This is a genomic window from Furfurilactobacillus rossiae DSM 15814 (assembly GCF_000428925.1).
GTDB lineage: Bacteria > Bacillota > Bacilli > Lactobacillales > Lactobacillaceae > Furfurilactobacillus > Furfurilactobacillus rossiae.
Genome location: NZ_AUAW01000015.1, coordinates 1 through 57,671, shown reverse-complemented (window position 1 = coordinate 57,671; position 57,671 = coordinate 1). Strand labels below are relative to the sequence as shown.

The 57,671-nt window shown below is 44.2% G+C and carries 57 protein-coding genes, 1 tRNA gene and 1 other annotated feature (1 of these 59 running past the window's edge); of the genes, 19 read left to right on the top strand and 39 right to left on the bottom strand.

From position 1 onward, the window contains the following. From G400_RS0109820 to G400_RS0109795, 5 genes are all read right to left on the bottom strand, one after another. Nucleotides 1–1,043, bottom strand: the 5' portion of a protein-coding gene (locus G400_RS0109820) for an ABC transporter substrate-binding protein (protein WP_017263102.1). 37 nt of this gene lie to the left of the window's left edge; only the first 1,043 of its 1,080 coding nucleotides appear in the window; its start codon is at nt 1,041–1,043; its stop codon lies off the left edge, out of view. Continuing rightward, a complete protein-coding gene (locus tag G400_RS0109815) occupies nt 1,040–1,864 on the bottom strand; it encodes an ABC transporter permease (protein ID WP_017263101.1) in 825 nt (274 codons plus the stop codon). The genes G400_RS0109820 and G400_RS0109815 overlap by 4 nt, the downstream gene beginning before the upstream one ends. Next, nucleotides 1,854–2,672, bottom strand: coding sequence for an ABC transporter permease (locus G400_RS0109810; RefSeq protein ID WP_027827222.1), 819 nt, complete (start codon nt 2,670–2,672; stop codon nt 1,854–1,856). Before G400_RS0109810 ends, G400_RS0109815 begins: the two co-directional genes overlap by 11 nt. After that, nucleotides 2,669–3,769, bottom strand: coding sequence for an ABC transporter ATP-binding protein (locus G400_RS0109805; protein ID WP_017260477.1), 1,101 nt, complete (start codon nt 3,767–3,769; stop codon nt 2,669–2,671). Before G400_RS0109805 ends, G400_RS0109810 begins: the two co-directional genes overlap by 4 nt. Nucleotides 3,770–4,575: 806 nt before the next feature. Further along, nucleotides 4,576–6,201, bottom strand: coding sequence for a peptide ABC transporter substrate-binding protein (locus G400_RS0109795; RefSeq protein ID WP_017260475.1), 1,626 nt, complete (start codon nt 6,199–6,201; stop codon nt 4,576–4,578). A gap of 471 nt (nt 6,202–6,672) precedes the next feature. Between G400_RS0109795 and G400_RS0109785 the strand changes: the two genes are divergently transcribed. After that, nucleotides 6,673–9,105 carry a Xaa-Pro dipeptidyl-peptidase gene (locus G400_RS0109785; protein ID WP_017260473.1) on the top strand — a complete coding sequence of 811 codons (2,433 nt, stop codon included), beginning with the start codon at nt 6,673–6,675 and terminating at the stop codon, nt 9,103–9,105. A gap of 372 nt (nt 9,106–9,477) precedes the next feature. On the opposite strand, the gene G400_RS15805 is transcribed toward G400_RS0109785, so the two are convergent. The 8 genes from G400_RS15805 to G400_RS0109745 form a co-directional block, all read right to left on the bottom strand. Further along, the gene (locus G400_RS15805) at nt 9,478–10,233 is read right to left on the bottom strand and encodes a CPBP family intramembrane glutamic endopeptidase (protein WP_017260472.1); all 756 of its coding nucleotides are present in this window, start codon (nt 10,231–10,233) and stop codon (nt 9,478–9,480) included. 159 nt (nt 10,234–10,392) lie between these two features. Then, complete coding sequence (locus tag G400_RS0109775; protein ID WP_017260471.1) at nt 10,393–10,677, bottom strand: hypothetical protein; 285 nt, start codon at nt 10,675–10,677, stop codon at nt 10,393–10,395. A 41-nt stretch (nt 10,678–10,718) separates the two neighbouring features. Then, the gene (locus tag G400_RS0109770) at nt 10,719–12,941 is read right to left on the bottom strand and encodes an alpha-galactosidase (RefSeq protein ID WP_017260470.1); all 2,223 of its coding nucleotides are present in this window, start codon (nt 12,939–12,941) and stop codon (nt 10,719–10,721) included. A gap of 271 nt (nt 12,942–13,212) precedes the next feature. Beyond that, nucleotides 13,213–13,941 (bottom strand): CPBP family intramembrane glutamic endopeptidase, encoded by a 729-nt coding sequence (locus G400_RS15800; RefSeq protein ID WP_017260469.1) that lies wholly within the window; start codon nt 13,939–13,941, stop codon nt 13,213–13,215. Nucleotides 13,942–14,110: 169 nt separating this feature from the next. Continuing rightward, nucleotides 14,111–14,812: an SDR family NAD(P)-dependent oxidoreductase gene (locus G400_RS0109760; protein WP_017260468.1), complete on the bottom strand. Its 702-nt coding sequence runs from the start codon at nt 14,810–14,812 to the stop codon at nt 14,111–14,113. Nucleotides 14,813–14,869: 57 nt separating this feature from the next. Continuing rightward, the gene (locus G400_RS0109755; RefSeq protein WP_017260467.1) at nt 14,870–15,199 is read right to left on the bottom strand and encodes a hypothetical protein; all 330 of its coding nucleotides are present in this window, start codon (nt 15,197–15,199) and stop codon (nt 14,870–14,872) included. 35 nt (nt 15,200–15,234) lie between these two features. After that, the gene (locus G400_RS0109750) at nt 15,235–16,209 is read right to left on the bottom strand and encodes an ABC transporter substrate-binding protein (RefSeq protein WP_162129486.1); all 975 of its coding nucleotides are present in this window, start codon (nt 16,207–16,209) and stop codon (nt 15,235–15,237) included. Further along, nucleotides 16,202–17,335, bottom strand: a complete 1,134-nt coding sequence (locus G400_RS0109745) for a DUF805 domain-containing protein (RefSeq protein ID WP_017260465.1) — start codon at nt 17,333–17,335, stop codon at nt 16,202–16,204. The genes G400_RS0109750 and G400_RS0109745 overlap by 8 nt, the downstream gene beginning before the upstream one ends. 246 nt (nt 17,336–17,581) lie before the next feature. Here G400_RS0109745 and G400_RS0109740 point away from each other — a divergent pair, with 246 nt between their 5' ends. Further along, nucleotides 17,582–18,493 carry a proline-specific peptidase family protein gene (locus G400_RS0109740; RefSeq protein WP_017260464.1) on the top strand — a complete coding sequence of 304 codons (912 nt, stop codon included), beginning with the start codon at nt 17,582–17,584 and terminating at the stop codon, nt 18,491–18,493. Nucleotides 18,494–19,119: 626 nt separating this feature from the next. On the opposite strand, the gene G400_RS0109735 is transcribed toward G400_RS0109740, so the two are convergent. Next, nucleotides 19,120–20,598: an ATP-binding cassette domain-containing protein gene (locus G400_RS0109735; protein WP_017260463.1), complete on the bottom strand. Its 1,479-nt coding sequence runs from the start codon at nt 20,596–20,598 to the stop codon at nt 19,120–19,122. Between the two features lie 244 nt (nt 20,599–20,842). On the opposite strand from G400_RS0109735, the gene G400_RS0109730 reads away from it, so the two are divergent. The 3 genes from G400_RS0109730 (at nt 20,843) to G400_RS16330 (ending at nt 23,897) form a co-directional block, all read left to right on the top strand. Then, a complete protein-coding gene (locus tag G400_RS0109730; protein WP_017260462.1) occupies nt 20,843–21,793 on the top strand; it encodes a DMT family transporter in 951 nt (316 codons plus the stop codon). 91 nt (nt 21,794–21,884) lie between these two features. Beyond that, nucleotides 21,885–22,124: a binding site (T-box leader), on the top strand. Nucleotides 22,125–22,200: 76 nt separating this feature from the next. Beyond that, the gene (brnQ, locus tag G400_RS0109725) at nt 22,201–23,583 is read left to right on the top strand and encodes a branched-chain amino acid transport system II carrier protein (protein ID WP_017260461.1); all 1,383 of its coding nucleotides are present in this window, start codon (nt 22,201–22,203) and stop codon (nt 23,581–23,583) included. A gap of 224 nt (nt 23,584–23,807) precedes the next feature. Next, complete coding sequence (locus tag G400_RS16330; protein WP_017260460.1) at nt 23,808–23,897, top strand: type I toxin-antitoxin system Fst family toxin; 90 nt, start codon at nt 23,808–23,810, stop codon at nt 23,895–23,897. 230 nt (nt 23,898–24,127) lie between these two features. Here G400_RS16330 and G400_RS0109715 read toward each other — a convergent pair whose 3' ends face one another. After that, on the bottom strand, nt 24,128–24,412 hold the full coding sequence (locus tag G400_RS0109715) for a hypothetical protein (RefSeq protein WP_152323463.1): 285 nt from the start codon (nt 24,410–24,412) through the stop codon (nt 24,128–24,130). A gap of 76 nt (nt 24,413–24,488) precedes the next feature. Then, complete coding sequence (locus G400_RS0109710; protein ID WP_026017004.1) at nt 24,489–25,505, bottom strand: zinc-binding alcohol dehydrogenase family protein; 1,017 nt, start codon at nt 25,503–25,505, stop codon at nt 24,489–24,491. A 229-nt stretch (nt 25,506–25,734) separates the two neighbouring features. Here G400_RS0109710 and G400_RS0109705 point away from each other — a divergent pair, with 229 nt between their 5' ends. Beyond that, nucleotides 25,735–26,091 carry a winged helix-turn-helix transcriptional regulator gene (locus G400_RS0109705; protein ID WP_017260457.1) on the top strand — a complete coding sequence of 119 codons (357 nt, stop codon included), beginning with the start codon at nt 25,735–25,737 and terminating at the stop codon, nt 26,089–26,091. Nucleotides 26,092–26,151: 60 nt separating this feature from the next. Here G400_RS0109705 and G400_RS0109700 read toward each other — a convergent pair whose 3' ends face one another. Beyond that, complete coding sequence (locus G400_RS0109700; protein ID WP_017260456.1) at nt 26,152–26,442, bottom strand: YciI family protein; 291 nt, start codon at nt 26,440–26,442, stop codon at nt 26,152–26,154. 95 nt (nt 26,443–26,537) lie between these two features. Between G400_RS0109700 and G400_RS0109695 the strand changes: the two genes are divergently transcribed. Then, the gene (locus G400_RS0109695) at nt 26,538–27,149 is read left to right on the top strand and encodes a TetR/AcrR family transcriptional regulator (protein WP_017260455.1); all 612 of its coding nucleotides are present in this window, start codon (nt 26,538–26,540) and stop codon (nt 27,147–27,149) included. Nucleotides 27,150–27,540: 391 nt separating this feature from the next. Here the strand turns inward: G400_RS0109695 and recQ are convergent, their stop codons facing one another. The 6 genes from recQ to G400_RS0109665 form a co-directional block, all read right to left on the bottom strand. Continuing rightward, on the bottom strand, nt 27,541–29,328 hold the full coding sequence (gene recQ / locus G400_RS0109690) for a DNA helicase RecQ (protein ID WP_017260454.1): 1,788 nt from the start codon (nt 29,326–29,328) through the stop codon (nt 27,541–27,543). 7 nt (nt 29,329–29,335) lie between these two features. Next, a complete protein-coding gene (locus G400_RS0109685; RefSeq protein WP_017260453.1) occupies nt 29,336–29,641 on the bottom strand; it encodes a rhodanese-like domain-containing protein in 306 nt (101 codons plus the stop codon). 164 nt (nt 29,642–29,805) lie between these two features. Then, a complete protein-coding gene (locus G400_RS0109680; RefSeq protein ID WP_017260452.1) occupies nt 29,806–31,221 on the bottom strand; it encodes a C69 family dipeptidase in 1,416 nt (471 codons plus the stop codon). A gap of 75 nt (nt 31,222–31,296) precedes the next feature. Continuing rightward, nucleotides 31,297–31,878 (bottom strand): GNAT family N-acetyltransferase, encoded by a 582-nt coding sequence (locus tag G400_RS14990; RefSeq protein WP_017260451.1) that lies wholly within the window; start codon nt 31,876–31,878, stop codon nt 31,297–31,299. Nucleotides 31,879–32,132: 254 nt separating this feature from the next. Next, nucleotides 32,133–34,097: a M13 family metallopeptidase gene (locus G400_RS0109670; RefSeq protein WP_017260450.1), complete on the bottom strand. Its 1,965-nt coding sequence runs from the start codon at nt 34,095–34,097 to the stop codon at nt 32,133–32,135. Nucleotides 34,098–34,187: 90 nt separating this feature from the next. Then, nucleotides 34,188–36,155, bottom strand: coding sequence for a M13 family metallopeptidase (locus G400_RS0109665; RefSeq protein ID WP_017260449.1), 1,968 nt, complete (start codon nt 36,153–36,155; stop codon nt 34,188–34,190). Nucleotides 36,156–36,338: 183 nt separating this feature from the next. Between G400_RS0109665 and G400_RS0109660 the strand changes: the two genes are divergently transcribed. Continuing rightward, complete coding sequence (locus tag G400_RS0109660) at nt 36,339–36,989, top strand: NAD(P)-binding oxidoreductase (RefSeq protein ID WP_017260448.1); 651 nt, start codon at nt 36,339–36,341, stop codon at nt 36,987–36,989. An 83-nt stretch (nt 36,990–37,072) separates the two neighbouring features. Here G400_RS0109660 and G400_RS0109655 read toward each other — a convergent pair whose 3' ends face one another. Next, nucleotides 37,073–37,927 (bottom strand): helix-turn-helix domain-containing protein, encoded by an 855-nt coding sequence (locus tag G400_RS0109655; RefSeq protein ID WP_017260447.1) that lies wholly within the window; start codon nt 37,925–37,927, stop codon nt 37,073–37,075. Nucleotides 37,928–38,057: 130 nt separating this feature from the next. Between G400_RS0109655 and G400_RS0109650 the strand changes: the two genes are divergently transcribed. The 3 genes from G400_RS0109650 to G400_RS0109640 are packed head-to-tail and all read left to right on the top strand — an operon-like array spanning nt 38,058 to nt 40,251. Continuing rightward, nucleotides 38,058–39,272: an MFS transporter gene (locus G400_RS0109650; RefSeq protein WP_017260446.1), complete on the top strand. Its 1,215-nt coding sequence runs from the start codon at nt 38,058–38,060 to the stop codon at nt 39,270–39,272. Beyond that, nucleotides 39,269–39,733 carry an NUDIX hydrolase gene (locus tag G400_RS0109645; RefSeq protein WP_017260445.1) on the top strand — a complete coding sequence of 155 codons (465 nt, stop codon included), beginning with the start codon at nt 39,269–39,271 and terminating at the stop codon, nt 39,731–39,733. Before G400_RS0109650 ends, G400_RS0109645 begins: the two co-directional genes overlap by 4 nt. Before the next feature lie 59 nt (nt 39,734–39,792). Beyond that, nucleotides 39,793–40,251 (top strand): NUDIX hydrolase, encoded by a 459-nt coding sequence (locus G400_RS0109640; RefSeq protein ID WP_017260444.1) that lies wholly within the window; start codon nt 39,793–39,795, stop codon nt 40,249–40,251. A 137-nt stretch (nt 40,252–40,388) separates the two neighbouring features. On the opposite strand, the gene G400_RS0109630 is transcribed toward G400_RS0109640, so the two are convergent. Beyond that, complete coding sequence (locus G400_RS0109630) at nt 40,389–40,973, bottom strand: TetR/AcrR family transcriptional regulator (protein ID WP_017260442.1); 585 nt, start codon at nt 40,971–40,973, stop codon at nt 40,389–40,391. 173 nt (nt 40,974–41,146) lie between these two features. Between G400_RS0109630 and G400_RS0109625 the strand changes: the two genes are divergently transcribed. Next, entirely contained in the window at nt 41,147–41,953 is an 807-nt protein-coding gene (locus tag G400_RS0109625) for an oxidoreductase (RefSeq protein ID WP_017260441.1), read from the top strand. 385 nt (nt 41,954–42,338) lie between these two features. Here the strand turns inward: G400_RS0109625 and G400_RS0109620 are convergent, their stop codons facing one another. Both G400_RS0109620 and G400_RS0109615 read right to left on the bottom strand, forming a co-directional pair. Next, on the bottom strand, nt 42,339–42,749 hold the full coding sequence (locus G400_RS0109620; protein WP_017260440.1) for a GNAT family N-acetyltransferase: 411 nt from the start codon (nt 42,747–42,749) through the stop codon (nt 42,339–42,341). Between the two features lie 126 nt (nt 42,750–42,875). Next, nucleotides 42,876–43,646: a nucleoside phosphorylase gene (locus G400_RS0109615; protein ID WP_017260439.1), complete on the bottom strand. Its 771-nt coding sequence runs from the start codon at nt 43,644–43,646 to the stop codon at nt 42,876–42,878. Nucleotides 43,647–43,823: 177 nt separating this feature from the next. Between G400_RS0109615 and G400_RS0109610 the strand changes: the two genes are divergently transcribed. Together G400_RS0109610 and G400_RS0109605 are read left to right on the top strand one after the other, a co-directional pair. Further along, entirely contained in the window at nt 43,824–44,729 is a 906-nt protein-coding gene (locus tag G400_RS0109610) for a metallophosphoesterase family protein (RefSeq protein WP_017260438.1), read from the top strand. A 39-nt stretch (nt 44,730–44,768) separates the two neighbouring features. Beyond that, on the top strand, nt 44,769–45,050 hold the full coding sequence (locus G400_RS0109605; RefSeq protein ID WP_017260437.1) for a hypothetical protein: 282 nt from the start codon (nt 44,769–44,771) through the stop codon (nt 45,048–45,050). A 6-nt stretch (nt 45,051–45,056) separates the two neighbouring features. Here the strand turns inward: G400_RS0109605 and G400_RS0109600 are convergent, their stop codons facing one another. Both G400_RS0109600 and G400_RS0109595 read right to left on the bottom strand, forming a co-directional pair. Next, nucleotides 45,057–45,572, bottom strand: coding sequence for a GNAT family N-acetyltransferase (locus tag G400_RS0109600; RefSeq protein ID WP_017260436.1), 516 nt, complete (start codon nt 45,570–45,572; stop codon nt 45,057–45,059). 16 nt (nt 45,573–45,588) lie between these two features. Beyond that, nucleotides 45,589–46,041, bottom strand: coding sequence for a MarR family winged helix-turn-helix transcriptional regulator (locus G400_RS0109595; RefSeq protein WP_017260435.1), 453 nt, complete (start codon nt 46,039–46,041; stop codon nt 45,589–45,591). 142 nt (nt 46,042–46,183) lie between these two features. Here G400_RS0109595 and G400_RS0109590 point away from each other — a divergent pair, with 142 nt between their 5' ends. Further along, nucleotides 46,184–47,128: a nucleotidyltransferase domain-containing protein gene (locus G400_RS0109590; RefSeq protein WP_017260434.1), complete on the top strand. Its 945-nt coding sequence runs from the start codon at nt 46,184–46,186 to the stop codon at nt 47,126–47,128. A gap of 72 nt (nt 47,129–47,200) precedes the next feature. Here the strand turns inward: G400_RS0109590 and G400_RS0109585 are convergent, their stop codons facing one another. Both G400_RS0109585 and G400_RS0109580 read right to left on the bottom strand, forming a co-directional pair. After that, on the bottom strand, nt 47,201–47,839 hold the full coding sequence (locus G400_RS0109585; protein WP_017260433.1) for a glutathione S-transferase N-terminal domain-containing protein: 639 nt from the start codon (nt 47,837–47,839) through the stop codon (nt 47,201–47,203). A 68-nt stretch (nt 47,840–47,907) separates the two neighbouring features. Continuing rightward, entirely contained in the window at nt 47,908–48,198 is a 291-nt protein-coding gene (locus G400_RS0109580) for an ArsR/SmtB family transcription factor (RefSeq protein ID WP_017260432.1), read from the bottom strand. A gap of 125 nt (nt 48,199–48,323) precedes the next feature. On the opposite strand from G400_RS0109580, the gene G400_RS0109575 reads away from it, so the two are divergent. Beyond that, complete coding sequence (locus tag G400_RS0109575; protein WP_017260431.1) at nt 48,324–48,818, top strand: hypothetical protein; 495 nt, start codon at nt 48,324–48,326, stop codon at nt 48,816–48,818. Between the two features lie 222 nt (nt 48,819–49,040). Here G400_RS0109575 and G400_RS0109570 read toward each other — a convergent pair whose 3' ends face one another. The 3 genes from G400_RS0109570 to G400_RS0109560 all read right to left on the bottom strand — a co-directional run bounded on the left by G400_RS0109570 (nt 49,041) and on the right by G400_RS0109560 (nt 51,703). Then, nucleotides 49,041–49,325 (bottom strand): LasU family protein, encoded by a 285-nt coding sequence (locus G400_RS0109570; RefSeq protein WP_017260430.1) that lies wholly within the window; start codon nt 49,323–49,325, stop codon nt 49,041–49,043. A gap of 208 nt (nt 49,326–49,533) precedes the next feature. Next, complete coding sequence (locus G400_RS0109565; RefSeq protein WP_017260429.1) at nt 49,534–50,136, bottom strand: pentapeptide repeat-containing protein; 603 nt, start codon at nt 50,134–50,136, stop codon at nt 49,534–49,536. A 13-nt stretch (nt 50,137–50,149) separates the two neighbouring features. Continuing rightward, complete coding sequence (locus G400_RS0109560) at nt 50,150–51,703, bottom strand: ABC-F family ATP-binding cassette domain-containing protein (protein ID WP_017260428.1); 1,554 nt, start codon at nt 51,701–51,703, stop codon at nt 50,150–50,152. Nucleotides 51,704–51,930: 227 nt separating this feature from the next. On the opposite strand from G400_RS0109560, the gene G400_RS0109555 reads away from it, so the two are divergent. Continuing rightward, nucleotides 51,931–52,290, top strand: coding sequence for a VOC family protein (locus G400_RS0109555; RefSeq protein WP_017260427.1), 360 nt, complete (start codon nt 51,931–51,933; stop codon nt 52,288–52,290). 60 nt (nt 52,291–52,350) lie between these two features. Further along, nucleotides 52,351–52,533, top strand: a complete 183-nt coding sequence (locus tag G400_RS0109550; protein ID WP_017260426.1) for a hypothetical protein — start codon at nt 52,351–52,353, stop codon at nt 52,531–52,533. 260 nt (nt 52,534–52,793) lie between these two features. Here G400_RS0109550 and G400_RS16325 read toward each other — a convergent pair whose 3' ends face one another. Both G400_RS16325 and G400_RS0109540 read right to left on the bottom strand, forming a co-directional pair. After that, the gene (locus G400_RS16325; RefSeq protein WP_017260425.1) at nt 52,794–52,937 is read right to left on the bottom strand and encodes a putative holin-like toxin; all 144 of its coding nucleotides are present in this window, start codon (nt 52,935–52,937) and stop codon (nt 52,794–52,796) included. A 283-nt stretch (nt 52,938–53,220) separates the two neighbouring features. Continuing rightward, a tRNA-Lys gene (locus G400_RS0109540) sits at nt 53,221–53,308 on the bottom strand. Nucleotides 53,309–53,408: 100 nt separating this feature from the next. On the opposite strand from G400_RS0109540, the gene G400_RS0109535 reads away from it, so the two are divergent. Further along, a complete protein-coding gene (locus G400_RS0109535; protein ID WP_017260424.1) occupies nt 53,409–54,665 on the top strand; it encodes a peptidoglycan bridge formation glycyltransferase FemA/FemB family protein in 1,257 nt (418 codons plus the stop codon). 81 nt (nt 54,666–54,746) lie between these two features. Here the strand turns inward: G400_RS0109535 and G400_RS15795 are convergent, their stop codons facing one another. The 3 genes from G400_RS15795 to G400_RS14980 all read right to left on the bottom strand — a co-directional run. Continuing rightward, a complete protein-coding gene (locus tag G400_RS15795; protein ID WP_017260423.1) occupies nt 54,747–55,163 on the bottom strand; it encodes an immunity protein Imm33 domain-containing protein in 417 nt (138 codons plus the stop codon). Between the two features lie 92 nt (nt 55,164–55,255). After that, nucleotides 55,256–57,241, bottom strand: a complete 1,986-nt coding sequence (gene nagE, locus G400_RS0109525; protein WP_017260422.1) for an N-acetylglucosamine-specific PTS transporter subunit IIBC — start codon at nt 57,239–57,241, stop codon at nt 55,256–55,258. 162 nt (nt 57,242–57,403) lie between these two features. Further along, nucleotides 57,404–57,671, bottom strand: a 268-nt coding sequence (locus tag G400_RS14980; protein WP_035143863.1) for an IS30 family transposase, incomplete at its 5' end; no start/stop codon positions are given.

Below are 57,671 nucleotides of genomic sequence, written 5' to 3'. Positions count from 1 at the left end.
TTATACGTACCTGTTTCCTTAACACCAAGGTCTTGGTATACCTGCGTATCTTTGATGACACTAGCACTTGGATAAAACTCCTTGTCCTGACGAACATCCGCAGGCAATAACTGTTCCGCTGGTGCATTAGGTGTTGAGTAGCCCACGTACTCTGCATTCTGTTTAGCGTTTTCTGGACGGTTCATAAAATTAATGAAAGCGTAAGCGGCCTTCAAATGTTTGGCCGTCTTCGGAATAACCAGGTTATCGATCCACAGATTGGTACTTGGCTTCGGAATGACGTAATGAAGATGACTGTTATTACTGATCATCTCGGCCGCATTGCCAGAATATGTTACGGCAACTGCTGACTCATTTTGCTCCATATACATCATGATTTCATCATCGAGCACAGCCTTAACATTGGGCGTTAGCTTCGTGAGCTTCTGCTCCGCTTCGTCCAGCTGGGCTTGATCATGCGTATTCGCCGAGTGGCCTTGCGACATCAATGCCAACCCTAAAACATCACGGGAAGAATCGACTAACATGATGTTGTCCTTAAACTGTGGCTTCCATAAATCGTCCCAGGTCGTCAATTCACCCTTTTTGACAAACTTATCATTGTAAACAATCCCCAGTGTACCCCAGAAATAAGGCACTGAATATTCATTGTGAGGATCAAAAGCCAGGTTTTTAAACTGCGACGAAATGTTGTTCATACCCGTTAATCGGTTCTTGTCCAATGGCCTGAGTAAATGATCAGCCTTCATTCGCTGGACCATGTACTCGCTGGGAACCGTCAGATCATATGACGTGCCACCCTGTTTGATTTTTGTGTACATGGATTCATTACTATCAAATGTTTGGTAGGAAACATGATAACCTGTTTCGTGCTCAAACTTCGTTATCAACGCTGGATCGATGTAATCCCCCCAGTTGTATAAGTTTAGCACGTTGTTGCCAGAACCAACGACCCCTTCAACACGTTGTAAATGATGCGCAGTCAGACCAAGTCCCAAACTGACCGCTAAGATAACAACAACCAAACTAACTAATCGCTTCATTTGATCACCGCCTCAACTTGTTGACGGTTCTTGGTTTTGCGGCCCTGATTGTACTGTTCCAGGAAATAGTACCCCGCAATCAGTAGCAGTGAAACTAGGAACCACAGCGCTGACAACGCGTTGATTTCCAGATCGACCCCTTGCCGAGCACGTGAGTAAATTTCCACAGACAACGTTGAGAAACCATTTCCAGTGACAAAGAACGTAACCGCGAAGTCATCCAGCGAATACGTTACAGCCATTAAGAAACCGGAAAAGATACCAGGCATGATTGCTGGCAAGATCACCCGCGTCAACGTTTGCCAAGGATTAGCACCCAGATCAGCCGCAGCATCGATCATAGACGCATTCATTTCATTCAGCTTGGGCAAAACCAACAACACAACGATTGGAATCGAAAAGGCAATGTGACTCAGCAACACTGAGATAAAACCCAATCGCAACCCTAACATCGTGAAGAAAATCAGGAAACTGGCCCCGATAATAACGTCAGGCGAAACCATCAGAATGTTATTCAATGAAAGGACAGTCTGGCGGATCGCACGGTGACGCGTTTCATACACACCCAGCGCACCTGCCGTACCGATGATTGTCGCAAACAGTGAAGACAGCAACGCCACAATCAGTGTGTCTAACACAATTTGAATCAACCGTGGGTCATGGAACAACGTTTGGTAATGGTCAAACGTAAAGCCATGAAAATTGCTCATCGTATTGCCTTTACTAAAGGAATACATGACTAAAAATAAAATTGGTGCATATAAAATGATAAATACAATGATGAGGTAGGCTTTGGACCAGCCAGACAGTTTACTTTGCATGACGTGTCCTCCCCTTCTTTTTGCGTTCGCCGGTTAGCAACATCGTAATCACCATTGCCACAATCAAGATGACCCCGATTGTCGAACCCATTCCCCAGTTCTGTGTCACCAGGAAATGTTGTTCAATGGCGGTCCCCAGGGTAATGACTCGGTTACCACCGATTAGGCGCGTAATCATGAAGAGTGATAACGATGGAATGAAAACGGACTGAACCCCGGATTTCACCCCATCCAGCGTTAATGGAAAGATTACCCGGCTGAACGTTTGCCAGCCACTGGCACCCAAGTCCCGACTAGCGTTGACATAGGACGGGCTCAATTCCGCAATGGCATTATAAATGGGCAGAATCATAAACGGAATCTCAATATAGGTTGCGACAAATAGAAAACTCGCATCGGTAAACAGCAGTTGTTTAGGTCCGATACCGATAAATGTCAAAAAGCTGTCCACTGAGCCACTACGTGATAGTAACCCAATAAAGGCATACGTCTTTAACAGTAAGTTAATCCACGTCGGCAAAATAATTAGCAGTAACCATAATTGCTTATGCTTTAATTGATTCAACAGATACGCCGTTGGATAACTGATCAGTAGCGTAATCGCCGTAATCAAAAACGCATACCAGACAGAATTAAACGTCATCTTCAGATAAACACCTGAATGAAAATACGTCGCGTAGTTGCTTAGGGTGAAGTGCCCCGCAATATTAAAAAATGATTGATAAACAATCAGTACGACTGGTGCAATGACAAACAGTGCAATCCACAAGCCGTACGGAATGTAGTAGAACAGTTTGCCTTGTTTCACCGATCAGATTCCTCCCCTTCATACGTTTCCAAACGGGCATCAAAATCTTCCTCAGATTCGTTAAACCGCATCACATGGATATCCTCAGGATCGAAGAACACACCAACCTGAGCACCCACTTCTGTGCGATGAATGGAGCGAATCCGCCAACTATTACCAGTATCGTCGTGACCCGTGATTTCAAAGAACACACCACGGAACAATTGTGTATCCACTGTCATTGTCAGTGACCCCTTGGCCACCGTTGTGATATCCAAGTCTTCTGGCCGGATAACCACTTCAACCGGTTCGTTTGGTCGCATCCCAGCGTCCACACACTTAAATTCATGCCCAGCAAACGAAACCAGGTAATCAGCAACCATATGGCCACGCACAATATTACTTTCACCAATAAAATCAGCCACAAAATGGTTGATCGGTTCGTCATAAATATCGACCGGTGAGCCAGTTTGCAACACTTGTCCCGCATTCATGACGAAAATTTCATCACTCATGGCTAGTGCTTCTTCCTGATCATGAGTCACAAAAATAAACGTAATCCCTAATCGTTGCTGCAATGCTCTCAATTCGTACTGCATTTCTTTACGCAGCTTCATATCCAAAGCGGATAACGGTTCATCCAGTAGCAATACGTCCGGTTCATTTACAATGGCCCGGGCAATCGCAACCCGTTGTTGTTGACCGCCAGAAATTTCATTAATTTCGCGGTCCTCATAACCGGACAATTGGACCATCTTTAACGCATCTAAAACGCGAGTGCGAATGTCTTTCTTGCTGACCTTCCGTAACGTCAATGGAAATGCAACGTTGTCAAACACATTCATATGTGGAAACAACGCGTAATCCTGAAAGACCGTATTTACCTTCCGTTTGTTGGCTGGCACATTATTAATCCGTTTGCCGTCAAACATCACGTCGCCCTCAGAGGCATCCGTGAATCCTGCAATAATACGTAAAATTGTGGTCTTCCCACATCCAGACGGGCCCAACAAAGTGTAGAACTTACCCTGTTCTATTTGAAAGTTGATACCCTTGAGCACCTCGGTCTCACCGTAACGCTTTACGATGTCCTTAAACTCAATAATGGTTTTCGCCAATCTAACGTCCCTCCATCACCATTAAATCTGCATTCTCATGCGGTTTACATTGGTTTCAATAGTAACCGAAATAACACCAAATAACTAGCAAATTTACCTAGCTTGTGGAAGTGTCACTTGGTTGTAATAAACTACCTATTTTTATTGCGTTCGTTAGGACCGCTTACAATCGTTTCCTCGTTTGGTGGATAAAAGTCCGCTAATGGTTGGCTGCTTTTGAAACCTCCCGTGGGACCGGTTCGAGCCTGAAAACCACAGTCTTTCACCTCGCCTTAAAGCCGGCACAACCCACCGTCTTCAAGATCGTCCCGTGTTGTAGACTCGGACAGTTCACCGAATCTACAACACTCTCACAGTCGGTTTCAACGCTGCCGCCCTCTCGCCCACATTCACTTTGCTAGCAGTCAAATCAAACGTTGGCGCATTAATTCATTCAAATCAAAGTTCTGATTGTTAAGCGATACTAGCTGCTTATCCCCAACCCCGTGACAGACGTTTGAGTGGCTTGTCCCCCTGTCACTGCTAGCTTAGCTATCACTATGTCAGCTGAAGGGCGTCAACAGTGATACCGAGCCGTGAAAGTGGTGTTAATTCGGGATGGTTTTACCGAATTAACACCACGGACGGCCGCCAAGACTCGCGGTTCTCACGAGGCTTGGCGGCGAGGTGAAGGACTTCGAACTTCAGAAGACCTGAACCGGTCCCACGGCGAGCGTGTCACTGTTGACAACCGCAAGCGGTCATCGACACAAAACAAAAAGTGCAACAACGATTCGTAACCGTTATTACACTTTATAAATCTGCTATTACTTAATCGTCACGTCACGGAAGAACAACCCCGTTCCGTTTGGATCAATGGCTAGTCCCTTAACACTCGGACGTTGCATATAAACGTAGGCACCTTGGAAAACCGGCGCAGTGAACGCGTCTTTCTTAACAATCTGATATTCAGCATCCTTCAAGGCTGCCCAACGCTTGGTTGGGTTTGTTGCATACGTCGAATTGGCGTCAGCCACATCCTTCAGATACGTTGGATTCTTGTAGTCCGTGTTCAAGTGGTAAGCCCCACCGTCCGTGATGAATTGGTAAGGATCTTGATAATCTGGACTCCAAATACCGTAAATAATATCAAACTGATAATTGTGACCAAAATTCAAGCGTTGTTTCAATGGTACTTCACGCACAGAAATCTTCAGCCCCGGCAAGTTCTTTTGATAAGAGCTTTGCATGAACTCAGCGACAGCTTTCGCTTCTGGCGTATCTGCCGATAAGAATTCCAGCGTCAGGCTCTTTTTGCCTAGTTCCTTTAGCCTTTCTTTGAATTCTTTCTGTGCATAGGCACGGTCATACGGAACTAAATTGCCGCTGTACTTGCGGAAATCTTCACCGGTGACCGAGTTTTTAACAAAGTTAGCTGGCACAATCCCGTTCAGTGGTGTTGACCCATCCTGTAAAACATTCTTTGTTAACTGTGTCTTATTGAAACCAGTAGCTAGGGCACGGCGAATGTGAACATTGCCCGTCGCTTCCCGCTTAGTATTGAAGTTTAAGTAGCCAATTGCTGGAATCTTACGAACATGGTAGCCGCTACGACCTTTGTACTGCTTAACATATTCATTGTCCAAGTCGATAAAATCCAACTTACCGGACTGATATAAGTTTGCCGCGGTACTTTCTGACTTAACAGTAGTCAGCGAAATTTTATTAATGTGAACCGACTTAGCGTCCCAGTACTTCGTGTTCTTCACGAAGGCCCACTTATCGTTCGTTCCTGTCCACTCAGTTACCTTAAATGGACCATTGTAAATGGCATGAGCGGCGCTCGTACCGTAGGCCTGTCCTTGCTTCTTAACATAGGCTTCGTCTTGAGGCGCATATGGGGCGGTGGCCAACAATTCGTTCAAGTAAGTGATTGGATTGGCTAATGTAACTTGTAGCGTCGTCTTGTTTAAGGCTTTTACGCCTAAATCAGTGATTGGTTTCTTACCCAAACGGACATCCTGACCATTCTGCAATGGGTCAATATTTTGCGAATTTGGAGAGCCCGTCGTCGGATCAGCAAGCTTCCGCCATGCGTAGACGTAGTTTTGTGCCGTTACAGGATCGCCGTTTGTCCATTTATTTGTCTGCAGTTTAAATGTATATACCTTTTGATCTTTGGACACGGTGACGGACTTTGCTCCAGCCAATACAGGCTTGCCCTTTTGATTGAGCCTATAGAGCCCCTCAATTGCGTTTTGGATGGCTTCACCAGAACTAATGTCGGAGTAACGGCTACTGTTCAACGTCGCTAAGGCGTCAACGGTACCTACGCGAAAATTATTTTTATTAGCGGTGGTCTTTTTATTACCACAGGCAGCTAACGTAATGGCCGTAACTGTCGCAATCGAAACTAACGCAACCGTTCGAAGATAATGTTTAAAGTGTTTCACTTTTATCGCCCCGTTTAATTTAAATTTGACTCCCAATGTATGCTTACTTATTCCATAGCCCGCAAATCCAACATCGCACGTTTGCCACCAACCTTAGCTTATTGACAAAAAAGCGGACCTAACCAACATTGTGGTCAGGTCCGCTGTTATCATCAAAGATTATCGATAACTAGACTTGTTGACTAACCACACGTTGATCCACGACAAAACAAACACACTGTTCTTGTGTGCAACAAACGTGTTCGACTGTTTTTGTCGTGAATGACATGTGATAGCCTCCATCCGTTATTCCTTCTTGATAAACTTACTGAAAATAAGTAGCCTTGTCAACTAAACTTTCTCTTCTAAAGTTTCTCATTTTGCTGCCATTATCGCATGAAAGAAAGCGGTATAATTATTTTTAAATTGTGTTTGAGTTTGCAAATCAAGTGATGCACTCTAAATCGGTTTGCAGACATAAAGGAGTTTATTATGAAAAATAATCAGTTTGCTCGTCTGGATACCGATTTAACAACGGCAATCAGTGAAATGCAGACAATCAACTTTTACGATGCCAGCGTTGCTAACGCCACAAATGGTGTCTTCACATACCGCTTGTTACTGCGCAAAGCCTTTTTGGACGCCACCACTGGTAGTAATTTTGACATCAAACTGGCTAACTACTTAGCGACCCCAGAGACTAACCTAGCCGACTGGTTGGATTTAGAACAACCTGTGACTGCGCCAATTTTCTATCGCGTGGCCTTGCAATTGTTAGACTTCCTGGAAACCGTCGACTACGACTTAACCGATCCATTGGCTGCCATGGCTAAGATTCAACTGCCGGTTTACCACACAGACCATGACGAATGGTCTAAGGATGATGTGTTGGCTGCGTGGTACCTGTTATTAACCACACATACTAAAAACGGGCAAACATATTTAGACAAACTGGCCGTCAATGGCTACTTCACTAGTTTATACGCCCTCCCTGCCAGCAAAAAGCCGTTATTCTTTAACGGGAAAGCACAGCCAGTGTTTGATCAAAACAATCTGATTCGTGAAGTGGTCTATGTCGAAAGTGATGTCGATTCCGATCATGACGGCAAGCTCGATTTATTAAAGGCAGAGATTATCCGGCCACGGGAAACAAACGACGGTTTAAAAGTTCCAGCGCTCTATACGTCGAGCCCCTACAATCAAGGAATCAACGACGAGGCCGGCGATGCACAAACACACAATGTCAACGTGCCATTAACGGCCAAGGAACTCAATCATACTAGCTATGCTGACATTGAATACCACGAAACTGACCAAACTTTGCCGGACAAACGCACCATTGCCGGGGAGACGACAACAACCGAAGAAACATTTGGTCGTGAAGCAAGTTACACATTAAACGACTACTTCCTGGCCCGGGGCTTTGCGGCCGTTTACGCTGCTGGCATTGGCACAGTGGATTCCGATGGCGTTCAAACGTGTGGTTCCGTTGAACAAACAAAATCGACCGTTGCCATCATCGAATGGCTTAACGGATCACGGCGTGCCTTTACCAACCGTACTGATAATATTGCCATCAAAGCTTGGTGGTGCAATGGCAATATTGCCATGACAGGTCGCTCCTACCTGGGCACACTAGCTACTGCGGCTGCTACGACTGGTGTCGACGGTTTGAAGACCATTATCTCAGAAGCTGCCATTTCCTCTTGGTACGACTATTATCGTGACAACGGGTTGGTGATTGCTCCCGGTGGCTTCCCAGGTGAGGACGCGGACGTCCTCGCCGTTGAAACATTCAGTCGGATGATGAAACCTGCTGATTACCATGGCATCAAACCATTCTTCGATGCACAAATGAAGTTAATGCAGGAACAAATGGACCGTGAGAGCGGTAATTACAACACTTTCTGGGATGAACGAAACTATCGTAAAAACATTAAAAACATCAAGGCCGATATCGTGATGGTGCACGGCTTAAATGACTGGAACGTCAAGCCACGCAATGTGGAACGTTTGTGGGATGGGTTACGCGATTTGCCAGTTACCAAAAAAATCATTCTTCACCAAGGGCAACATATCTATATCAACGCTTTCCGGTCAATCGACTATACCGACATGATGAACCTCTGGCTCAGTCATGAACTCTACGGCGTTGATAACGGCGCTAAGGAACAATTACCAAATGTTGTTATTCAAGACAATGTCACGCCAGAAACCTGGACGGCATACAAAGACTGGTCTGAACCAACGTTACCGAAATCACGTTACTACTTTGCAAACGACGAACTGGTCGCAACGCCTGCTAATCACGGTGCCAAATCGTTTAGCGATCAGCTTCCCCAAGAAACGTTTGACCGATACGCCGCGCATAATGATGTTTGGGAACAAGAACTCTTAACTGCTGATAAAAATGCTTTGAGTAATAATCGATTATTAATGAAATCTGCCCAGTTCGATGATACGAAAATCATTGATGGGAAAGTTATCGTCCACGCCGCAGTCGCCGTTAACCAACCGTTAGGCATGCTGAGTTTTCAGCTGGTTGACTACGGTGAAGCCAAACGCTTCAATGTTTCGCCAACGACGATTAATGCCCACGGTCTGGATCTGGGCTACCACTGGCGTGAAGATAGTTTGCGAGAATTCATGTTGGCCAGTCATAAGACTGCGTTTAAGATGATTACCAAGGGCCACATTAACCTGCAAAACCGTGAGCATCCTTGGCAAAACGATGAACTAAAGCCAAATCAATTCTACGAGGTCAGCGTTGAACTCCAGCCAACGTTCCATCGTCTGTTAGCCGGTCATCAACTAGGATTGGTTGTTTATGCAACCGACTTTGGGATGACGGTGCGCGGCAATCAAGATTTGCAATACTCCATTAGTTTGGATCACAGTTTTGTGGATGTTCCGTTTAAGGACTAATTCAGTATGGTTTGGTTTAGTAGATGGCTCTCGTTGCGCGGGCTGGCAACGCCGTTCCATAGGACCGGTCTCAGCCTCCCAAACCCGGAGTCTTCAACCTCGATTCAGAGCCGCATAAACCACTCGTCTCTGAAGTCGTCCCGTCATACTAGCCGGTTTCCGCCAGCTAGTATGACTTTCACGGAACTCTGTCGCCAGACCACTTCACTCATTTCAGTGGTCTGTGGACAAAAAGCATTCGCAAAAAATAAACGCTACTATAAATAAAATGCATCATCAAAACGATCACACCTGAAGTGAAAATCTTCAAGTGTGATCGTTTTTTATCTTATAGGAATCTAAAGCCCATGTTACAGCTGCCGTAATTAAAAACTAGATTATCGGAGTCAACCCAAGTCGCTTCAAGTCCACTGTTTTCACTTTTGTTTTTCGCAACAATAACCATGCAAAGATAAAGAATGCCGCCGTAATAATCATCAAAGGTAGCACTGACATCTCCAGTTGCATGCCCTGACTGGGACCTGCTATGCCCGGAAAGTCTTGTAACGCATGCGTTACGATGACAAACCAGAGATTTCCTGTTCTCAGGTATATTGCCGCAAGAAGGGCGCCTATAGCTGTCGCAGAAAGCATTTGCTCTGATGTTGCCAGCAATGATTGCTGCGTTATATTGAAAAGGTGCGTCGAACCAAATAATATACTGCTAACCATTACGCCAAAAAAGATTTGATGTTTTCCAGAAAAAGCCCTGATGGCTAACGGCAATATCATACCGCGAAAAACATATTCTTCAGTGAGGCCGACAAACATCGCTAAAACAAAGGCTCTTAAGATGGCAGTGACACGACCATCTCTGATTGCAATAACGATCACCATGATTGCCAGCAAAGCGCGAAAAATGCCATACCAGTTGATCCACATTAATTTATGCGGCGAAAGAGTCGATGTCAATCCAATCGGTTGATTTATCCACCCTAGATTCAGTAGCAACGGACCAGCTAAAAGGATGACTTCCCACATCGTTTCTCCCATAATCGAGTGTGGGCTTGCCGCAAATTTTGAAATTCCCAACACCAACCAAAGAACTAAAACTGGCGCCAACAATTGAACCCATTTATTTTTGAGCATTGTAAACATCTCCTCACTAAACGCTATTTTCTTATCGTGAGATTAGTTTATGATTGGACACTAAAAAATCCCAGTAATTAATGTTCATTACTGGGCTAAGAATCCTAGACACCCGCTATATCAGCGTTTATCAGGATCAATGGATATTCTTTAATTGATTTAACGCGATGTCCTGGAAGAAGTTTGACGACGGTGACTCCCCGTTATTGCAATCGCAAACGCGCCAATCGTTATCACGACTAAAAGCGACCCAAGCAAAAAGAACGTTTTCGTTCCCACCGAATCATGTGTAATTGCACTCAGTACCTTAATGCCATATGGCGCGAGCAAGGCGCCTGAATTAGTGCCAACCAGCAATACAGCGGCAGTCAACGTTTCGGAGTTTGGCGATGCAATTGTTTTCGAATCATCATTACCGCCCCCTCGGGTTAAAACAGTGCTCAAACGGACATTTGATCCCTCCAGTAATTTCTCAGTTGACTCTTTTATTTAGCGTGTACGACATATAGATCCGCATGAAAATCGAAAGTTCGGTCACGATTATCACCGCGTTCTGCGAATAACTCTGGAATAAAAATCCCGGCATTCATCAATTGACGACCTGAAAATTCGCCATCAACACCATCGACAGTGTACAGAAAATCGGGATTCAGTCCGGCAAACTTCAAACGACGATAGGCTGGGTTAGGCTCGGCCAAAACTTGATAACGCCCTGCAATAGCTGTTTTTTGATCGTCACTGACGACCATCCAAGATGTCACGTTACCATCGCCATCATACGGACTCTGTAAACGGATGAACGTGCCCTGCTGGAATAGTGGCCGGTACTGTTTATAAAACTTGATCTGATCAACCACAGTTGTCTTTTCGGCCGGACTCATTTTACTAATATCCAGTTCATAGCCAAGTACACCAAAGTAAGCGACAGCAGCCCTGGTTGCTAGTGAGGTCACGCGGCGATCCTGATGGTTTGGTACAGCAGAAACGTGGGCTCCCATTGTACTCAACGGATAGATCATTGAAGTACCCCACTGAATTTTGAGTCGTTCAATAGCATCCGTATCATCACTGGTCCACGTTTGCGGCGCATAGTACAACATGCCAGCGTCAAAACGGCCACCACCAGACGAACATGATTCAAACAGAACATCAGGAAATGCGGACGTCAACCGTTCATACAATTGGTAAACTCCCAAAATGTAGCGGTGTGGGAGTTCTTCTTGTTGATCCGCTGACAGTGCCAAACTAAACATTTCAGTAATGTGGCGGTTCATATCCCACTTAATATAGTCAAGGCGTGTTTCACGAATTGCCGCCGCCATTTGGTCAAACAGATAATCAATTACCTCCTGACGGGAGAAGTCCAGCACAAACTGGTTTCGGGCCGGTGTCATTCGCCGATCTGGTACATGAATGGCCCAATCTGGATGAGCCGCATATAGTTTACTTTCCTTAGAAATCATTTCTGGTTCAAACCATAGGCCAAATTGAAGGCCCAAATCGTGAATTTTATTGGCTAACCCACTCAATCCGTTTGGCAACTTGGCTAAGTTGACCTGCCAATCTCCCAACGAGCTATTATCATCATTACGTTTGCCAAACCAACCGTCATCGAGCACAAACAGTTCAATCCCCAGCGACTTCGCCGATTTCGCAATAGCTAATAGTTTTTGCTCATTGAAATCGAAATAGGTTGCCTCCCAATTGTTAATGAGAATTGGCCGTGGTTCTTTGACCCACCGTTTTGAGATCAAATGGTTGGTTAAGAAGCGTTGAAATTGATGACTCATGCCGTTAAAACCGTCACTCGCAAACGTCATCATTACCTCAGGCGTTTGAAATTGCGTATGTGCTTTGAGTTGCCAGCCGAATTCAAACGGATTAATACCCATCGTCATCCGCGTGACGTTATAGGAATCGACTTCGACCTGCGCCAGGAAGTTGCCGCTATACACCAAGTTAAAACCATAAACGTCGCCGTTTTGATCCGTAGTCTGTTTACGGGCAAGTGCTAAAAATGGACTCTGTTGCGCACTGCTGGCATCGCGTGTACTGCTGATTGCTTGCACACCACGCGTCAATGGACGCCGGTACAGATGCCGCTCACGTGCCCACGCACCAGACAGTTGAATCATGTCATACTGATCATCAGAGAAATCGACGCTCGCACTCAATGCAGCGTTGAGTTTAATCTTCGTTTCCCCTTTGTTTTCAAACTTCGTGCTGCGAACAATCACGTCTTCGTCTTCGAATACACTGTAATTTAAGGTCAGCTGCAGGCCGCTTTGTTTTTCAAGCAAATGAATGCGTAGAGTTTGAACGTGTTTGTCGTCCGCATCTGCACTGGCAGAGGGCAATGCACCGAGCTTTGGTTTGCCATCAACAATTTCATAATTCTGATAAACAAATTCAGAAATCCGCGCACCATTATCATAAGTGACCTGATACGCAGGATAACGAAAGTCCCCATGACCATAACTTGGATATTCTTGCTTAATCATACTCATGGTCACTTCAGGTTGTTCCGCCGTTAACGTTGGGGTGATGGAACGGAATTCTCGGTGCCGAAAATCAGCCGTATTGACCTTGTCACCGAGCCGTGGGCCATAATAATATTGACCTATTTCACCGTTTTCAAGCACACCCATCAAATAACTGGTATGCGCTGTTTGTAAATTAAAATCATTTCCTGTCACTGAGATACTCATGGGACAACCTCCTATAAACTTTACTTATTAACAAATTAACAGTCTCATGCCTCAATTTTACACGTTTTGTAATCGCTTACAAAATCGTTTTTTATTATTGGCCTACTATTCCATCATCCCATCGTGGTGGCCGAATGATCAGGTTTGTAGTTTGCGTCAATAATCGATTGTTCACTGCGTTGGTTTCCTTATTTAAGGCTAAAAAAATAGACATCGCAAGGATGTCTATTTCGTTTGTAAAATTACTTTATATCTCGCTAAGATCTCACAATCACGCTTTAATTGGCTGCTGAATAGTGTTTCGCTTAGACTTACGCAGTAAAAATAGTCCTGTCAGTAAGTAAACCAACGCTAATCCAACGCCAGTCAGTGACACCTGTGGGCTTTGGAGACCACCACTACCATAAGAACTGAGAAAATCGTTTAACCCATGCAATAGAATTGGAAACACAAGACTACCGGTTCTCAAATACAATGCAGACAGTAAAATTCCAATTGAAAATGCCGATAACATCTGAAAGCCTGTAATCAACAGCGCCTGATGCAGTAAATTCACCCCGTGTGCCACGCCAAATAATGCACTAGAGACAAGTATACCGACCCATAGTTGATTCTGAACCGAACCCAGCTTGCTGGCAAGCGGCAAGATGACGCCACGAAAAGCGAATTCTTCTGTAATACCCACAAATACCAATACCACACATGATAACCAGAAGTTCCCTTTGCCACCAAAGACAACGGCGATCGCCAGTAATAAAACAACAAGACTCGTCCAATTAATTGGCAGTAACCGCCAAGAACGTTCTGTTGGCCTTAAGAAGATCGGAACATGTAGCCAAAAATGGTTGAGTAGCCACACACTTGTGAACATCACGACTTCAAAAATTACGATAAAACTAATGGTGGAACCCGTTGACCTTTGAATCCAGCCAAATAATAAGGCAACAATAATAACAACAACCCAAGGCACCAACACTTTAAACCATTTGTTTTGCGACATTGACTCCATCCCCTAATAACTGTGATTAGCTAAAATCATAACAGTTTTTATATAAAAGCAGTGAATGATAAGTCCTCGGCTTAATCCGTATAGCGTGCATTACGAATTTGATACCATAATCGACCGTGTTTCGGCATCACGCCCACCTCGATTGTTAAAGCATTTCACCCTAAAACGGGAGTATTCCGCTAGGACCAATTAACTTGCCATCCCAATCGGAATCCTTGTGTTGATCAATCTTTTGAATTAAATCAACGGCAGTTGCGACTGGTGCTCCCTTTCGTGCTGGGTTGCTGGCAATTGGACCGGGAGTCACCGCACGGAAATGAACATTACCTCGCAGTTCATTTTGAAGTAGCACGGTCATCGCGTTAACGCCCATTCGAGAAATCCGTTGACCCAGTCCAGTTGTGGGCGTGCTGGCAGCAAAGTTAGCAAATGTAGCTAATTCATCCGACATGCTAATTACCATGCCATCATTAGCAGCCTCCAGCCACGGCAACATCTGCTGAGTGACCAAGTAAGTCCCCAACACGTTCACATCAAATGTTTGATGAAGGCTTTCCGAATCTTCATGACTGGCCTGGATATCGTGATCGTCAAACACCCCAGCGTTGTTGATCAACAAATCCAGTTTGCCAAACTGCTCACCAATCCACTGACCGGCCTGCATCACACTGCCATGATCCATTAAATCAATCTGTAATAATCGGGCTTGACCACCATTGTCACGTAACTCATCGACAACATCCAAGCCACGATTCAAATCTCGGGTGCCAACGAGCACTAGGTCACCGTCTTCAACATACTTTTGTGCCAGTGCTAGCCCAATGCCACGGGTCGCACCAGTAATCAATACACTTTTACTCATTTAAGTTTGCTCCCAATCATTTTCACTTTGTTATCCAGAACCGACCTTGTTATGTCACTACCCAACAAATGCGGCCCACACAACCAGTACAAGTTCCAGCAAGCCACGTAGAACGTGTGACCGCCAGTTAATCGTGTCATGTTGTTTACGGTCAATCAGATAATATACAGCTGATACCACTACACAGCCCACAAACAATAGTGCCGCGCCTAATAGCCGATTGTCGCTAAATAAAACCTGACAAAGTATAAAAATACCGCCGACAAGCAGCCATAATTGATACTCACGCGCAGGCCGGGTCTTTTTACGTTGCGCCGCGATAATAATCCAAATACCGTATATTGCCACAGCAAATGTTGTGATGAAGCTCAAAACTTTCATTAACATGTTTTATCCTCATTCATTATGTGCTAATCACACTGTTATTTGTCAGATAGTAAGGTGGAACGATAACGCTCAACAGTCGCTAATCGTAGCCCCTGATTCTTAGCCAATAACCAACTGCGAACATCCCCCAACGACTGTTTGCTAACCGTCGTTGCCGTAGCAAAATGCGGCAGTGCTAACGCATTCAGACCATCCCCAGGATAACCGAGTTTGCTAACTAAAATTTCTTGATAATCCATTGTGCTGGGATGCGCATTGATGTAATCCACCGCCTGGTTATAGGCCCTCATGAAGCCTTGCACGGCCGCAGCATGATTCTTCAACATGCTATTGCCAAACACAATTCCGGTATTAGCTTGATTGGCCGTCGTTTGGGCTAGTGTTCGCGCTCCCTGGCGCCGCAATAAGCTTGCGTTAGGATCCGTCAAACTAACAGCACTCGCAGTATGATTATTAGCGGCGCTCATCAGTTCGGTTTCACTAGCCGTCGTTTTCAACGTAACGTTTTTGTCCGTTAACTTTGCATCTTCAATAAGCAAATCAGTAGCGTATGCCTGCGTTGAATTCGCCAGTGTACCAACCGTTTTATTCTTTAACTGTTTCAGCTTAGTTACGTTATCATCCGTCGTCATCAGCGCAGTATAATTCGTGGCGTTGCCTACCACTTGGCTCGTTGGGTGCGTGCCACTCGTCATCATTAGCTCAGGCAAGCCACTAATGGCGCCTTCAAACTGATGCGTACTGATACCACTGACGCGATCGTCAGCCGCCGCAACATTAGTTAAAGTCACGCGCAATTTAGCTTGCGTGAAGTAACCGCGCTCTTCCGCCACATATAGCGGTAAGGCGTCCACCGACTGACCAACAGCAAAATTAATGTTGGTTGGTTTTGTTGCTGGGGCACTGACCCTTTGTGTTGAACGACCACATGCCGAAACGATTACCAATAACGTAGCCAAAGCTGCTAGAGTGACCGTGGTCAGCAACAATTTATGTCGACGCTTAGACATGGTCATCACGATCCTCGGATGCGGCGTTTGATTGCACGCTAGTATCGCTTGTAGCGGCGGACTCACTAGAAGCGACGGTTGATGACTGTGGATAGAACACTTCAACTTGTGCCGCGCTTGTGACAGATTGTGGATAAAAGACCTCTACTGAAGCCTGTGAAGAAGCCGCCGAAGCGCTGACCGTTTGTTCACTTTTATCGCCACTATCGCTACTCTCAGTGTTCGCGGCTGGGCGCCCATCTGCGACTGCATATTTTGTTTGACCATCCTTAGCCGGCAGCAACGACAACAAGAGTAAAATCAAACTACCAACAGAACCTGCCAAGTATAAGAACACCCACCAAGCACTTAATTCTTGATCATGTAGGCGTCGGGCAGTTAGTGAAACGATTGGAAATACAATCAAAAAACCGACTATCAATCCAACCGGAATGATGAAAAGACCCAATCCGTTCAACACGCTTGGATCAAACGCTGGCGATTGCAGACTTGGATTCAATTGTAGTGTATTCCCACGGTTCATTAATAATGAAACAAAAATACGTACAACGACAATTAAAAAGATAGTCAGCGAAAGCAACGCTCCCGCGAACAAACTGAAAATGCTCCAGGTCACCCTCGCCCATAAATAGTTGCCTCGTGATACCGTGTCGCGAAAATTAAACATATTTCGCCATGTGTACCCAAAAGCATTACTCAAAATGCCACTTACATGACCGCGATGGTTAACCTCTAAACTTGCTGGCCCATTATCGACGCTCATCATGTTGTACCATGGCGCACGTGGGTCTTTTTCAACTTCTGGTAATGCATGCAAAACAATCATGTGCACACCAGGAACCAGCATCAGCCACTGATAGTGACCAGACAAACTTAAACTATGTAACCGCCGAACCGACATACTTAGATATTGTAAAAACTGAGCCAGAAAGAAGAAGTTTTCCAACCAGTGGGCCGGAAGCGCAATTCCGTCACTCAATCCCGTTGCACCTGATAGAATCGTACTAACCACGATACTGGCAATCACCATGCCAATAATGGCTGCCCAGAAATCACGTCGCCGCGTCTTACCGCGATAATTAAAAATTTGTTGCCAACTGGCAATATAGTTTGCCCAAATATTCATGTCAGTTTATCCTCTCTCTTAACCGTGCACTTACTTAGTCATTTGTAAGTCCACTCTCTTAATAAACATTTGTCTATTGCCTTAACGTTCATAAAACACGAAACCACCGGCATTACCCTTAATTTTAACCAATAATAGGTCTGTTTGCACAAATATTCGCCGATTTCGCGACCATTTATTAGTAAATTGATGAACACCATCAGAAACGTGATAAACTAGTGATATTACATGAAGGAGGCTGACCCCATGAAACAAGGAACCACCATCATGACACTCGACAACGGGTATCACTTATGGACTAACACTCAAGGCACGGGCGACATTCACTTACTATGTCTGCACGGTGGCCCTGGTGGCACACACGAATACTGGGAAAACTTTGCTGAAGAACTTGGCAAACAAGGCTTGAACGTGACCGTTCACATGTACGATCAACTGGGTTCATTTTACTCAGACCAACCCGATTACTCAGACAAGGCAACTGCTGACAAGTACCTCACTTATGAATACTTCTTGGATGAAGTTGAAGAAGTTCGCCAAAAGCTTGGCATCGACAACTTCTACCTTATCGGTCAAAGTTGGGGCGGCTTGTTAGTTCAAGAATACGCTGCTAAATACGGCGACCATTTGAAAGGCGCGATTGTTTCATCAATGGTCGATGAAATTGATGAATACGTCACCCACATTAACAAGGTTCGTGAAGAGGCATTACCTGCCGAAGAAGTTAAGTTTATGCAGTCTTGCGAAGCTAAAAATGACTATGACAACGACCGTTACCAAGCTGATGTTGATGTCTTAAACCGTGGCTATGTTGACCGCAAACAGCCACCGGCAATCGCTCATTTAATTTCAACGATGGCAACACCCGTTTACAACGCTTTCCAAGGTGACAACGAATTCGTTATTACCGGTAAGTTGAAGGACTGGCACTTCCGTGATCACCTTAAGGACATCAAGGTTCCAACGCTATTAACGTTTGGTGAGCACGAAACTATGCCATTAGACACAGCGCGGACCATGCAAAAGCTGATCCCTCACGCTCGTCTTGAAACAACACCAGATGGTGGTCACCACCACATGATCGATAACGCGCCCGTTTACTTCGATCACTTGGCCAAGTTCATCAAAGATGTTGAAAGCGGCAACTTTAACGACTAATTTTTAAATTCACTAGTCACAAATAAGCAGGCGGCAAATCCCTTATATCAGGGACTTGTCGCCTGTTTGCTTGTCTAGATGATAGACCGTTGCCATTGACTCACGCTTGCGGTTGTCCAAATTGAATTCCACCGTGGGACCAGTTCACGCCTCCTAAAGTTCGGAGTCGTTCACTTCGCCGTGAAGCCGAAAACCACGTCTTCACGACCGTCCCGTGCTGTAAATTGGGCTTAAAAACGCCCAATTAACACCACCTTCACGGCTTGCATTCAATTTTGACGCCCTCCAGCTTACATTAGTTTTAAATATTGAACACTCAGTTTAACAATCTAGCCGATTACACTAATCAACAAGGTGACAGTTAAGTGAAGGCGACCAGCAACAGAGTTCCGTGTCAACACAACTTAATGGCATGGTTTTCGCCATTTAGTTGTGTGGGACGAGCTTTGAGACCTTTGGGCTCAAAGTCGATGTTGAAGACCGCGATTTTCAGCGGGCTGAAACGTTCCCCACGGAACGGCGTTGTTGGGTGCCGCAACGGAATATACCACACATGTTTTAGGCAGCTGATTGTACGCAAACTTTTAAAGGTGTTTTAACCACTGGTTGAATGATCGCCACAATTACTAATGAAGACAGGGCTTGTTTTCGAATTTGTTCAGCGTCATTTGTTGTGTACACGTTTCCTCAATGAAATGACGATCATGATCAATCAAAACCATCGTGGGGCGCACCTGCTGAATCAAGGTTTGCAACTGTTCGCGAGCGTCAATATCCAAATAGTTAGTCGGCTCATCCCAAACCAATATTTCGTGTGGCTCACTCAAGCTCACTGCCAACGCGGCTTTCTTCATTTCGCCCATGCTCCATTCGCTGGTCGGCGCCTTTAATCTTGGGCGTGAAACACCTAACTGATGCATTAAATTCCAAACGGTCGTTTCATCATGATGGTCACGCCATCGGTCAAACGAACCGTCCATGATAAAATCAGTAAACTGCTGGGACAGGTAACCGATGTCTTGAGGCAAATCATTCATCAAATAGCCGTCGTAGGCCAACTTTTCCTGCCCGCGAAGCAAGTTCAGAAAACTAGTTTTACCCACGCCGTTGGGGCCGAGGATTGCTAAGCGGTCGCCCCTGTGAAAATCCAACGAAACGGGTTGAAATAGCGGTCCGTTTTGCCGTTTAACGCTGAAGTCCCTCAAACTGAACAACAACTGTCCGCCTGCAGTTTGTTGAACATTGGTTCGCAATCTATCCACCTGATCGACATCGTTCATTAAGCCTTTCCGTTGTTCAATCGCGGCATCTGTTCGGTGTTCAAACACCTTCGCGCGAGACATCAATTTCTTAGCCATTCGTCGACTAGAAGCGTCATTTGACTCACGTTCACGCTTTTCAGCCCACTCGCGCTGAATATTGGCACGGCTCGACAATTGCTTGATACGATGCTGCAAATGCTCGTTCTGCGTGGTCGCCGCATTGTCACGGCGCTCTTTATCAACCTGCCAGTTTTCGACATTGCCCGCTACTAAATCCACAGAGCTCCGATTTAACGACATAACGTGGTCCACGAACAGATTCAAAAAACTCTCATCATGACTGACGCAAATGAAACCCTGTTTTTGTCTCAGATAAGTGCCGACGACCTGACGACCTTCAATATCCAAGTGATTCGTTGGTTCATCAATTAACGGAAAGTCGTTTTCGTTAACGAATCCGCGCGCTAGCAAGACCCGCGTTTGTTCGCCACCGCTAAGTGTGTCAAACAGACGTTGTTCATAGCTTTCATCTAGTCCAATCCGATCCAACTCCAAACTGGCTTGCCACTCTTCGGCACCAGTTGATGTCATGATTGCCATGACTGTTTGCGATCGATTAATCGCTGCATCGGGAAAATAATTGAACGTCACCGGACTTTTAATCAATCCATGACCGGACAACTGACCTCGCAATAAATTCATGAAGGTCGTTTTGCCACGACCATTACGGCCAATCAAACCTAATCGCCAAGTTGTATCGAGATTGAGCGATAACTTATCAAATACCGGTGCATCAGCGCCAGGATAACGAAACGTTAATTGGTCAATTTGAATGGTACTCATTCGACCACCTGCTTTTTTATCTATTTAGTTTTGTTTTAGATAGTGAGGTTACTCGAACACTCACTATCTTCGAAGGATTAACGAATGGATATTACCAAACGCGCTTCCACGAAATAACGTTATTCATTATTAAAATACCAATATTATCACCGCGCTTATATTCTCATTACTTTTTAATTTACCATACATCCCGTGCAGAGTGGTAACATTAAACGAGTTATTCAAATGCTGTAGGAGGTATTATATGCTTGCCATTACGATTGCCATCGCTATTGGAATCGCTTTGCCGATGGAAACCGCCATTAATTCACGTTTACAAGGGACACTCAAATCACCCTACTTTGCTTCATTGATGTCATTTTTCATGGGAACTGTCCTTTTAACTGCACTTTTACTTGCGACTGGACGCAGTTTATTAATTCCCGGAACTTTCTTTACTAGCCATCCTTGGTGGATCTGGCTTGGTGGTGTGCTCGCCGTTGTCTACCTCACTGGGAACATTTTGTTGTTTCCTAAACTAGGTGGTATTCAAACTGTTTTAATGCCCATTTTAGGGGAAATCCTAATGGGTCTGCTAATTGATAACTTTGGTTGGTTTGCCAGTGCTCAACATTCAATCACCTGGTTGCGTGCTTTCGGCGCAATCCTAATGATTGTCGGTATCGTTTTTGCGGTCGTCCTACCAGAACGCGCTCGTAAAAATACGTTCCAAGGTTCTGCGGAAGCTACTGAAACTCATCACGTTCCCCACCGTGGTTTTTGGCAATTGTTGGGTATCGTGTTTGGTGCGTTTGCCGCGGGACAAACTGCAATTAACGGTCACTTAGGACATTTACTGAAATCACCTATTCAAGGTGCCTACGTCAGCTTTTTGGTCGGTACCTTCATTTTATTAATTGTGGTGCTGATTCAAAACCACGGTTTGCGGTTCCCAGTCGGTGCCATCTCACACAGTCCATGGTGGATCTGGTTTGGCGGCTTCATTGGTGCCTTGTTTGTGCTTGGTAATGTTTATCTAGTGCCCATCATCGGAACTGGCTTAACCGTTGTGATCGTGCTTTTTGGTCAGATTATCGGAGGCCTCATTGTCGATCAGTTCGGCTGGTTCGGTGCCAAACGAAATCCTATCGTTCCCCTTAAGATCATTGGCCTGCTGATCATGATTGTTGGTGTATTGTTGATCAAACTGTTCTAAACATAACTTGTAGCGAATAAATCTTTTTTCAAAAATCGTTGACAATGTTCGACTAAGATATCATAATAAATACATTAAAATTTGATGAATAAAACACGCGTTGAAAAGAAAAGTAACCTGCGAAAAGATCGTTAAGCGAGCGCCGATTGGTGAAAGGGCGTCGATCAACCACAAGTGAACATCATCTTTGAGCGTTGACTACGACAACAGTAGTCAATGGGTGCTCCCATTACAGAGCTAGAGTATCTGGCGGCAGGCCACGTACTCGAAGAGGCAGGCTCTCGTGAGAGGTCTGTGAACAAAGGTGGTAACACGTGCAAACGTCCTTAGCTGAAGTAATTCGGCTAAGGACGTTTTTTTATCAAAAAAATAGTTTCTCGATGACGTAAATGAAAAGAGGCAATTATATGGAATTACAGGAACACAAATTAACCAAACGTGAATATGCGTTAGTCAGTTCAATGCTGTTCGCACTCTTCTTTGGTGCCGGCAACCTTATCTTTCCGTTGCACCTGGGTCAATTATCTGGCGCCCACTGGCTCAGTGCAGCATTAGGCTTTCTGGTAACTGCGGTATTGCTGCCCTTACTTTCTGTGCTGGCAATTAGTATCACCCGTGCCGGCGGTGTTTACGACGTAGGCCGCCCACTCGGCGTTTGGTTTGCCCTCACCTTTATGGTTCTGATTCACGGTACTATCGGACCGCTGTTTGGTACTCCCCGGACAGCGACCGTTTCATACACTGTCGGTGTCGCTCCGTTAGTGCCTGCACATTTTCAAACCTTAGGACTCGTCATTTTCTCCGCCGTGTTCTTCGGTTTAGCCTACTTCTTTTCTGTTGAACAAAGTAAAATCGTCGCCAATATCGGTAAATTGCTAAACCCAATTTTTCTAATTTTGCTAGCACTGGTCTTCTTCCTCGCCTTTTTGAAACCACTTGGCAATCCTGTCCATCAGGCCGTTACAACAGCCTACCAGCATGATGCCTTTTTCAACGGTTTCCTTCAGGGATATAACACGATGGACGCCTTGGCAGGGCTGGCCTTCGGGGTTACCGTCGTCACTGCAATTCGCTCCCTTGGCAAACGGAATCCTAACGCCATCGCATTAGTTACGGCCCGTGCTGGTTTCTTCTCAATGGGTTTCGAAGCCATCATTTACTTATTACTAATCGTGATTGGTGCCATGTCACTGGGCCAATTTAAACTAGCCGCTAATGGTGGGGTCACGTTTGATCAGCTGGTCAACCACTATCTCGGTGTCGCCGGCCAAGCTATTTTAGCCGTTCTGATCACGGTTACTTGTCTCACGACCGCCATCGGCTTAGTTGCTGCGTTTGCCCAAGATTTCCACAAACATTTCCCAAGCATCAGCTACCGCGTTTGGTTACGGTTCACGACCATCGCATCCTTCTTAACGGCTAACATCGGCCTTAACCTAATCATTTCATGGTCCACGCCAATGTTGATGTTCTTATACCCGCTTGCGATGGTACTGATTCTGTTATCCATCACTTCACCCCTATTCAAACGTGATTCCGTCGTGTACGCTTTCGTCGTGCTGTTCACTTGTGTTCCCGCTGTTTTCGACATGATTGCCGCCTTTCCGCCAGTCGTTAGCCAAAGTGCGTTTGGTAAAACCATGACCAGTTTCCAAATGAGCTACCTCCCATTCGCCAAGTACGGTATGGACTGGGTTGTACCCGCTTTGGTTGGTGCGGTGATCGGCTTGACTTGGCATTTCGTAAAACTTGCTCGAGAACACACCACGGCCTCGTTGTCAGATAACTAAAGATTACTAGCCAGTCATCTAATTAAAAACGTGATTTGCACATTGATAACCGAGTTGCTATCCTAAATCAAAATAAACAAGCAGGCGATAAATCCCAATATAACGGGATTTGTCGCCTGCTTTTTCTCATAAACATGTAAGAAAAACAATGAACTAGTTTTGGTATTCTTAAAAGCGTGGTCGACTCGATTCATCGAGAATCTGGATGAAAGGGGGATGCAACCATGCTTCAATTATTTTTAGCACCACTGATTGTGGGCATGCTTTTAAAGATGTTTGACCACTGGTTGGATGATCGCCACAATCGGCCGTAGTTGACCATAATTCAACCTAAAGTGTCCCGTCTAATTACATATTATTCGAAAAAAGACCCCTTACTAGTCACACCTAGTAAGGGGTCGGATGCCTCCATGCTTCGCTTCGACAATAATATACCACATAGTTGCTACATCGACAAACGATAAGCAGACCATATCTCATCAATTTTTATCAGTCACATCTCATCCAGTTATCAGTGCAACTATACTGGAAAAAACGCCTTCATTTAATGGACGGCATCCAACCGTTCGTCCAACATTCTAGCCAATCTTTGCAACTGTTTATAACTGACCTGAAAGAAATCTGGGTTTCCAGACGCCAGTGCAGTAATCGTATACGGCGGCAAATTCAACATTTTATTCAAATCAGCCGGCGTTAATCGCAAAGACAGCATATCATGGGTAATCTGTCTTTGAATCATTCTCATCGCCATGGAAGTACCCAAACTGCCTCCGAAGATATTTAATAGCCGCACCATTTTAATCCGAGCGAAAAGGCCATCTAATTTCATGACATTCACCTGATTATACTTTTTGCCGCCATTATACACGCAAACAACAAGAGTCGGTGCCATCATCAACTCCTAATCACCGGGTAACGACAACTTTTCCCATCATGTGACCTGATTCTACTAACGTATGAGCCTGACGTAATGTCGCTGCATCAAATGGTGATAACTGTTTGGTCAACGTGCTTTTCAACGTCCCATCATCAAACATCTTTGCGGCCCGTTCTAAAATATCATGTTGCGTTTGCATATCTGCGGTGTGGAAAAATGATTTTGTGTACATCCACTCCCATGCAAAGTGGCCCCGTTTTTGAGTCAGGCGTTTGAGATCCACTGGCCGATGATTTTCAGTAATTGAGGCAATCCAGCCGCTTGGTTCAATCAGCTCAGCCATTTCATTCCAATGAGCGTCCAGATTATTCAGTTCCAAAATATAATCTACGTAGTGATATCCCAAATTACGCACTTGCTTAACCAGATCTTCACGGTGATTAACTGTTTCATCCGCGCCGTGAGCTAGCGTCCAGTCAATTGTTTCTGGCCTCGAAGCTGTCGCAATCACGTGCAAACCAGCCCAATGTGCGAGTTGGGTCGCAATGGACCCAACCCCACCGGCACCATTGATAATCAATAAATTGCGCTTCGCATTGTTTTCTTTGTCATCCGGGTCAATTGGCAATTGTTCAAACAGTGCTTCCCACGCAGCCAGCGTCGTTAACGGCATTGCCGCTGCTTCTGCATCACTTAAATGCTGCGGTGCGTGACCAACAATGCGTTCGTCCACGATCTGGTAATCACTATCGCTACCCGCCCGTTTAAACGAACCTGCGTAATAAACCCGGTCACCGACATTAAACAACTGTACCTGTCCACCTACGGCAACGACCTCGCCAACTGCATCCCAGCCAATTACACGGGGCTGACTCAAGTGGCCACGACCGCCACGACGCACGCCAATGTCTACTGGATTAACCGAGACTGCGCTAACATGAACTAATAAATCGTGACCCTTGGCAACAGGAACTGCTTCTGTAAAGTCTTGTAAGCTGTGCTCATCTGTAATTGGCAAATGATCAGTAAAACCGATCGCATTCATTGTTTTAGCCATTTTGATAACTCCCTCTCCCTATGACAACTGCTCTAACAACAACTCCATTCTAATATCGACAAAAAACGCTACAATCGTGAAATTTTAATCACCTAGTTACAAATTTTTCACTAGTAACCGCAGTTGACGATGATTTGTTGTTAATTTTAACGTGACTGCTGTATTCTGACACTAATACATACTTTAGTGATAGGAATTTAGCGACTTGGAGGTAGTTATGATACGTCACACTTACGATTGTCAGGATGGCTGTCCAGTTGAAAGCACGCTACAGATTATTTCGGGTAAATGGAAAAGCGTTATTTTATTTCACCTTATCAAAAACGGCACCGAACGCTTTGGGGACCTGCAGCGTCAAATGAAAGACTGCTCTCATCGAATGCTGGCACTGCAATTAAAAGAACTTGAAAACGATGGCGTATTGGTTAAAACCATCTATCCTGTCATGCCACCCAAGACCGAATATCGGCTAACTTCATTCGGTGAAACCCTTGTTCCTGTGATCATCGCCATGGAAAAATGGGGTCGCTACTATAACGCCACCCATCGTGAGGAAGAGTCGTCACAGGCTTAGGTTTAGTTTATAGAAATCACGTAAAAATGCCGCTAACTAAAGTGGCATTTTTGCATATCATCACCTTAACGGGATTTGAGCAAACACATCATTCATCTTTGTTGGCGTAAAATTAAGTATTTTATAATCTGCAATACCTTGCCTAAAGAATGGATCCTCATGGTAAATGTTTTCTAAATCTTTCAAATCGGCTACATTAGCTAAAATGACGCCACCATTGTGTGGATCTTTTCGTCCTGAAAAAATAAAATTCCCCAGTTTATAATTACGATCCAAATACTGATTATGTAAAGGTAAAGCTGCTTCAACAACACTTATTGGCTTCTTATAAGTCAATTCCATAAAAAACATGACCATCATCTCCTGTTATACTTTTAATAATTCAAACAATGATTTTCACATAACATGTTATGTGAGCTTAATAAGTATTGTCCAGAGGTAGGTTAATGTCAATGGAAAAAACAAACAAGCGCGAAAAACAAAAAGCCGCTACGAAGATTGCATTGTTCAAGGCAGCTACGGCTTTAATTAAGAAAAATGGTTTCGATAAAGTTTCAGTTCGCGATATTGCGAATGCAGCTGACGTCACAACAGGGGCATTCTATGTCCATTTCCGATCTAAGGAAGACATCGTATCACAGGTCTTTTATGAGAATCTAAACGACTATATCATGCATAGCATTAGTAGCCTCGACCAGGAACACCTTGATCCTGCAGATCATTTAATCGCAATCTTAATTGCGGAATTTAAATTTGCTAATACTATTGGCGTCGAGTTAACGACACTAGCCTACATCACTAATTTCACGGCCAACATGACTATTCCAGGCAGCCATTTTGAAAAAAGACGGTTTGTTACATCAATTCAACAGGATATTGAGCAATTAGAAGGACAGAAAAGATTGTTAATCCAACCGGCAAATGAAGTGCTGTTTGATCTATCTTCAATGATTCGTGGCATTATGGCCACATGGTGTTTTGCAAACGGTGATTTTGATATCGTCGACCATGGCACAATAACTATCAATCGTCTAATTAAAACGCTAATTCGAAAATAACACCTGATTTTTAGTCATTTCTCCTAGATTACGGTGAACATTACAAAAATAAGGCAAGACACTAACTCTCACAGTGTCTTGCCTTATTTTATAGTTGATAGTTAAAAGCACTAAAATATCCGGGAACACAATTATTCAATGGATCTTGCGACTACATCAGATGCAGGGCGTCAACAGTGATACCGAGCCGGGAAAGTAACGTTAATTCGGTGGTTCTCCGAATTTAAGTTACGGACGGTCGAAAAACCTCGCGGGCTTCACGAGGCTTTTCGGCGAGGTGAAAGACTCCGAACTTTGGAGGCTCGAACCGGTCCCACGGTGAGCGTGTCACTGTTGACAACCGGAAGCTTTAGCCAACGATTATTCATACTGAAACCTCCCAAAAATTTGTTTACTGGGCAGCCTCACTTGCGTCAGCTTCGTATTCCTGAATAACGTTAAGGAATGCATCCCCGTACTTATCCAGTTTATTCTGACCGACACCCTTAATTGACAACATATCCAACGTGCTTTGCGGTAATTCTTCACAAAAGGCTTGCAATGTTTTGTCTGAAAAGATGACATATGGTGGCACATGCTGTTGTTCGGCAAAATTCAAACGTAGTTGACGTAACGATTCGAACAAACCGTCGTCCACTGACACCGTTCGTTTGGCCTTCACTGCTCCACGACGAAGGACTTTTGCCTTCCCCTTCAAGACACTGCCACCCATTTCACTCACATGTAGCGTTGGATACTCACCACCAACTTGTTGCAGATAGCCGCTGCTGGTCAGGAAGTCAATTAAATCTGTAACTTCCTTCTGTGACCGCCCTTTCATCAATCCATAAGTCGACAATTGGTCAAAGTGTTCATCACGAATTCGTTTGACATGCGAACCAGTCAATACTTGCGCAATCAGTGACTTGCCATAACGTTGCCGCATTCGCAAAACACAGGATAAGACCTTTTGGGCGTCGACTGTCACGTTGATCTGATCCCGTTCATCCAAACAATTACCACAGTGACCACACGCCGGTGAAGATTCACCAAAATACTTCAAAATAAATTGTTGCAAACAGCCCTCGGTATTCGCATACTTGGACATTTCCTGTAGTTTCAAATATTCGCGTGTCTTAAATGCTGGTTCCATCTCCGACTGATCGATGAAAAAGTGCTGAATCTGTAAATCTGACGGTTGGTACATCAAAATTGCTTCGCTGGGCAGGCCATCACGACCTGCACGGCCAGCTTCTTGGTAATAGGCTTCAAGATTGCCAGGAACTTGATAATGAATGACGAAACGCACATTACTTTTATCAATCCCCATCCCAAATGCGTTTGTCGCAACCATTACCTGAACGCGATCGTACAAAAAGTCTTCCTGATTCTTATTTCGCACATCTTCGCTGAGACCGGCGTGATACATTTCAGCCTTAATGCCCTTTTTCTGCAATAATCCCGTTAAGCGTTCAACTTCTTTACGGGTGCTGGCATAAATGATTCCAGCCGCGTTGGCGTTTACCTTAAGGTACTCTAATAAAAAAGCTTCTTTATTCTGGTTTTTAACGACCTGAAAAGACAAATTGTCCCGCGCAAATCCAGTACTGACCTCATTAGCAGGATCAATATTGAGTCGTTGCATAATATCACTAGCAACCTTGCTCGTCGCCGTCGCAGTCAATGCCACTACTACCGGATGAGATGGAAATTGGTGCACCGTCTTCATCAAGTTCAGATAACTAGGCCGAAAATCGTGCCCCCACTGCGAAATACAATGAGCCTCGTCAATCGCCAGTTGAGAGATGTTTAAGTCACTCAGCTCGCTCAAAAAACGTTCATCATCCAACCGTTCGGGCGCCAAATAAATCAGTTTGACCTGATCCATTGCGGCCTGTTGCAAACGATGTTCAATCTCTTGGTAATCCAATGTACTGTTGATAAATGTGGCGGCAATCCCATTTTCAGATAATGCGTCAACCTGATCTTTCATCAGTGAAATCAAGGGCGACACCACCACCGTCAAACCTGGCAGCATTAAGGCCGGAATCTGATAACACAAAGACTTTCCGCCACCCGTTGGCATAACAGCAAGGACGTTTTCGTGATTCATAATTTTATTAATGATTTCATCTTGGCCTGGACGAAAACTATCATAGCCAAATTTGTCCTTTAGTACTTTAAGTGCTGTTTCAGTCATGTGCTCCTCATTTCTTAGTGACTGGGTAACCTGCTGCCTGCCAAGCAAGGGTGCCGCCGTTGACGTTAACACCAGTAATGCCATGTTGTTTCATTTGTTCAATGGCTAGTGATGACCGCCGTCCCGAGCGGCAAATCACCGTGTACGTTGATGTATTCGATAGGTTTGATAACCACTGTTCAATCGTACTTAATGGCAGGTTCGTTGTTTGTTCAACGTGGCCTTCCGCATATTCATCAGGTTCTCGAACATCGATTAAGTGTTCAACATTCGGTAACATTTCGTGCAACGTTTGAACCGTTATTTCAATCATATTTATCCTCTTGTAATGGCAATTTTAACCATTAGTGCGTTATCAATTATACAGGCTTAGTCGCAAACTACAATAACATACGCGTTTTACCGCTGGAAGTAACGTCGCGGATACTAAAAAAGGTGACAATCCACAATCGGATTCTCACCTCTCTTAATAAGCTATTACAGATTATCCCCTGGTTCAAACGTAACCGTTGACAACTCCAATGCCTCTTTAACCAAATGATCCATTAACGTCTTTGTTCGTTTGGTAATTTCAGCAGCAGTGACGTCGTTTTGTTTCGTAAGGTAGCTTGTTGTGTCACTTTGCGATGACGCCTCGGCATCCGCCGCAATCACGCGCGAACGAGCGTAAGCCTGGCAAGCGTCACGGTACTCGTTAACCTCAACAATAAAGTCGTGGTAGTGTGGTTCAACTAAAACACCGAGCGATTTGTATAACCAGTACGCGTTATCCAACGAAACGGCCTCAGTGGTGTTCTTGTAGTTGGCCGGCGTGTCATTGATGTTCGTAAAGAATGGCACGTATGGACTGTACGCAAAGAAGCCCATCGCCATCCATTCTACAGCAGCATGCGCGGCGTCGACGTTTGGCCGAATCTGTAAGATGTGTGAAATCTGGTTACGATCCAATGCGATTGAACGGAATGTTTTCTTTTGAGCAGGTGTGCCATCGCCAAACGGATCAAACGGTGTTTCCTGATAGTGAGACGTGAGGAAATACTCAACGTCTTCCACCGCTAGTTTGCGGTTAGCATGTTGAATAAACGGAATCTGTTGACTGGTGGGTTCTTGTTCCAAATCCGGTGTAAATAATTTTTCACCATACCAAGCACGCGGTGTATTGTAATGTGCGTCACTTTCAGTGTGGGTTCCAAAAATCTCACGGAAATTAAACGTGTCTGGTGTTGGGTTCAACTGATTATCGGCCACAAACTCCTGTAAGTCTTTAGCCCACATAAAGTTGTCAGTGTCATTGAAATCAATTGTTTGAATGTTGATTTGGTTTGGTGCAACGGCATAAGCATCGTCTGGCAAACGAACGGCTGCCCAGTGATGACCACCAGCCGTTTCCATGTACCACACTTCATCCTTATCAGAAAAAGCGATCCCGTTACTTTCACCAGTCCCGTAATCTTCGATGAAATCGCCGAGACGTTGAACCCCTTCACGCGCAGAATTGATGTATGGCAACACTAATGTCACCATCGCTTCTTCATCAACACCATCGTGAACCAAAGGATCGAAACCAAGCACCCGTGGGTTAGTAAACGTTGTTTCAGTGGCACTCATCGCAACGTTTTTTTCGTTAATTCCGGCCTCTTCATACAAACCTTCATCTGTTGGCACACTGGGCTCAGCCGTATACCGTAATGCGTCAGCTGGCAAGTCAATTTTAACCCCAGTAGTAACGGATGTGTACGTGTCCGGTTGACCGTGACGAGCCGCATGAACGATGAACTTCTTGGGTCCGATGGCACCATAGCCGTCTTCGTTCCGTGCAATGATTGTCGAGCCGTCCATGGTTGCTTTCTTACCAACTAAAATGGCCGTGCATGAAGAATGATTCGTTTTCATCAAAAAGCCTTCTTTATTTATATTGTAATTCCAGTGTATAAGTCTGATGGATAAATTCCTAGTCCTTGGCGGCAATTAAAAGTGTTGTGTGTACATTCGAGTTTCGATGATTTCACCACATAATGGTTGTAATTGTTCCCGCTCACTAACTTGCGCTTCAAACGTCATGTCCTCAACATAAACAGTTTTGTTAAGCTGCTTCGATAATGCTAATGGCAGCTCTCTGCCACCAATTTTGCACCGTAAATACGTTGCATTAGTATCCAGTTTGAACCCGTTGTGTTGATAAAAACGGTTAGCCGGCACATCCTCTTGCGTCCACAGTTCGCAGTAATGAATATCTTGATCCAGCAGTCGTTTGCGCATTGCTTGCCATAAGTCCTTGGCAACACCTTGTTGACGATATTCTGGCAAAACCGCCAAATTCCAAATCATTGCCCCGGATTCTTGTTTGTCCGTCATGCTCTGACTGTTTAATTCCGCATCAATCAGGCCGATAATTTTGTCCTTTTCCATGGCTACTAATTCAACACTTGGTCGCGCAAACGTTTGCCGGTGCTGTTGGACGTCTTGGAAATAACTGGAATCCATGAAGGATAAGACACGGCATTGAAGCCACGACTGCTCGTCTGTAGAATGGTAATCGCGAATTTGCATGAGAAAATCCTTTTTAAATCGTATTTTGGAACTGAAAACTAGATGACCAAGCGGATTTTGAACCTTGTGGTTGGCCGTCCGTTGTTGCAGTTTAGTCTGCTTGGTTTTGTTGTTTACTTTTATATAGTCGAAACGCGTTCACACCCCCACGCGCCTGTGCATAACCAAAATGAGGCACAGCACAAGCAAAGTTCGCTTGCACAGTACCTCACTTCCGTTATTGCTCGGCTCGCAACCCGGGGGTGTTCACGCTCTTACCAAATATGCACTCTCTTGTCTGGTGCCAACCACATGCCGTCGCCTTCCTTGACATCGAAAGCGGTGTAGAAGTCATCCAGGTTCTGTGCCTGAACATTGGCACGCAACTTATGTGGTGCGTGGACGTCGATGCTCAACAACATTTGTTCATATTCTTGGCTGGCCTTCATGCACCAAACCTTAGCCCAGTTGGTGAAGAATTCCTTGCCAGAGAAACTGTCATCTTCCTTAGCCGCTTCCAACGCACAGCTCAGGCCACCTTGGTCCGCAACGTTTTCAGAAACAACCAATTTACCGTTAACCTTTTGACCTGCAAAATCAAGACCGTTAAATTCGTCGATCATCGCTTGCGTCAAGCCTTGGAAGTGCTTCAAATCGGCTTCGGTCCACCAATTGTGCATGTTCCCGTACTCGTCGAATTGAGCACCATTATTGTCAAAGGCATGTGAAATTTCATGTGCCATAACAGCACCGATCCCACCAAAGTTTTCCGAACTCGTTTGCTTCAAGCTGTAGAATGGCGCTTGCAGGATGGCGGCTGGGAACACGATGATGTTGTTCGATGGGTCGTAATAGGCGTTAACCATTGCTGGATCCATGTAGTTCCACATAGTCCGGTCAACTGGCTTATCGATGTCATCAAAGTTAGCCTGAGCCGCAATCTTTGCAAAGTTCAATGCATTGCTGAATAAGGAGCCACCGTCTGCTTCAGTCTTAACCACAAACTGTGCAAACACTGGATCGATTTTATCAGGAAAACCAACGTTTGGAATCAACGTATTCAGCTTCAAAATAGCTTTGTCGCGCGTATCTTTGCTCAACCAGTCGTTGTTAGCCAAACGGTTTTTATAGACGTCAATCATCCGGTGAACCATGTCCATGACATCATTCTTCGCCTTAGTACCGAAATACTTACGAGCGTAATAATCACCAACGACCATGTTGAATTGACTGTAGGCTAAGCGGTAAGCACCCTTTTGTTTGTCAGGCGCTTCCTTAGTTCCCGTCAGCGCGCGGTTGTATTCACCGGCAATTACCCGAGCATCGTTGGTTAAGTAGCCAGCCCAGTTGCGGACCACCTTAACTAAGTACCAGCTCTTTACTTCATCAAAATTATCAGCTGTTACAAGACTGTCAAACGCTTCATAGAACTTAGGATCAGCAACGATAACGCGGTTAACCCGGTTATCAAGTGCTTCATCCACGTAAGCCTTTAGGTCCAGCACAGAACTGTGTTTGCCAAACTCTGATAAGTCTTGTGGGTTATACAGCTTTGGATAATCAGCCTTTTCTTCACTACTCTTTTCGTGTTGAGCAAACTTCGCATCCAAAGCAACGGCTTGATCCAACGTTGTTTTGATCTCGTCATCACTAAAACCGGTTGCCTTGAACAGTTTTGTCATCATTCCACGGAACGCTGCCATCAATTTAGGCGCAGCTTCATTGCCCTCCGCATAATAGGTTGTATCTGGCAGGATCAAACTTGGTGCGTCAACGTTTACAACACGATGTTTGGTATCCTTCATGTCAGGTTCAACGTCGATTGGAATTAAGGCGCCACTTCCCTGCTTAATGAAAGTCACTAACTGCTTTTGTAAGTCTTCAAAACTAGTTAAATCCTGAACCTGTTTTACCAGTGGCTTTAATGGCTCGAAACCATCCTTGTCACGGGCTGCATAATCACTGGCTTGATGATAGAAAGCGATGAAGTTAGCCAGTAAAACGTTGTTTGGTTCAACTTTGCCATCCAACATGTCGCCAAAGTCATTCATCAATGTCTTTTCAATGTTTTCAACTAAGTCCGCAAAACCACCAGTAGTGGGTTTGTCAGCTGGAATTTTGGCCGTCTTTAGCCAGTCACCATTAACGCCTAAATACAAATCATCTTTAACATCTGCAGTACCCTCGTCTGAGCTTGTGGCACCGCCGACTAATGCTGCAATGTGATTATTAACTGTCATATATACTGCCTCGTTTTCAAGTCTATTTTTATTATCGTTCAAACACCAATACTATCTCACCGTTGCCAACGTAAAATCAACAACGACGGCCTACCAAATGTGAACTCGTTTTTCGGGTGCTAACCACATCCCGTCACCCTCGTGAACATCAAACGTGGTGTAGAAATCGTCGATATTTTGAGCCTGAACGTTGGCACGTAGTTTGGATGGTGCGTGAACGTCAGTAGCCATAACCCAGTGTAAAAATTCCGTACTAGACTTTTCTCGCCAAATTTTTGCCCAATTTTCAAAGAAATCTTTTGCAGAAAAATCAGTATCTGTCTTTGCTGCTTCTAACGCACAATTTAGTCCACCACCATCTGCAACATTTTCTGTCACAGTCAACCTACCGTTAACTTTTTGCCCAACAAATTCAATACCATCAAATTCCTCAACCATTGAATCCGTTAGCTTTTTAAAATGTTCTAAATCTACTCTTGTCCACCAATTTTTCATATTTCCATGTTCATCAAATTGAGAGCCATTATTGTCAAATGCATGGGAAATTTCATGGGCCATCACAGCACCAATACCGCCAAAGTTTTCAGATTCAGTCTGCTTTAAACTATAAAAAGGCGCTTGTAAGATTGCTGCAGGAAAGACAATGATGTTGGCCGTCGGTTCGTAGTATGCGTTGACAGTTGCTGGATCTATATCTGCCCACATTGTTCGATCTACAGGCTGATTAATTTGGTCAAAATTATTTTGTAATTCAATTTCACGAAAACGCAACCTGTTACCAACTAAAGTTCCGCCTTCTGAGGCAGGCGTAACAACATATTTACTATAAACTGGATCAATTTTGTCAGGAAAGCCGACATTTGGAACCAATGTCTTAAGTTTTAAAATGGCCTTTTGACGTGTTTCTTCACTTAGCCAATCGCTATGTGATAAACGTTCTTTATAAATATCAACCATTCGTTGAACCATATGCATAACATCGTGTTTTGCTTTTGTACCAAAATATTTGCGAGCATAATAATCGCCGACAACCATGTCAAATTGATTTTTTGCTGTCTCAAAGGCATATCTTTCAAGAGGCGTTGCCTCTTCCATGCCCATTAGCGCGCATCCATATTCACTGCCGATGGTCCGAATGTCCTCAGAAAGGTAACCGCTCCACTTATGTAGAATCTGCACAAGCAGCCAGCTTTTAATTTCTCCTAAACTATCAGTCGTAATAATGTCATTAAGCCCATTATAATATTTAGGATCATCAACAATGACCCGCGTCACACGGCCGCTTAAGGCTAAATCAACATAAGCTTTCAAATCAAGAACTGAACTATGTCGACCGAATTCTGTCAGTGTTTCTGGATTGTATTGTTTGACTACATCTGACATTTCTTCACTGCTCTTTTTATGTTGTGCCAGCTTAGCATCAAACGAAAAAGCTTGATCTAAAATTTGCTGAGTTTTTGATTCCGCAAAACCAGCTTCTGTGAACAGCTTCGTCATCATACCTCTGTATAACTGCAAAAGCTGAGATCCCTGCTCGTTGCTGGCTTCATAATACGTCGTATCAGGTAAAATAAGACGGGGGGCGCCTACCGTTAAAACATGGTGTTTTGCATCCTTCATGTCTGGGTCAACACTAAGTGGAAACAAACTACCAACATTTTGTTTGAGAAAAGGCAACAACTTGTCTTGGAGTTCCTTAAAATCAGAAACAGACTGTACCTCATCAATTAAACTCTTAATTGGCGAAAAGCCTGCTTTGTCACGGGATTTGACGTCATTAAGCAGTCGATAATACTCGATAAAATTAGCTAGCAAGACATTATTGGGTTCTACCTTTCCAGCTAACATTTCTTCAAAATCTGTTATTAGCGTTGTTTCGATGCCGACTTCTAGATCCGTAAAACCGCCGATAGTTGGCAAATCCGCTGGTATTTTTGCTGTCTTCAGCCATTCCCCGTTAACACTTAGGTATAGATCGTCTTTAACTGATGCAGTACCTTCAGTTGCACTGCTGGCCCCACCAACTAAAGACGCGGTCAAATTATGTTTTAAACTCATAAAACATCTCCAATTCTTTCTCTAACATTAGAAAATGGTTAAAACTCTCATTTAGTATAGCAATTCTCTCACCTAAACAAAAGGGATTCAGGAAACTCAGCTGTAAATGTTTGTAATCTTTGTTTATTGTCGCTACACTGCTGTTATTGAAATTATTTCAGTTACAGTTTAAGGAGGATTCTTATGAGTTCTGTATTTCTAGTTGGTGCACATGGTCATATTGGGCAACAAATCGTTGCCGATTTGGCGGAGAAGGGTATCGCAGTCTTTGCTGGCATTCGTAACCTTGCACAGGCTGACGTATTCCCAGACAGTCCGTTTGTCCACCCAACTGAGTTTGACCTCAACGCACTACCAGATAAAATGGCTGAGCAGTTCAAGGCCACTGGCGCGGACACCATCGTCTTCTCCGCAGGGTCAGGTGGCAAGACTGGTGACGATCAAACCTTAATTGTTGACCTAGACGGTGCCGTTAAAACCATGGAAGGTGCTGAACAGGCTGGCATCAAACGTTATATCATGGTCAGCTCCATCTTCAGCAATCACCGTGAAGCGTGGGACGCAAGTGGCATCAAGCCTTACATGATTGCCAAACGTTACGCGGACGAAATGCTGAAACAAACTAGTCTCGACTACACCATCATTCGCCCTGGATATTTAACTAATGACGCCGGTACTGGTGAAATCACCATTAACCCAGCTGACGAAAAAGGCGTTAAGATTCCGCGCGCCGACGTCGCCGCAACCATTACTGAGTTGATCGATGCACCTGATACAATTCGCCAATCCTACACGATTGGCTCCGGTGACACACCGATTGACCAAGCATTCTAAAAACATTCACATGAGATAACAAAACGACGCGTTGACCCCTTATTAGAGTTGGCGCGTCGTTTTGTGGCTACTGCACCATACGTTCAAGCAAGATATTTTTTAACCGCTTGACGTCGACTGTTGGCAACATCTTGATAGCCTAATTCTTCGAACATCGAAATTCGGTGTTCGATTTTTTGTTTATTTTGACCGATATCTGTTCCCGCACGAATGGCGATTAATTCCAGGAAGATTTCTGCATCAATCTGAAACGACAGACTGTGCGCGGCTTTTCCGTAAAACAAGGACTGGGTCGCATACTGCTTCGATAACCGGTCATCCCCATGATCAAGCGCAATTTCCATTAGATTGTGAAAGAACAGCGCCACTTTAATCTTAAAATCGTGGAAGTGAACACGGCGTCCCTTCGTTACAAACTGATGGGCCAACATTTTGGCAACGTCATATTGGGCCAGAAAAATTGAGTTTGCCAGCAACCGAATTTCGTATTCGTGCCAATTTTGACATCCTAGTAAGTAATCAAAAATTGGTTGATAATCGTTTAAATTCACTGTCTGTGGGTGCAGTTCGAAGTTAACCAGCCCCAGCATATTTAATCGCTTCATACGTAAACGCAGATCGGACTTAGCCACATCATCTGTAAACACCTCGGTGAGGTAACGTTCCAACTCAGGCAACTTCTGCTCCGTTGATAAATGATTCGTATGCTGAATATAAGCTCGTCCCGGTTCGTCAGAAATGGCGCCAATCTCGGTTTGAAACTCTGTCAACGTGATATTTAAGCGCCGAAGTAGGCGCAACATTGTGTCATATGCTGGGTAATAATCACCATGTTCCAATTCAGATAGATGAGAACGTGACATAATACCTGCTGCCACTTCTCTTTGGGTCAGATTTTTATCGATACGTAACTGGCGAAGCACTTCACCGACTGTCATTGCGTAGCCTCCTTCATCCCTAACTAACACTTCAGATTATACGCAATGTCGAAATCAGAGACAAAAAATCTTCAATTTCTTCCCGCCGGCTACACTGAGAATTATTAATTCAAGGAGGCGAACGGAAATCATGAAGGCTTTAATTCAAACGGAAACAAGCACTCAGACGCATCATTTTAGTTGGCCGTTGTTAAGCAGTGCCATCATTTCTAAGCTCGGCAGTATTCTTTATACATTTGCGCTAAATTGGTATCTAATCAAGCTCACCGGCAACGCGAGTGCCCTCGGCACAATCAACGCTGTCGCTGGAGTAGCAATGGTGGCAGGAAACCTTTTTTCCGGTCCTGTCGTCGATCAACACAATCGCCAGCGTTTATTGATCTGCTCAGACTTGCTCTCGGCGGTGGCCTGCATCACGGTTGCCCTGTTTATCAATACTCAACGACCACAAATTGTCCTTCTCACTGTCATGTCGGGCATTTTGGCCTTCGTTTTCGCATTTAATTCGCCATCCGTTAAGGCCATCACCCCAGAAATTATTGATAAAGATCACCTACCGCGGTTTAACGCGACCACAAACAGTACGTCTTACTTAATTAAACTCGTTGGGCCAGCCTTAGGCGGTCTGCTAATCGGTTTTAGTTTCATGAACCTCCGCGCCTTTATGTGGCTAAATGGTTGGTCATTTGTGTTCGCGGCAGTACTGGATGCAACATTGAGATACCGGTTTGCCCCAAATCACGAAAAACAAAATTTCATTAACAGTTTGATCACCGGTTTCACCTACCTTAGGCAAACGCCGGCATTGCTGGATATCATAATTATCTGTGCATGGGTCAACTTCTTCTATGCCGGCCTAGATATTCTCCTGCCTTACCTGATTCACCATGTCTATCAACTACCTGCGATCAATTACAGCTGGCTTTTATTTGCCCAGGCGGCCGGTGGTATTTTATGCGGTTTGTGGGTCGGTAAACGAAATCGTGAAGCTAACTTGCGGCAAATGTTTGCCGACCTCGTTGGTGGCAGTGCGATTCTCGGACTTGCTGGATTTTGGACCAATTATTGGTTCCTGTTAGTGATCACATTTGTCTGTGAATTCATCATGGCCCGGTTCAACATCAATTTTTTTGCTTTTGTTCAAACGCATACTAACCGTGAATTTCTTGGTCGTGTTTTCAGCGCTGTCTTTTTAACCGTTTCATGTTTAGCACCACTTGGGAGTTTTCTCTTCGGTCAGATTATTAATCAAATCGGTAATTTCACTTTTTTACTTATCAGTTTAGGCACGATTGTTACGGCACTCATAACGCACTTATTTTTTAGAGAGAAGGAAACAAAATGAATGAAAATTATATACAAGGTTTACGTCAAATCATCGGCCATCAGCCACTTATCCTAGTCTTTGCTGGTGGCATCCTCAGAAATACTGACGGGCCCATCTTATTGCAGCAACGATCAGACTCACAGTTGTGGGGTTTCCCCGGCGGCATGCTTCAGTACGGCGAGTCGACTCGCCACGCTGTCATTCGGGAAATTCAAGAAGAAACGGGGCTCCTAACTAAAGTAACGCGACTGTTAGGCACCACTTCCGATTTCATTGCTCACTATCCCAATGGTGACGTTGCGCAAACAGTTGGCATCATTTTCGAAATGCAGCTAGTATCCGGTCAGCTTAATGCAGACAACGATGAGACCAGCTCATTACGTTGGTTTTCGCTAAAAGATCATCCCCAATTGTTCAACAATCAAGCTAAAATGATTTGGAAACATCTTCAACAATCCGACATTCCGTTTTATGATTAACCTGATTGGTCGACCCATTAAATTTTCCACATTAATTGAACGAAACAGGAGTGTTCGACATGGCAAATTATATTAAAGAGATTCGCTCGCTTACCGGTCATCGCCCATTAATTTTGAATTCTTCAACTGGGTGTTTACTAAACGATCAACAACAAATTTTACTCCAAGAACGCGCAGATACTGGTGGCTGGTGTCTACCAGGCGGTTACTTGGAATTCGGCGAGTCATACAAGGAAGCAATGGTGCGTGAATTTAAAGAAGACACTGGGCTATCGGTTACAGTGAACCAAACACTCGGTGTCTTCGATAAATATTTCTATACCTACCCTAACGGCGATGAAACGCAAATCATTTCTACTTTGTTTGTTGTTAAAGAGGCTGGTGGTCGCCTGTTGGATCAGGTAACCAACGAAACTACCGCGGTGCGCTTCTTCGATTTGGATAGCGCACCAGCATTGTTTTTCAAGCAAAGTCAGGATATGCTCGACTGCCTAAAACAGTGGGTTGCCAAACAATAATTAGCCTTTGTTAGCTTTAAGTACATCGAAATCAGCATTCAGTAAGGTTCGCAACGCTTGCTCCCCATCAGCACCCAACAATTCAATATACTGATCATTCAAAGTCGACCACATTTGCTTCAAGTCCGTTTGCAAATTCAGGCCGGCTTTCTGCTAGCCGCAATAATCATATCAATGACGGCACTCAAAGGCGTCGTAACAGGATCAATCGTTTTAGCAGCCACTCGTTGTGCATATGTCGTAATCGTGACAAAACCCATGGTCAAAATAACATCAGGATCCATCTCACGCAGTTCGCCGCCTTCAACACCCTGCTTTAGCTCTTTGAAGATCTGGTTAAAGTTTAGTTCGGCGTCTTCCTTTGATAGATCTAACGTTGCGAGCACAGGCGACGCATTAAATTGTTGAATAAGCGCCATGTCATCAGGATCTTCGATAGCAAACTGATAAAGTGCCCGCGCAAACAGCGTTAGGTTTTCAATAGCACTGCCCTTTGGTGAATAATGCGTCATTAAATAATCACCAATGAGCTGTTTACGACTTAAAAAGGTTTGCTTGACGATATCTGCCTTGTCCTTAAAGTAGATATAAATATTAGATTGCGAAATACCTGCCGCTTTCGCTACTTTGGTTAGGGTCACGCCGCTAATACCCTCTGAAATAATCATTTTTGTTGTCACGTCAAGGATATGTTGCCGACGATTTTCATCTTTTTCTCTCATGTTGCCACTATAAAAGAATTTAGATTCCTGGTCAAGATAAAAAGTCTTTTTAAACAAATGATTGACAAAGAATAAAAATTCTTTTATATTAAAACACGTTCAATTGAATCCAGTTACTCATTTATTTTTTTGCTCAATAAAAGAATTTATATTCCTTAAAGGAGATTATTAACATGACTAAACCCGTTGCGATCATTACTGGTGCATCCTCAGGCATGGGTGAATCGGCGGCCAAACAATTCTTTGACGCTGGTTATACTGTTTACGCCGGCGCCCGCCGCATTGAAAAAATGGCGCACTTGTCCAAATTAGGTATCCACACCCTTCGTTTGGACGTCACTGATCCCCAATCTAACCAGGCCTTTGTCGATCAGGTACTAAAAGACGCTGGCCGGATTGACATCCTAATTAATAACGCTGGCTATGGCTCTTTTGGCGCGCTGGAAGACGTCTCCCCCGAAGAAGCCAAGCAACAATTCGATGTGAATGTTTTTGGGGCCATGAACCTAACCCAACTGGTATTGCCAACGATGCGGGCTCAACATTCTGGCCGGATCATCAACAACTCTTCCATCGTTGGTCAAATTTACGCACCACTTGGCGGCTGGTACTTTGCCTCCAAACACGCGTTTGAGGCGCTCAGCGATTCACTTCGTTTAGAAGTCAAACAGTTCGGCATCGAAGTTGTCATCACTGAACCCGGCGGTACCAATACTAACTGGCTAAAAATTTCCGCAGATCACCTCATTGCGGCTACACCAGCCAACTCAGCGTACCGTAAGATGGTCGATGCCTTTACCAGCGCCACCCCGACCGGATTAGAAACGGCGGATCAAATCGGCGCTTTAATGCTCAAAGTTGCTCAAACCAAACATCCTAAAACGCGTTATCAAGCCACAATGCGCGATAAGTGGATGGTTATTGCCGCTCGCAAACTTTCTTACCGAATGTTTGACCGCATGGTAAGTGGCGGTCTATAAAACAGGCCTAAAAATGTTGATATTAGAGGATTTATAACTTAATCAAAGCACCATGAAGCCTAACAAAAACAGCACGGAAACCTCATCAAAATTGAACCATAAAAAAGAGCAGTCGTCCCATCTTTGGTAAGGTGACGATTGCTCATTTGTTGTTTCCACCACCGCTTTTGCGGATTGGCAGGGGATGTCATTGCCATGATGCTCTCTTAACATTGCAGTTATATCATGTCCGCTAAAAGTTTAGACCCCAAGGCCCATTTACAGTGAAACGGGACGGCCACATATCGTGACTGCCCCGTTTTTTACTCGCTTTATATTTTATAATTTATAAGTCCAAATTATCATGATTTTTCCTCCGCAACCGCAATGTACGCGTCGAATGAATTTAATACCGATTCTCCATCGTAAATGTGACCAAGTTTGCATCAGCCGCATTACGAAAACCAACTGCGGTATAAAACCCAACAGTCTTCGGCTCGTTTTCAGTCAACAAATGAACCTGACCGATATTCTTCAGTCGCTTCATCGCTGTCATCATCAACTGTCGGCCGATCCCCTGTCGTTGGTATTCGGGCAGTATCAAAATGTCTTGAATAAAGGCAATCGACACCTCATCAGTCACATAGCGCAGCAACCCCACGAGCTTTTCGCCATCGAACGCCGCAAGGTTGACTGAATGCGCAATCGCAGTCATCAATGCTTGCGGGTTTTGCGTATAAGCAATCCATCCGTTCGCATTGTATAGCGTTAAGACATCCTGTTTGTCCATCGTCGAAACGGTTTTAATATTAATCATTTAATTGTCCTCCACTTTGCTTAACATCTCAGCAAAGTGTAGTCTTACGTTTGTCACACCCCATAGATGGTGACCTCCGGATTTCTTTTTGATTTCATTATCGGGCAATCATTTTATGCATGTCCACTAATTTAATGAATTAGGAAGCGCTACGAGTGTCGCTAATCCCAAACGTAGCGCCGTTTGTCGAGCCGAACGGCCCCAATCACGTTTATCATAGGCATCTGTATGCGCTAGTGAATCAGCCGTAAAGAAAAACTGACCAAAATCGACACCGCGAAATTGGGCACAAGCGGCCAACGCAGCACATTCCATTTCCACCGTTTGGTAACCTGCGGCGCAGTATTGATCAACCAACTTTTCAGTTTCGCGGAAATAACCGTCTGTCGTCCACGTATTTACACGGGCAATCGTCTCATGACGCTGAGTGATAGTTGTCTCAATTGCCTGCTGCATTACCGGATTCAATGTTACCGTCGTTTCTGCCGGCAGATAATGGTAGGAAGTACCTTCATCGCGCAACGCATTCATTGGCAACAAGAAGGCGCCCTCAGCGTGATCGGTCAGCACACCACAGCTGCCCATACTGATAATTTGTTTAACACCGTGCCCAATCAAATAATCCAAAATCTGCGTCGCAGCGGGAGCTCCAAGTGGCGCCTGCATCACTGTCAACAGTTGACCCTCAACCTCAATGCGTAAAATCGGAAATTCTCTGGTAATACAGCTAAACGTCCCCACCTCAACCGGATGATATGGTTGTAAAAACGTTACCAAGTCTGCGGTTTCGACAAATGCAAATAGACACTTCGTTTCCGCAATGATTTCGGGGTCTTCATGCGGATCGGTGACGCCCACCTGGTTTGTATCAAAGTTAAATAATGGTAATTCTGTCATCGTCCTCATCCCCTCATCAAATTTTAATGTTAAGATTACACTTAACTTGATTATTCGTCTACCCCCGTTGCAACCTTTTGATTGCAAGTTTGCAAACGGTCAGTAAACTAAAGACAGAGTGTAGAAATTCAGCAAGCACTCGCCAATCGGAGATTTGAAGAGAGACGGAGGTACGACATGGATTATCGAATTGCGGTGTTATCAGACAGTCATGGCAATGCATCAGCTTTGCGCGCTGCCCTCAGCGACGCGAAAAAGCATGGTGTCGATGAAGTATGGTCACTGGGTGATATTGCGCTTGGCGGCGCGACATCAGCGGAATGCTATGACTTATTGGAACAAGTTGGCGCCACCCAATACCTCATGGGCAACTGGGAAAGTGACTACAACTTTATCATGGGCAAACCGAAAAAAGGTGTGAACTTTGACGATCCCACTGATGTTTACTTCACCATTTTGGCCCAGTATGAGCACGCTCGTTACACACCTCAACGAGAAGCCCAATTAAGAAACCTGCCCATGACCGGCCGAAAAGTTATTGATAATCTTGTTTTCACGATGTCACATAATCTTCCGACTAAGAATCATGGTCACTCGCTATTTCCTACTGAGACCCAAACAAACTTCGACGTTCTCACCGAAAATAACCACGACGCGGATGTGGCCCTTTACGCGCACACGCATACACCCGTTTGGCGATATACATCAAATGGCCAGATGGTGTTGAATCCCGGTTCCATCGGTCAAATCTGGTTTACCCGCGATAAACTGTTAGCTAATCGTGCCGCCAGTTACCTATTGCTCACAATTTCAGAAAAAGGCATTGAAGATGTTGATTTCCGTCGCGTCCCGTATGACATGGACGGCGAACTGCAACGTGCTAAAGATCTACATTTTCCATATATCGATTTATATCAGAAACTGATGTTCACCGGACATGCCTCAACTCATGATGCCGCTACCTTAACTAAGGTCAACGCGGAACATCATTATCGTGAACAAGCCATCGATTTTCTAAACAGTTTACCGATTCCTGAAAGACAGGACAATGCTGATGATATGCCAGGTAAAGGCGACCATTAAACAGATTTAAAACTTTTTTGATGAAAGGCGGCCACAATTATGAACGATGAAGAACTAATTCAACTTGGCTTATCCGGCAAAGCACCGTTAAAAGTAATTCTGGGCGGTTGGACCGAATCGAACACAGATGGTCAAAAGGTCGGCGTGGTCGGTTTGCTTTATGTCACAACAGACGTTCAACAAGCTCAACAGCAGCTCACTCGCCTTCGCAAACAGAAACCGGATCATTACTATATGGTTTACAGTGTGCCCTATGATACTGATTTATCGACCCTATCCCACTGGCCAACGCTCGAAATTGATCCAGAAGATCTCACTTAGATTGGGCTACAGAGTGCGTTTCATAATTAGATCCCGCTGGACGGAGGAACCAAGTTGGAATACATGGTCGCCGACTGGTTGGAACCCGATTTTATGATAGAACTTGCGAGCCGCGTCATTGTGTTCCCAAACGCCCAGCCAGATTGCCCTTTTGTGCAAATCTTCCGCATTGGCAGTCGCTTGATTGAATAGTTGCGTGCCCAATCCTTGGCGCTTGAACGACGGCAGAATGTAAATCCGCTGTATTTCTAACGCATCCGACCCCATCTTCTCCGTTTGTGCCTCGCCAACATTTAATTTGAGATAACCCGCAACCGCCTGATTCACTTTAATAAAGTAGAACCACGATTCCGGATTATTGATTTCTGTCAACAATTGATCGACTGAGTAAGCGCGGTTAAGATAGTTTTGTAAATCCGTCGCACTATTTTCAGAGCCAAATGTATCTTGAAATGTTGCGCAACTGACCTCACGTAGCGTTGTTACGTCTTGTGGTGTGACTGCTGTTATTTGTACTGTCATAAATCCTCCATGATTGTTAATAATCTCGTGGGACGCCTGCTTTTACTGACTTCCAGTCTTCGTTAACGTTAACGGTCATCCGTTCCAAAAAGGCCGCCAACTGTTGCGCCTCTGCTTTTGAAAAGCCTTGCAGCGCCTTGTCAGTCGAATACGCATTTTCACGTTTGAGTCGTGGATAAATGGCCGTTCCTTTGGCCGTTGGGTAAAGTTCATAGTTTTTAAGGTTCGTTTCGCTGTGTTGACGTGTAATAAAACCGTTATTAACCAGCTTTTTTATCGCCTGTGACACCGTCGTGCGATCCACCATTACGAGTTCCGCCAACCTCCCCTGAATGATGCCGGGATTTTCGCAGATTCTCACAAGATACAAATACTGGCCTTTGGTAAGGTCGATGTTCTGGAAATCAATATTAGAAATCGCATCTAATGCACGTGAAATTTTACCGATTGAACGTAATACATCTTCCATATTTCTCTCCTGTTGACTAGTTTGTTATAAAGATTATACAGTATTTTGTTGTGATTAAAACAAAATATTGTATATTATTTCTTTTTTGCTGCCTTATAATAAAAAATATGGTGGACAGACACATCCAGATTGGAGCAATTAAATGTCACTAACAGAATCAACACAACAGTTAATCACTCATTTTTGCCAAACATACTGTCCTAATGAGACTGAAATTGTCCTAACCGGATCAACTGCACGTGGTGAAATGAGTGCAAACAGCGACATTGACCTGCTTGTGTTTAACCAAAATCACGACGAAACACAAATTGATGTCCTGTTTCAAAATCGCCTTTTTCAAGTTAGCTACCTCAAGAAAGTCGACTCATCGCTATCAATCCAATCACCAGATGAAGCATTTGATAATCGCTACTGGCTCGAAAATGTCATTGTTTGCGACAATAATCTTCGTCTCACCAATTATCAAGAATCGGTTAACAAACGAATTAATCAATTTTCCAAGAACGATTATTCGCATGCATTTATAAATACCAACCGTCGCTTACTCAATGTTTTAGCACAGCAACCTGCAAGGTCTTTTTCGGCGTATCAAACCGAATTATGGTTAGTTGGGCAATTAAATATGCAGTTTGCATTCATTAATGGCCGTAAACTGGGTAACCAGGCCGTCTTTGACACAGCCACGCATAATCCTGTACTGAATCAGTTAAACCAACTGCTTGGCGCTACTGCCGAAAGATGTTCTAGCCAGCCAATAATCGACGATTTTCAAACGTTACAACACGCTTGCGAGCCAAGATTGGTACAACCATACAACACCAAGACTCAGTTAACACTGTTAGCTGGAAAATTACATCGTTATGAAATCCAGCAAAATTATGCACTGATGCGTTACACGATGTGTGGCGAGACTTTATTTCTCTTTTTTGATTGCTTAAAAGAAGGTCAAACGCTCGATGTCTTTTTAAATCAATTTTCTCAACCAAATTTAACGCTGCTCAATCGAAATCATTTTCAAGCACCTACCAGTGAGCAACTACAAACTTTTAGCAAAGAATACGCTGCAGCACTCACATCACTTCTTTAACAATCTTCCAAAGCAAACAACCGGTCAGTTAGCTCAAATATTCGAGCCAACTGACCGGTTGTTTTATGCACTTTAATTAGTTGAATCAGTCAATGCATGCGGCTTACCCTCTACCTTAAAAGTATCGATAACACTGGCTCGCTCACGCATGCGTGAATCAAACGCCTTTAGCCGTGGCAAAGTTTCAAAACTGTAATTCAATCTGTGAAGCCAGTTTGTCATCACAAATAAATATGGGTCGACTAACGAAAAGTCATTCCCCATTAGCCATTGTCGACCATCCTCAAAGGTGGTTTCGACAAACTGTAATCGTGGTAAGACACGCTGCCAAACCAACGCTTTACTTTCTGCCGTATTCGGCAGCCAATTTCCAGTACGAAACGGGGAAATAAAGTTTTTATGCAATTCAGTGGCAAGATAATTCAGCCACTGTCGTTGTTGCCAGTATTGCTTCGAATCATAGTCCGCAATTAGCCGGTGCTCGTGACTAGCAAGATACTCCAAAATAACGGCACATTCTGTTAATCGAGTTCCATCATTCAACTCTAAAACAGGTACATACGATTTCGGGTTAACATCGTTATAATCACCTTTTGACCACGTTTTTTGATCCAAATTAACGTGTCTTAATTCAAAATCCAGCTTCAATTCTCGTAATAAAATATGTGGCGCCATGGAACTTGCTCCAGCAGCATAGAATAATTGCATCATCATTCGCCCTTTCTGTTTCAATTAGTTCGATAATTATCGAACTAATATCCAAAAAATAAAAACGGTAACTACGAAACATCAAAAAAGTGCGGTAAATATTGTTCAAATGTCGTTTCGTTAATGGACAACATCTTTGTTTGTCCAACTTTGCGTGTATTAGTCAAACCGGCCTTTCGTAATGCCTTAAAATGGTAAGACACCGTTGATTTAGCAAGGTTCAGTTGTTCACCAACCTCACCACACGTCATCTCATGACCGTTTTCATGAAGAATCCGGAGAATGCTAATGCGGTGAGGGTCACTCAGCACTTTGAAGATTGTTGCTAGTTTGTCGTCAATTGCTTGTTGTTCGATATTCATAGAACAAAGATACAGCCAAAACAAATTTATTTCAACTAATGATACCGCTATCCCAAAAGACTTTTCTGTTATTGAGAATCAGCTTATTCTATCATTAGGATAGATCAAAAAGGGAGATGTAGACCATGCTAAAACTTTTGCAATATCTCGTATACCCTAAAGAATCCTCACAGACACAAACGCTAAACAATCGCCTATTAAACGGACTATTGTGGGCCGCGGTGTTAAGCCTTCCCTTCACACTAGTCAGTTTGGCGTTAGATTGGCCGGCTGGTAGTCTCAGCCACGGCACTAGTCTCTTAGCTCTGTTAACCATTTTAATCTATACGTTTGGCGGGGGTTCAATTGGAAAACTCATTCGTAGCCAAGATCCAAATGGCACGCTTAAAAATCAAAACACGACACGACGCTGGCTTATTCTCAGGTCGGCGTTTGCCGGGATTGATTTAGCCATCTTCTTTTTCTTATTCACTCTAATTTTCAATCCAATAACTGGCGACACCAGCGTTAGTCGCTTACCCTTCAACGCACTAATAGATTTAGGTACGGGCCTAGCGTTTGCGCTCTTGGCGTATGCTGTTTCCGCATCTATTGCGAGTGACAAACGCCGTCATAATTAAACCTTTAATACTAAATAAGGCATAACAAACGGACAACTGGTGAACGTTTGCTATGCCTTATTTAGAAAATACGACTCAGCATAAATTGTGACTATCTTTGTTCATCAACATTATACGATCGTCGAAATTATATTTGTTTTGAAAATGAATATAAATTAACTTTTTCGCATTTATAATAATTTGGAATTGTACGACTTTTAACTAAGAATCATGTTTAGCAGCTCACTGATAAAACATTGAAGTTAATCCAAACAAAGTTAATCCAATCAACAAAATCACAAAGTATCCAACATACATTTTTTCATGTCTATTTAGCTTATTTTTTGCTTGATAGGCGTTCTGCATGCAGTATAAAAAAACGAGTAAAAAACTGTAACCTGCCAAGCCAAACAACGTATAAGCTGTAATCGTACTTTTGAGCACTTCATTCATTTTTGAGATAAAAGGTAGAATTCCAACTACAAATAAAGCGACAATTGTTGGAACGATGGATATTGTCTTTTTCATCTTAATATCACCTTTGTTCTATAGCCAACGTCAATTTGCACCAATAACTTTAACACTATGATTCGATAACCATATTTTATCTTACACATTTATATCTGTCATTTATCTAGACTTTAAAACTATCATTTCAGCATAACCGCAACGAAAGTTTTCAAAGTCAGACAAAAAAGTCGCTAACCACAATTTACACGTGATTAGCGACTTCATTTTATTTAACTTCAATACCAAACATCCCAATTAACTGAGCAGCTTGATACTGGCTCACAACCAGTCCGCTAGCTAAGTTGGCACTCATACTCAACGTGTCAAACTCCGCTTCATGCCAGTCAAAACCTTTCAAGCGTGTTTCGACAAAGTCTGGCCCAGTTAGTCGTGAGCCATCAAACTTAACGATTTTCTTAGCTCGAACGGCCTGAAACGCACTTTCTAACAAATCACAATTTAAAAATTTACTGTTTTCCACGCGCATTTCGCTGAAATTTGCGTATGTTAGTTTGCAGGAGTCGAATGTGCTGTTCTTCATCACGGATTCGCTAAAGTCACTGCCAGCTAACTGCAAACTCTTCAGGTTGCAATCGAACCAACTCGTCTCACGCCAAGTCGCATTTAAAAACTGACTGTGCGTCCAGGTTACGCGGCTGAAATCACCGTTATCAAAGTTTGCTTGATCAAACGTGCAGTGGTCAAAGCTCGCATCCATCAGTCGAATCGGCGCATTGGAAACGGTGAAATGACACTTCACATACTGGTGATCTGGTTCTACATCGTCCAACGACAATGTTTGGCCCTCGACTACATTTGTGTCTGCCATTTCTGTCTCCTATCTACTTATCTGACTTTCGTAAACTCAGCTTTTCAACGTTCAGTACTTCATCAATCCAGTCGTCGTAAAAGCCTTCCTCATGGCTAACCATAATCAGATTGCCCCTGAACTTGTTCAGTGCATCAGCCAACGCATGCTTCGTTTCATCATCCAAATGATTGGTCGGTTCGTCCATGATTAGGAAGTTCGATGGCGTCAACTCCATGACAGCCAGCTTAACTTTCGTTTGTTCACCACCAGAAAGCAGGTTCATCGGCTTCATGACGTTAGCCGCATTAATCCCAGCCGCACCCAGTTTAGTCCGAATCGTTTTCGGCAACATCGTCGGGAATTCATCCTGAATAATTTGTAAGGGTGTCTTGCTATCGTCGTCCCACACCAGATCCTGGCTAAAATAGTTCACCTTGGCAGATGGTGAGAACTCGGCTTCACCAGACAATGGTTTTAGCTGACCAAGAATGGACTTGATCAAAGTCGATTTACCGACCCCATTGAACCCGGCAAACGCAATCTTCTGACCAGTACCCAACGTAAACGTCACAGGTGCTAACAGTGGATGCTCATACCCAACAGAGATTTTACGAACCACCAATGCGTTTTGCGAACCTGTGTCCAAATATGGAAAGTCAAATCGTGCCTGCAATGCATCTGACGGTGGATCGATCCGATCCATATGTTTCAGCATCTTCTCACGCGATTTGGCCAAGTTAGAGTGTGAACCAGCCTTAAACTTAGAAATCAGTTTTTCGTTCTTTTCAATCACGACACGCTGTTTCTCGTAAGCCTTTTCTTGCGCCTCACGCTTCTCTTCCTTCTGCTTCATGGCTTTTTTGAAACTACCACGATACTTTGTGATCTGACCAAACGAAACGTCACAGATGGCGTTTGTCACAGCTTCCAAGAAGTCATAGTCATGTGAAATGACCATCGCGGCACCTTCAAAGCCATTCAGATAATCTTCCAACCACTGAATGTGCGACACATCCAAGTAGTTAGTCGGTTCATCCAACAGAATGACATCGGGATTTTCCAGCAACAACTTAGCCAAAATAATCTTTGACCGTTGGCCACCAGACATTTCTGAAACCACGTGGTCCTTGCCGATTTCGTTCAGCCCTAAACCACTGATGACCCGTTCAATTTCAGTTTCAACTTCGTAAAAATTACGTGCTGCCAGTTCGTCTTGAATTCGCCCAGCCTTTTCCAGCAACTTGTCATCCATGGATTCCGCATAATCTGCGTAGTACTTCTGCATTTGCTCGTCCATAGCGTACAAGTCAGCATAAGCCGTGTGCAAAAATTGAATCAGCGTCATCCCTTCTGGAATGTCAGCGTACTGATCCAAGTAACCAATACGAATATTTTTTTGCCACTTAATGCTACCTTCGACAGGTAACACCGTACCCGTTAAAATTTTAATCAATGTTGATTTACCGGCACCATTCTGCCCGACAATCCCGAGATGTTCACCTTTCTCTAATTGAAAGCTGGCATCTTCATATAGGTTTTTATCGGCGAAGCTCATCGATAAACCAGATACTTCTAACAAACTCATTTCGTTACTCTCTTTTTCCCTTAGTCGTGCTGTGTCCGATAGAAAACCGGCATGTCCAAAATGTCCATCCCGGCCCTTTAAATTGCGCTTTTAATTTCATCTAGCAACCGTTTGACACAGTCTTCTTCATATATACAGTATTTAATAATATAACACACTCGTGAGGGCTTTTACCAACGTGGCGTATGCTACAATCGACATAGAATAATTATTGGGAGGCTTCCGCCATGAATGTGCGCACCATCAGTCAGTATCAAATTAACGTTAGCGATCCACAACGTGCTTGGCGTTTTTATCACGAGGTCTTCGACATGCCTGATGATGTCCTACCTGACGGCACTGAAACGGTCACGGTAGCTGGCAAACCACTGACTTTCATTACTGTGCCCAAACATGAAGCCCACAAGGATGTTGCCCAGCCAGATTTCATTCTTCACGCCCATGACCGGATCAAGGACGTTGTCAGTCACTTACAAAATTACTGGGTACCCATTATCGCTGGACCGACACCGGATGGCGATCTTCAAGCCATTTATATTAACGATTTTGAAGGCAATTTAATCGAAATTTTGGAGCGTGCCAAGTAGAATTGAGTTAGTAAAGTTGCTGTTCATTGTTCGTCACTCGCGATAAGGAGGAACGTATTTATGAAACCTGTTAAACACGATTATCATCGCTTGTTCAAACCACGTCGTTTCGGATGGGGATATGATTTCAATACCCGCAGTAAAGGTGGTCGTATGCTAGCTCGTGCAACCACAATTGCTTTTGTACTTTACATGACCATTAGCATTCGCCACGGTAAGTGGGCTGAAGATCACCAAAAGTAAGTTTGACTGATACCTGTTATGTTAATCGTCATCGTCAGACCGACAGCTTTGATTCGCGTTTGAATGTTATTACGATTCCTAAAGTAATCCTTTGTGGTAAAATATGTGTGTAGAAAAAAGGCTACCGGTGCTGGTACACCGATAGCCCCTCAGTTGCCGCTTTAAGAGCGGTGGCCCGTTTTCGAAGTTTAATTCAAATAGCACAAATTAAGCCCTGTCTGACTGGTCAAAGTTTCCGAGGGCTTTTTTGTGCGCCATCATTACATAAGTAACGCAATGATTTGGATAATCAAGCCTATCAGCAGTACCACAAACGTAGCAGCTGCTAACATCAGCGTCAATGTATCCTTTTGATGCATAACCATTTTCTTTCCGAGTAGAATTTCGTATGCTAGGTCAGCCATAGAGCATCACCTCAAATCTGAAAACAAACCGCCTCTCTTTTAAACCTCAACTAAGTTTAATTAGTACCGGACCGCTAATGGAGTTGCGACAGTTTTTGTCTATTAATATCTTTGCATTTGCACGTTTAAACGCATTTCGACTAATAAGCGGTTCAAATAAAACATTCTTTAAAATGGTCTACTCAAATGGCTCATTATCCGCTTAACACCTAATCGAATCGTTTTTCTTCTCTGTTTACAAAAAAGCATCAAGACTAAAATGTCTTGATGCTTTTACTATATAAGGAGAGTGAAGGATTTGAACCCCCGCGCCACGAGTGACCTAACATTCAAAAGAACATTTCTCTTCAACCAGACTTGAGTAACTCTCCACAACAGTTAATAACTTATCACAATATTATTATTGTTGCAAAACTTTTTAGCATATAATGGTAAAGTAAATGAACATATAAAGAACCACGGGGGATTACAATGCAGTTCAAACAGGTATCAGCAGATGAATTCATGAAATTTGAGGCAAAGCATCCACAGGGAACTTTTTATCAAACAAAGTATCAAGCGGAAGTTTTGTCTGAGCGAGGCGCGGAAACTGGTTTTGTGGGCGTTACAAACGATGATGGCACGCTCATCGCTGCGGCAATGTACAGTCAACGAAAATTACGCGTAGGCTACTTATTCGAAGTAACCGCTGGCCCATTAATGGATTATGACGACAAAGCACTAGTTAGTTTCTTTGCCGATCAGATGACTGCGTACTGTAAGGCAAAAAAGGGACTTCTGCTGCGCTGGCTACCCAGAGAATTTGTTAAGCAATTCGCCGATGATGGTCATGTCGTTAAGCAGATGCATGAAAACACGGTGCCAGACTTAAAAGCAGCCGGCTTCTCTTACACGCCGGTTACACCAGTCGGAGACGATGGTCACTTTTCTAAAATCTCGCTGGGCTACCAATTCATTAAACCGCTTAGCGACCTTACGGAAGAAACGTTACGCAAGTCATACCGCAAGCCCGTTAAATCAGCTTTAAAGAAGGCTCCTGCATATGGTGTCAAACTTCGTCAGATTGGTTATGACGAACTTGGTCAATTTCAAAAGTACACGACGGCAACTGCCAAACGACGTGGATTTAAGGACAAGCCGCTAGATTTCTATCAAAAATGTTATAAAACATACGGTGATAACATTAAATTCATCTTTGCCGAACTAAATTTGCCCGATTTCATTCGAGAACAACAAGACACCATTCGGAAGATCCAGGAAAATATTGGCAAGGAAGACGCGGCCCTCGTTGAGTACCCTGACAGTAAGTCGCATAAAACTAAAAAAGCTCAGTTTGAAAAACAAATCGCACCACATGAAAAACACATCAAAATTGCCGAGGACTTACGTGCGCAATATGGTGACGTTGCGGTACCTGCGGGCGCAATGTTTATCATCCAACCTCAAGAAATTGCGTATGACTTTAGCTTTACCAATGAAGATTTCAAGATTTTCTTGGCACCCTATGTGATTCAAGATCACATGTTAACCATGGGTGTGCAAAAACACATTACAAACTATAATTTCTACAACGTTACCGGTACCTTCGACGGTCACGATGGCGTTCTGCGTTTCAAACAAGGCTTTGACGGGTCAACCTTTGAAACAGTCGGCGTTTTTGAGCGACCTGTTCGACCAGTGTTATATAAGTGCATCACTACCCTGCAACACGTTCTTGGTCGAGACTAATACCGCAAAATAAAAAGTCACCAATCACAATTAATTTCGCAAGTATCTTAGCGAAACATTGTGACTGGTGGCTTTTTTGCATTATTTTGTTTCATTTGCAGCGTCAGAGTTGTCGTCATCCGGCGCATCATCCGCCAACTCTTCCGCCTTTGGGGCCCGCACTTTAACAGGGTGTTCCAAATCATTATCCCACCACTGTGCGGCGCCATCTGGTGACACGACGAGTTGCAGGGTGCTACCTGCTGGGTATTCGTAGATGCCAAACACCGCTGGTTGCATCTGTAAAATCAGGTTGAAATCAATCGGCGTCATCTCCGTACTCAACGGATCTGTATCATTCTCCGCAAAGAATCGCCAGCCATTATCCGCATCTGCGACAGCGTCTTCACGAATCGCATACTTCAGCGGTCCCTTGCCCTGTAAAATCGTGTTGGATACCAAGCTGGCACCTGCGTTTTTCAATGGTTTCGCAACAATATCATGTTCATTATCTGCCACGTGACTTCCCCCTAAAAATGCGTTTCGGCATTACTCTTTCCACCAGTATACGCATTCCACAAGCAAAGTTACAGTGACTTTCAAATGACAGTTTAGTGACCCTTAACGACAGCCACGTCATCACCAGCGTCGACATTCTTCACAGCATCTACCTGAACGTCGTCAACGTGATCCATATTGGTCACGACGACCATTGTCGTAGCGTGTTTGCCAGCATCCCGAATGGCTTGAATATCTGCGTCCAAGACAGGCTGTCCCGCTGTTAATTCATCACCGACCGTTGCCAACACTTCAAATGGTTTGCCATCCAGTTCAACGGTGTTGATGCCTACGTGAACCAGAATCTCCAGACCGCTAGCCGTCGTAACACCAAACGCATGCTTAGTTGGGAAGACCATCGTCAGTTTGCCAGCCACCGGACTAACAATTGTGTTTGCACTTGGCTCAACGGCGTACCCGTCACCCAGTACCTTGCCAGCAAACGTATCATCCGCCACATCGCTCAATTTGACCAACCGGCCCGTCGCAACTGCCGCAAACGTTGTCGTGGTCGTCTCTGCGTCATCCGTTGGTGTAAACACATCGACAGCGTTACCGGCGGTCTCATCCACACCGGCCGTCGCAACCGCTGGCACTTCACCGCGATAGATGGATTCCAGCGCGTCTTCAACAAACTGAACCTCAGTGCCGACGATAATCTGCACATTGTGTTTGTCCAACACATTAACCGCTGGCACCCCAGCAGCTTTAATCGCCGGCTGATCAATCTTGCCAGTGTCGTTTAACTTCCAGCGTAACCGCGTCGTACAATTACCCATCTGTTGAATATTATCTTTACCGCCAACAGCTGCCCAGATGCGGCGGCCTTGACGTAAGTACTTATCGTCTGTGGCACCTGCAACATCAGCTGTGTTATCATCAGCCAACGCAACGTCGTCTTCACGGCCTGGCGTCTTTAAATCAAAGCGTTTAATCGCAAAATCAAAACCAAAGTAGTAAATGCCGGCCATCACAATGCCTTGGACCAGCAACATCAATGGCAGATGCGCTAGCGGCATCCGTGTGCTCAGCAAGAAATCCACGAATCCTGCACTAAAGGAAAAGCCAGCGGTCCAGTGCATTGCCGCCGCAAACGCCAAGGATAGCCCAGTGAAAATAGCGTGCAACACATACAGCGGCCAAGCGACAAACATAAACGAAAATTCTAATGGTTCACTGACACCAGTGAAGAAGGAAGCAAACGCCCCCGCCAACATCAACGAACCAGTCTTCTTTTTGTTCTGTGGTTTAGCATTCCGATAAATTGCGTAAGCACCGGCTGGCAGGCCGAACATCATGACGGGGAAGAACCCTGCCATGTACATTCCGGTTACCCCTTTAACACCAGTACCTGCGAGCCATTTACCCATGTCGTTGATACCAGCAACGTTAAACCAGAATACAGCGTTCAGCGCATGGTGTAGCCCCGTTGGAATCAGTAGCCGATTGAAGAAACCATACAATCCGGCACCGACCCAGCCAAGCTTAGCAATCGATGTCCCAAACAACACGAGTGCGCCATAAACGGCTGGCCATACAAACAACATCACCAGCGTCACAGCCAGCATTGTTACGGCAGCCAGAATCGGGACACACCGTTTGCCTGAGAAGAAGGATAAGGCCATCGGCAACTTAGTTTCATGGAACCGATTATAAAGTGCAGCGGCGATTAGTCCTGCAATAATTCCAATCAACACATTATTGTGAATCGCTGTAAACGCTGGATTTACAGCGCTCACCTTCATATGTAATAATGTCGCCAATTGCGTTGGGTTTAACATGTAATCCGGCACAATGTAGGCGACCAATCCAGCCACTGCGGCCGCGCCATCTTGTCGTTCCGACATGCCTAGCGCCAGACCAATCGCAAACAGCAACGCCAAATTATCCAAAATTGCGGTTCCACCGTTAACCAAGAACACACCGACAGTTGTTTTACCGCCGATCCAGTTCCCAATCCCAATCAATAGCGCCGCAGCGGGCAGCGTGGCGACCGGCAACATCAATGACCGACCAATTCGCTGAAAGTAATCCTTCATGTTCATCGCACTCCCATATCAATTCTGTATATCTGTTTTATACCAATGTGAATAGTTTACATTTACAGAATTGATATGCAAGCGTTCAAACGCCTGCATTGACCTATACCATTCTTCAAACTTCAACTGTACCAATTGTTTTCAACAAGGCAAATTACAAGTTTAATCCGAACAAGCCCGGAAACTTTCAATGGCAGTCTGTTGATGATGGATTTTTAATGGTCGTTGATTAATAAGCTCAAGTGCTGCCAGGATTTCATCAGTCGTTATCTGGTCAAAGTTAGTCTTTTTCGGGAAAAACCAACGTAACCGTCGATTGAAATATTCATTAGATCCCCGTTCCCATGGTGAATACGGGTGACAAAAATACACTTTAATCTGATAGTCTTGTTCTATGGATCGATAATCGGCAAACTCCTTACCATGATCA

Bases quoted from the DNA above. Each gene is read 5' to 3' on its own strand.
- G400_RS0109815 (WP_017263101.1), bottom strand. From the start codon at position 1,864: ATGCAAAGTAAACTGTCTGGCTGGTCCAAAGCCTACCTCATCATTGTA.
- G400_RS0109785 (WP_017260473.1), top strand. From the start codon at position 6,673: ATGAAAAATAATCAGTTTGCTCGTCTGGATACCGATTTAACAACGGCA.
- G400_RS15805 (WP_017260472.1), bottom strand. From the start codon at position 10,233: ATGCTCAAAAATAAATGGGTTCAATTGTTGGCGCCAGTTTTAGTTCTT.
- G400_RS0109770 (WP_017260470.1), bottom strand. From the start codon at position 12,941: ATGAGTATCTCAGTGACAGGAAATGATTTTAATTTACAAACAGCGCAT.
- G400_RS15800 (WP_017260469.1), bottom strand. From the start codon at position 13,941: ATGTCGCAAAACAAATGGTTTAAAGTGTTGGTGCCTTGGGTTGTTGTT.
- G400_RS0109760 (WP_017260468.1), bottom strand. From the start codon at position 14,812: ATGAGTAAAAGTGTATTGATTACTGGTGCGACCCGTGGCATTGGGCTA.
- G400_RS0109755 (WP_017260467.1), bottom strand. From the start codon at position 15,199: ATGTTAATGAAAGTTTTGAGCTTCATCACAACATTTGCTGTGGCAATA.
- G400_RS0109750 (WP_162129486.1), bottom strand. From the start codon at position 16,209: ATGTCTAAGCGTCGACATAAATTGTTGCTGACCACGGTCACTCTAGCA.
- G400_RS0109745 (WP_017260465.1), bottom strand. From the start codon at position 17,335: ATGAATATTTGGGCAAACTATATTGCCAGTTGGCAACAAATTTTTAAT.
- G400_RS0109740 (WP_017260464.1), top strand. From the start codon at position 17,582: ATGAAACAAGGAACCACCATCATGACACTCGACAACGGGTATCACTTA.
- G400_RS0109735 (WP_017260463.1), bottom strand. From the start codon at position 20,598: ATGAGTACCATTCAAATTGACCAATTAACGTTTCGTTATCCTGGCGCT.
- G400_RS0109730 (WP_017260462.1), top strand. From the start codon at position 20,843: ATGCTTGCCATTACGATTGCCATCGCTATTGGAATCGCTTTGCCGATG.
- brnQ (WP_017260461.1), top strand. From the start codon at position 22,201: ATGGAATTACAGGAACACAAATTAACCAAACGTGAATATGCGTTAGTC.
- G400_RS16330 (WP_017260460.1), top strand. From the start codon at position 23,808: ATGCTTCAATTATTTTTAGCACCACTGATTGTGGGCATGCTTTTAAAG.
- G400_RS0109715 (WP_152323463.1), bottom strand. From the start codon at position 24,412: ATGAAATTAGATGGCCTTTTCGCTCGGATTAAAATGGTGCGGCTATTA.
- G400_RS0109710 (WP_026017004.1), bottom strand. From the start codon at position 25,505: ATGAATGCGATCGGTTTTACTGATCATTTGCCAATTACAGATGAGCAC.
- G400_RS0109705 (WP_017260457.1), top strand. From the start codon at position 25,735: ATGATACGTCACACTTACGATTGTCAGGATGGCTGTCCAGTTGAAAGC.
- G400_RS0109700 (WP_017260456.1), bottom strand. From the start codon at position 26,442: ATGTTTTTTATGGAATTGACTTATAAGAAGCCAATAAGTGTTGTTGAA.
- G400_RS0109695 (WP_017260455.1), top strand. From the start codon at position 26,538: ATGTCAATGGAAAAAACAAACAAGCGCGAAAAACAAAAAGCCGCTACG.
- recQ (WP_017260454.1), bottom strand. From the start codon at position 29,328: ATGACTGAAACAGCACTTAAAGTACTAAAGGACAAATTTGGCTATGAT.
- G400_RS0109685 (WP_017260453.1), bottom strand. From the start codon at position 29,641: ATGATTGAAATAACGGTTCAAACGTTGCACGAAATGTTACCGAATGTT.
- G400_RS0109680 (WP_017260452.1), bottom strand. From the start codon at position 31,221: ATGAAAACGAATCATTCTTCATGCACGGCCATTTTAGTTGGTAAGAAA.
- G400_RS14990 (WP_017260451.1), bottom strand. From the start codon at position 31,878: ATGCAAATTCGCGATTACCATTCTACAGACGAGCAGTCGTGGCTTCAA.
- G400_RS0109670 (WP_017260450.1), bottom strand. From the start codon at position 34,097: ATGACAGTTAATAATCACATTGCAGCATTAGTCGGCGGTGCCACAAGC.
- G400_RS0109665 (WP_017260449.1), bottom strand. From the start codon at position 36,155: ATGAGTTTAAAACATAATTTGACCGCGTCTTTAGTTGGTGGGGCCAGC.
- G400_RS0109660 (WP_017260448.1), top strand. From the start codon at position 36,339: ATGAGTTCTGTATTTCTAGTTGGTGCACATGGTCATATTGGGCAACAA.
- G400_RS0109655 (WP_017260447.1), bottom strand. From the start codon at position 37,927: ATGACAGTCGGTGAAGTGCTTCGCCAGTTACGTATCGATAAAAATCTG.
- G400_RS0109650 (WP_017260446.1), top strand. From the start codon at position 38,058: ATGAAGGCTTTAATTCAAACGGAAACAAGCACTCAGACGCATCATTTT.
- G400_RS0109645 (WP_017260445.1), top strand. From the start codon at position 39,269: ATGAATGAAAATTATATACAAGGTTTACGTCAAATCATCGGCCATCAG.
- G400_RS0109640 (WP_017260444.1), top strand. From the start codon at position 39,793: ATGGCAAATTATATTAAAGAGATTCGCTCGCTTACCGGTCATCGCCCA.
- G400_RS0109630 (WP_017260442.1), bottom strand. From the start codon at position 40,973: ATGAGAGAAAAAGATGAAAATCGTCGGCAACATATCCTTGACGTGACA.
- G400_RS0109625 (WP_017260441.1), top strand. From the start codon at position 41,147: ATGACTAAACCCGTTGCGATCATTACTGGTGCATCCTCAGGCATGGGT.
- G400_RS0109620 (WP_017260440.1), bottom strand. From the start codon at position 42,749: ATGATTAATATTAAAACCGTTTCGACGATGGACAAACAGGATGTCTTA.
- G400_RS0109615 (WP_017260439.1), bottom strand. From the start codon at position 43,646: ATGACAGAATTACCATTATTTAACTTTGATACAAACCAGGTGGGCGTC.
- G400_RS0109610 (WP_017260438.1), top strand. From the start codon at position 43,824: ATGGATTATCGAATTGCGGTGTTATCAGACAGTCATGGCAATGCATCA.
- G400_RS0109605 (WP_017260437.1), top strand. From the start codon at position 44,769: ATGAACGATGAAGAACTAATTCAACTTGGCTTATCCGGCAAAGCACCG.
- G400_RS0109600 (WP_017260436.1), bottom strand. From the start codon at position 45,572: ATGACAGTACAAATAACAGCAGTCACACCACAAGACGTAACAACGCTA.
- G400_RS0109595 (WP_017260435.1), bottom strand. From the start codon at position 46,041: ATGGAAGATGTATTACGTTCAATCGGTAAAATTTCACGTGCATTAGAT.
- G400_RS0109590 (WP_017260434.1), top strand. From the start codon at position 46,184: ATGTCACTAACAGAATCAACACAACAGTTAATCACTCATTTTTGCCAA.
- G400_RS0109585 (WP_017260433.1), bottom strand. From the start codon at position 47,839: ATGATGCAATTATTCTATGCTGCTGGAGCAAGTTCCATGGCGCCACAT.
- G400_RS0109580 (WP_017260432.1), bottom strand. From the start codon at position 48,198: ATGAATATCGAACAACAAGCAATTGACGACAAACTAGCAACAATCTTC.
- G400_RS0109575 (WP_017260431.1), top strand. From the start codon at position 48,324: ATGCTAAAACTTTTGCAATATCTCGTATACCCTAAAGAATCCTCACAG.
- G400_RS0109570 (WP_017260430.1), bottom strand. From the start codon at position 49,325: ATGAAAAAGACAATATCCATCGTTCCAACAATTGTCGCTTTATTTGTA.
- G400_RS0109565 (WP_017260429.1), bottom strand. From the start codon at position 50,136: ATGGCAGACACAAATGTAGTCGAGGGCCAAACATTGTCGTTGGACGAT.
- G400_RS0109560 (WP_017260428.1), bottom strand. From the start codon at position 51,703: ATGAGTTTGTTAGAAGTATCTGGTTTATCGATGAGCTTCGCCGATAAA.
- G400_RS0109555 (WP_017260427.1), top strand. From the start codon at position 51,931: ATGAATGTGCGCACCATCAGTCAGTATCAAATTAACGTTAGCGATCCA.
- G400_RS0109550 (WP_017260426.1), top strand. From the start codon at position 52,351: ATGAAACCTGTTAAACACGATTATCATCGCTTGTTCAAACCACGTCGT.
- G400_RS16325 (WP_017260425.1), bottom strand. From the start codon at position 52,937: ATGGCTGACCTAGCATACGAAATTCTACTCGGAAAGAAAATGGTTATG.
- G400_RS0109535 (WP_017260424.1), top strand. From the start codon at position 53,409: ATGCAGTTCAAACAGGTATCAGCAGATGAATTCATGAAATTTGAGGCA.
- nagE (WP_017260422.1), bottom strand. From the start codon at position 57,241: ATGAAGGATTACTTTCAGCGAATTGGTCGGTCATTGATGTTGCCGGTC.